The following is a 57,671-nucleotide window of genomic DNA, read 5'->3' as shown; positions in this document are numbered from 1 at the left end:
CATCAATTTTATCCCATGGTAAAGGATTTTCTTGATCTTTTTCTCCTATATCAATATAACTGTAACGGTCCGGAACAACAACATCACTCTTTACACCTTCTAATTGTGTTGACCCTCCATTAATTCTATAAAATTTCTGTGTCGTAAATTTTAAAGCTCCAAGATCTCCATTGGTATTATTTTTCACCATACCATTTAAATCCATAACTGATTGCACAGTGCCTTTTCCGTAAGTTTGTTTACTTCCTATAACAATACCTCTTTTATAATCTTGCATAGCAGCTGCTAGAATCTCTGACGCAGATGCCGAAAGTTCATTAACTAATATAACCAAAGGACCATCCCAAACAATAGCTTTATCTCTATCTTTTAGAACCTCTTTTGCTTCTCCAGTAGTTTTCACTTGCACCACAGGACCTTCTTCTATAAATAAACCTGCAATATCTACTACGGTCTGTAGAGATCCACCTCCATTATTTCTTAAATCCATTACTAAACCTTCAACACCTTCTTTTTTTAATCTGATGATTTCTTGTTTAATATCTGAAGCAGCATTTCGTTCGTTATAATCTTCAAAACTGATATAAAATTTAGGTAAATTAATAACCCCGAAAGTTTTACCATCTTTTTTTACTATTGAAGATTTAGCATAAGTTTCTTCTAACTCAACGATATCTCTTTTAATAGAAATATCTTGAATAGTACCATCTACTTTTTTTAAGGTTAAGATTACAACAGTTCCTTTAGGTCCTTTTATAAATTTAATAGCATCATCTAAACGCATACCAACAATATTAACCGCTTCTTTTTCATCTCCTTGTCTCACCTTAAGAATTTGATCACCAACTTCTAATTCATCTGCTCTCCAAGCTGGACCACCACTAATAATTTCGTTAACAACAATTCCGTCTACTTTTTTCTGTAAACGTGCACCAATGCCTTCAAATTTACCAGAGATATCTGTATCAAAACGCTCTTTGTCTTCTGGTGCAAAATAAAAAGTATGTGGATCAAATTCCTCTACAATAGCGTTGATATAAACAGCAAACCAATCGTTACGTACTCTATCATCAATATAATCATAAAGTTCATCAAGCGATTTTTTAGTTGATAATCTAGCTTCAGACTCTAGTTCCTTTTCAGATTTCTTAGACTCAACTTTCTTTGGTTTTGTTTCTTCATTAGATTCAGAATCGTTATCTACATCTTTACTAGAAATAACCTCGTCATAATTTGCAATGGTAGAAAACTTTAATTGTTTTCTCCAACGCTCTTTCATTTCACGTTTGCTAGAAACATAAGTAAGGCTTTTATAATCTGAATTATATGATTCTTCTTTAGAAAAATCAAAAGGCTTATCTAAAAGCGATTTATAAATCTCCTTAGATTCAGCAATACGCTTTAATAATCTTTCGTGTGTTAGATTAAAAAAAGATACATCGTAAGCTCTAATTTGATCATCGATTTTCTCTTTGTAAGCTTCAAATTCTTTGATATCAGATTCATAAAAATAACGTTTAAACGGATCTAAATTATTCAAATAATTTTCAAAAACATGTGCTGAAAAATCATCATTAATATCTTTTGGTTCAAAATGACCTTGATCTAGAAGATAAGTAATAAGTTGAATTAACAATTTATCTTTATCTGGATCTTCAAATTTCTTAGTTGTAAAACTGCAAGAGGCAAATGCTATTAACAGTGCCAATAATAAAAATTTATATTTCCCTTTCATTCTCTTTTTTTTTGTTTTTACAAAAAAAGTCTTCATCAGCATTTAAGTCTTTTTTTCTAAAAACTTAAAATATGATTGTACTTATTTTTCTTTTTTAATTAAAGTAGGCTCTCAATTTTTCACTAAAATAGATGAAAAAACCATGCCATAAAAAATAGATACCCTATTTTTTTGTTAAAGCCAATATTACACCATTTCTAATTCAACATTAATAATTATAATTCTCACTACAGTTAAGCTAAAACAACACGTATCAATTACTATTAAACCGAAGCCTTTTTTATTACTTTTACAATTCATTAAATTTTAATACAAAATGTCTACACGTCCTTTAATTTTAGTCACAAATGATGATGGTATAACTGCTCCAGGAATAAGAACTTTGATTTCTGTAATGAATCAAATTGGAGATGTCGTAGTCGTAGCACCAGACAGTCCGCAAAGTGCCACAGGACATTCCATCACAATCAATTCTACCTTACACATAGAAAAAGTTAATATCGATGGAAAACAACCTGAATATAGTTGTTCTGGAACACCTGTAGATTGTGTAAAACTTGCGGTTAACGAAATATTAGAAAGACGACCAGATATTTGTGTTTCTGGAATAAACCACGGCTCAAACTCTTCTATAAATGTTATTTATTCAGGAACAATGAGTGCTGCTGTTGAAGCTGGTATTGAAGGAATCCCTGCCATAGGATTTTCACTTTTAGATTATAATTGGAGTGCTAATTTTGAACACTGTAAAACCTTTGTAGAAACTATTACAAGACAAGTTTTAGAACATGGTTTACCTGAAGGTGTTGTATTAAATGTGAATTTACCAAATCTAAAAAAAGAAGAAATAAAAGGCATCAAAATTTGCAGACAGGCAAAAGCTAACTGGAAAGAAGAATTTGATAAACGTACCAACCCAATGGGTCGCGATTATTATTGGTTAACTGGTAAATTTGTAAATATGGATGAAGGTGAAGATACTGATGAATGGGCTTTAGAAAACGGATATGTATCTGTTGTACCAGTTCATTTTGACTTAACTGCACACCATGCGATACAAAGTTTGAATACTTGGGAATTATAATCAACTTTTGAATAAAAAATTAAAATGAAATACTACATCATTTCTGGAGAAGCTTCAGGCGATTTGCATGGTTCTAACCTAATGAAAGCATTGTTTAAACAAGACAAAGAAGCTAACATAAGATTTTGGGGAGGAGACCTTATGCAAAATGTTGGCGGAGAATTGGTGATGCATTATAAGGAACGCCAATTTATGGGGTTTGCTGAAGTGATTTTTAATCTTAGAAAAATTTTAGGCCTTATTAAATTTTGTAAATCTGATATTGAAAAATTTCAACCTGATGTCATTATTTTTATTGATAATTCTGGGTTTAACCTAAGAATTGCAAAGTGGGCAAAAGAGCTTAATTACAAAACTCATTATTATATCTCTCCACAAGTTTGGGCCTCTAGAGCAAGCCGAGTAGAAAAGATAAAACAGAATGTAGATGCGATGTACTGCATACTACCTTTTGAAAAAGCATTCTACAAAAAGTATGATTATGATGTAAATTTTGTTGGTCATCCACTCATTGATGCCATAGCAGATAGACCTCAAGTTAATGATAGTGTTTTTAGAAAAGAAAACAATTTAAGCGATCTTCCTATTATTGCTTTATTGCCAGGAAGTAGAAAACAAGAAATCACTAAAATGCTTAGCGTAATGTTAAGCTTGGTTGATGATTTTAAAGACTATCAGTTTGTTATTGCAGGAGCACCTAGCCAAGATTATGAATTTTATAAACCTTTTATAAAACATGATAACATCAATTTTATTTCGAATAAAACTTATGATTTGCTAAGTATTTCTACAGCTGCATTAGTTACATCTGGTACAGCAACATTAGAAACGGCTTTATTTAAAGTTCCGCAAGTCGTTTGCTACAAGGCAAATGCTATTTCTTATCAAATTGCAAAACGCATTATTACTTTAAAATACATTTCTCTTGTTAATCTTATTATGGATCGCGAAGTGGTTACAGAATTAATTCAAGGTGATTTAAATAAAAAGCGACTTAAAAAAGAATTAATTGCTATTTTAGATTCTAAAAAACGAGAACAACTCTTTTTAGATTATTATGAATTAGAAAAAATATTAGGAGGAACAGGAGCTAGTGAGAATACTGCTAAATTGATTGTTTCACAAATTCAGAATCACGATAACTAAATTTCTAATCACGAAAAAGAAATTCCCAAAAACTACATATGAAAAAATTATTCCCAATCCTTTTCCTACTCATATTTGCAAGTAGCTGTAAGTCTAAAAAAACAGCTTCGAGCTCATCAAGACAAAGTCATACGATTGATGTAAACACAAACTCAAAAGCGACTTCTGAGGCAAAAACCATTGTAAAATATGCACAAACTTTTGATGGTACACGTTATAAATATGGTGGTACAACAAAAAAAGGAATGGATTGCTCTGGTTTAATTTATACAAGCTTTAAAAAATATGATGTTAGTTTACCAAGAAGTACTTCTGGACTTAAAAGTACCGGAGATTGGGTAGATGTAAAAGAAGTTAATGTTGGTGATTTATTATTCTTTGCTACGAGTAAGAATAGCAGAAAAGTAAACCATGTTGGTATAGTTACTAATGTTAGAACTGGAAATGTTGAATTTATTCACGCATCAACAAGTAGAGGTGTAATGACCTCTTCACTAGCAGAAAAATATTGGTATTTTGCTTTTGTGCAGGCTAGACGTGTTCTTTAAATTTCAAATCTTTTATTACTAGATAATAGTATTGAAAACACCCTATGATTTCAGTATTAACTCATCTAAAGCTCTAGTTATCTTCACACTACAAACCACAACAAATAACATAAGTTGAAGATTTTTAGTAACTTACATTAATGAAGTTACTGAATTTCACTATAATACAATTAACTATTTGTCTGGTTGCAGGAATTCTTGCAGCACATTATTTTGTGCTAAATTTCTATGTTTTCTTATATCTTTCTATTGGATTAACTGTATGCATTGGCTTTTATGCTTTTCTAATAAGACATAAAATTAATCACTCTGCGCTTTTTACTATTCTCACTTATCTATGTATAATTTGTATCGGAATCACTACCTATAACTTACAAAATGATAAGCTAAGACCAAGACATTATACACATCACAATTTTAACAATAGTGTATCTAATATTACCTTTCAAATTAAAGAGCGTTTAAAACCGGACCTTTATAACGACAAGTATATTGTATCAATAAAAACAGTTAATGACAAGAAAACCATAGGTCTTTTACTGATAAATATAAAACGAGACAGTATTATAAAACCATATAATGTTGATGATCTTTTCTATACTTCAACAACATTAAAGACTATTCAGAAACCTTTAAATCCATATCAATTTGATTACAACAAATATTTAGAATTTCAACAAGTATATCATCAGCTCTATCTAAATTCAACTAATATTTTACAACTTTCAAATTCTAAACATACTATTTATGGACATGCAGATTTATTACGAACTAAAATAAACTCGAAACTCATAGAGGCTGGTTTTAAAGATGATGCATTAAGTATTATGAATGCTCTTTTACTCGGGCAGCGGCAAACAATTGACAAAACGATTTACAGCAATTATGTTAACTCTGGTACAGTTCATATTTTAGCTGTTTCTGGATTGCATATTGGGATTATCTTAATAATCCTTAATTACTTATTTAAACCTTTGCTCTACCTTAAATATGGTTATTATATAAGACCTTTTATCTTGATTATCATTATGTGTAGTTTTGCTATCATAGCTGGATTAAAACCTTCTGTAACACGAGCCGTATTAATGTTTAGTATTATCACTATTGCAAGACACTTCGAACGTGGCACAAACATTTATAATACTTTAGTAATTTCTGCTTTTCTAATCCTTTTATTTAAACCTAATTTTTTGTTTTCAGTTGGTTTTCAAATGAGTTATTTGGCCGTTTTAGGTATTGTTAGCATTCAACCAAAAATCTACAACTTATGGAGACCCAAATATAAATTAACAAATAAAATATGGCAGATTTTCACTGTAACATTAGCTGCCCAAGCTGGAGTTGTGCCCATAAGCTTATTTTACTTTCACCAATTCCCTGGTTTATTTTTTATTTCGAATTTGGTCGTTATTCCATTTTTAGGCTTTATTCTAGGCTTAGGCATGATAATTATCGCCTTAGCCTTACTAAATATTACACATCATTATATTGTTGTTATTTATAGCTTTATAATAGATTGCTTAAATAACTTTATTGCTTGGGTGGCTCAGTTTGAAAGCTTTCTTTTAAGAGACATCTCTTTTACTATATCTCAAGTTATTGTAAGTTATCTGATCATTACAGCTTTAGTACAAGTATATAAATATCGAAATTTTAAATGGACAACAATTAGTCTTATTCTAATCATTGGGCTTCAAAGTATTTGTTTCTTCAACCATTATAAAACTCAAAATAATGCATTCATAATTTTTAATAAAAGCAGATACACAATTCTAGGCCAAAAACAGAATAGAACATTAAATATAAATCATAATTTAGATTCAATTCAGTACAATAATAATCAAGCTATAACCTACTATAAGGTTGGCGAATCTATAACTATTATTAACAATGATAGCTTACAAAACCTTTATCAATATAATAAGAAAACTATATTGGTGATAGATAGTCTCGCCGTGTATAAAGGCATTACATTTCAACCTGATTATATATTATTACGAAATTCTCCAAGGCTAAATTTGAACCGTGCATCAGACAGTTTAAAGCCAAAATACATCATTGCTGACGCTAGTAATTATAAATCGTATGTAAAACGATGGAAAGAAACATGTAGGCATAAAAAAATCCCTTTCCATCAAACAAATGAAAAGGGAGCTTTTATATTAAAATAATTATTTATTACTCTTTAAAAGTTGGAGTAAAAGCACTAGCATACTCATTAAACTGTTCTTGAGAAGTCATATCCTTATATTTATCACTTTCAAAAAGTTTTAAATACAACTCTAACTGTTGCGGTTTTAAGTATCCTGTAATTGGAGAAATAACACCACCTTCTTCATCAAAAAACATCATTGTTGGGTAGGCTCTAACTCGTAAAAAACTAGCAAACTCATGAGCACTATTACGTCTATTCGCTTTTGAAGGATCGTAATTAGGATTACTAAAAGTTTCGCCTTTATAAGTTACATCCTCATTTCCTTCTCCATTAAATTTAACAGCATAATAATGTTCATTAATATAAGCAGCCACATCCTCAGTTTGAAATGTATTTTTATCTAACATTTTACAAGGACCACACCAACTGGTATAAACGTCCATGAATATTTTTTTAGGTGCTTTCTCCTGAAGCTCTAACGCCTCATCCATTGTTACCCAATTAATCTCTTGGGCTATTGCTGAAAATGAAAAAGCAAAAACAGCAATCAGTCCTATAGTTATCTTTTTTATCATATTATCTTTTGTTGCAAACATTAAGCCGAACTTACAAAAAATGCTCCTAAACAGGAGCATTTTAGATATTTTTAACGGTTTTACTTATCGTACACCATGCATTAATTTCTTTAACACAGGATTTAAAAAGAAAATTAATAATCCTGCAAGAACTGGTACAATAGTAAATATTAAGAAGAATGTTGACAAGCTATATTCTTTCGTAATATTTTCAATTTGCCCTCCTAATACCGCTGCTAATTTATTACCTATAGCAATGGCCAAATACCACATACCAAACATTAGTGCAATCATTCGTCCTGGTACTAATTTACTAACATAAGATAAACCAACAGGAGATAAACAAAGTTCACCAAGTGTATGGAATAAGTAAGCTAATATCAACCAAATCATACTCACTTTTACGCCATCTACTATTCCTGCTGCACCAAAAGCAAGTAAACCGAATCCTAGTCCCATAATACTTAAACCAAGCGCATATTTAGTAGCTGCACTAGGGTTATATTTACTTTCCCACCATTTAGAGAAGAAAGATGCAAATACTATAATAAAGAATGAATTTAGAATACTAAACCATGATACTGTAATTTCAACTTCGTTTTCTCTTACTTTAGTAACCGTTGCTGCTACAATACCATTATCCCTACTTAATTCGTCTGCTTTTTTCTTGGTAGCCTCTAAACGCTCTCCATCTAAGAAACCAAACTCAGTAGCTTCATTATTTTTAGGTGCAATATTTAATTTGTCACCTACATTAAATGTTAGTGGTTCTGCTATAGAAGTAGTACGTTTTACAACTTTATGGGTAGCATCTGACTTTGTGTTTTCTGATACTGGAACATATAAAAATTGCATTTTACCATCCTTATCTACTTTTTGTATTCCATTATCATCTAAGTCTGGTTTTTCTAGAGCAGAATAAGTAACATCATAAGCAATAGTATTGTAATCTCTATTTAACATCCAACCTACAATTCCCCACATGAATAAGAAACAAATCACTAATACAATATTAGAACCTGGTATCTTACTGAATGTTTTCTTCCATAAAATGAAAAGTACATATGAAATTATAATTAATGGGATAACAGTAAGTAATGTGTTAATGACATTAAACATTGTTGCCGCTCCACCACTTAACATTCTATCTACGTTATCTCTTGCAAAAATCACTAAAGAAGATGCACCTTGCTCAAAAGACATCCAGAAGAATACCGTAAAGAATGCAAAAATGATAAATGCAATCATTCTATCTCTAACCACAGAAGTATAACGTAAAATACGTCCGATAACTAAAATTAAAAATAGCGCTAATGCAAAAAGAACTGCTGTATATTGACCTTCAAAATCTCCTATCTGTAAGAAAGAAAACATATCTACACCCGCAATTTTAGACATTGGATCATTAATAGCATAAGCAAGACCAATAATAGAAGATATTACAATTAATGCTTTATCTAAAGTTGTAAAAGGATTTGGACGTTCTTCAACTTCCGTATCATCTTCACCAACTTCTACACTTTCTTCATTTATATTCTGAGGTAATTCTACTTCATGCTCTTTAGATGGCTTAGCTCCTATTTTCCCAAATAAAGGACCAGATAACCAAAATTGAATTGTTCCAAGAAGCATAAAGACACCAGCTAATCCAAAACCATAAGACCAACCTACTTTCTCAGCTAAATACCCACAAAGCATCATTCCGAAAAAAGCTCCTGCATTTACACCCATATAATATATAGTGTATGCACCATCTTTTTTCTCCGGGTTTTTCTTGTACATATCCGAAATAATAGACGTCATAGTTGGTTTAAAGAAACCTGTACCAACTACTAATAAAAATAACCCAAAGTATAAAGAAAACTCTGTTTCTATAGCCATCGAAGCATGACCCGCTGTCATAATTAATGAACCAATAATAACAGCTGTACGATAACCTGTGTATTTATCCGCAAGCCAACCACCAATAATTGGTGTGATATAAAGTAACATAGCATAAGTACCAAAAAGTGCACCTGCATTTTCTACTGTCCATTCCCAACCTGGATTATAACCAATGGCTGCCATGGTAAGAAAATTAACCAGCAATACACGCATTCCGTAGAACGAAAAACGCTCCCACATTTCAGTAAAAAATAATACAAAAAGCCCAGCAGGATGCCCAAGGACTTTGTCTTTAAACAGATTCTCTATATCAGTATTCATAAAATAATTAATTTAGTTAGGTAAACCAAAACCCTTATGTTAGAAAAGTTACATAAGGGCAGTAGTATTTAGTCGTTTAGTTCCGGGTTAGCAAGTTCATATTGCTCTTGCTCTAAGATTTCGTGTTCATTATCTTCAGCTCCATGAGTTAATTTTTTCAATTTCTTCAAGAATAAAAGTAATAATAAACCAAATGCAACAGTAAATATTGTTAACCACATAAAGGTTGCATATTCTTGTTCACTTTGCTCTTCTTCTAAAACAAAAGAAACACCGTAATCTTTACCATCTCCTTTGTTTTCAATAATCTGAGCTTTATCCTTATCTTTTTCAAACACTATTCTTGCATGATATGGATTAGATTCTGAAACGTTATTTTCTTTTAGTGCTTCTAAAAGTTGATGTGTATTTGAATCTTCACCTTTAGATAATTCAAATAAACTATTTAAGTTCTTACCTGTTTCAAAATCCTTAAATACAACCTGACCATTTTCTGGATATACAGTAGATTTTATAATGAAATTTTTATCCTCATTAATTGGATAATCATTTGTATCTACAACCTTATTATTATCATCCTTAATTTTAAATGTTTCTTTTGAAATAAACGGTAAAACGCCCTGTTTACTCACGACCATTGTTCCACTAAACGATTCTAATTGAGAAGACTCTCCAATAGTACCAGCTAATTTGTTTCCAAAACCAGTAGCTGCAAAATAAACTCCCATCATTATAGAAGCATATTTTAAAGGTGCTAATTTTGTAATGAAAGATAAAGAAACTGGTGATGTACATAACTCACCAATAGTATGAAATAAATACGCTAAGAAAATCCACATCATAGCTGCTTTACCAAAAGTTTCAGAACTTGCTTCTTGAGAAGCAAACATCATAAATACATATCCTAGACCCATAATAATGGTACCGATTGCCATTTTAAATAATGAAGAAGATTCTCTTCCACTTTTCTTCCACCAAATCCAGAATCCACCAATAATAGTTCCGAAGATTATAATGTAACCTGCATTTAAAGATTGAAATACTGCTGCAGGAATTTCTTGCAACCAGCTTAATCCTATATTTCTATCTACTTTAGCATCTGTATAAAGATTCATTAGTCCTCCAGCTTGCTCAAAAGCTCCCCAAAATACTACAACGATTAAAAAAGAAATTAATAAAACAATTACTCTATCTTTTTCAATTTTACTTAAAGGACGTTTTGAAGCTAAACGTTCTGCTTCTGTAGCTTCACTTCCACCTGTAAATTCACCAACTCCTTTTAAGAATTTTTGACCCCAAATAAATACAACTTGACCAAATAACATTCCGATACCAGCTAAACCAAACCCATAATGCCACCCGTAATAATAAGCAACTAAACCAACTGTAATACTCGCTAAAAAGGCACCTACATTAATACCGATATAAAAAATAGTAAACCCACTATCTCGTCTAATATCTCCTTCTTTATATAAACCACCAACCATTGTAGAAATATTTGGCTTAAGTCCACCAACTCCTAAAATAATTAATGCTAAACCTGTAAAAAAGGCCCAACTTTGGGGAATTGCCAAAACACCATGACCAACACAAAGTAGTAAACCACCAAACATTACGGTTTTCTTTTGTCCTAGAAATTTATCTGCAATCCATCCTCCTGGAATTGAAGCTACATATACTAACATCGTATACCAACCGTATAACCAAATTGCATCTTTATTAGACCAACCTAAACCTGGATCAATAGCGGTTGCTGATGTTGCCATGTACAACACTAAAATCCCACGCATTCCATAATAAGAAAAGCGCTCCCACATTTCTGTAAAAAACAGTATAAATAAACCTATTGGGTGCCCTAATAATTCATTGTGATGCACTTCTTTAGTTGCTGTTGACATAATATTAATCTTAGTTAGTTATTTTGTTTAGTTACAAAAAGCGGTTTCTATTTTTTTGATACGTCAAGTTTATCCCCTAAAGTCTCGTGGATAAAGTTAGTCATCTTTTTGTATAAATGTAATCTTGTATTTCCTCCGTAAATACCGTGATTTTTATCAGGGTATATCATCCATTCAAACTGCTTGTCTGCCTGAACTAAAGCTTCTACCATACGCATAGTATTTTGCACATGTACATTATCATCGCCAGATCCATGAATTAATAGAAAATCCCCTTTTAATTGATCTACATGATTAATTGGCGAATTTTCATCATAACCACTTGGATTCTCTTGAGGTGTAGTCATATAACGTTCTGTGTAAATAGAATCGTAAAACCTCCAACTAGTAACAGGCGCTACCGCAATTGCCATTTTAAAAACATCATTACCTTTAAAAAGTGCGTTACTACTCATAAAACCACCGTAACTCCAACCCCATATTCCTATCCTAGAAGCATCAATATAATCTAATTGCCCTAATTGTTTAGCTGCTGCTATTTGGTCTTCAACTTCGTATTTACCTAATTCGTTTTGCGTCACCTTTTTAAAATCTGCGCCTTTAAACCCCGTTCCTCTACCATCAATACAAACCACAATGTAACCTTCTTGCGCTAGCATTTGATACCAATAATCATTAGAACCATTCCAATGGTTAGCCACTTGCTGAGAGCCTGGACCAGAATATTGATACATAAATAATGGATATTCTTTATTAGCATCGAAATCTTTTGGTTTTATAGTCCACATATTTAAATCGTTCCCATTGATAGAAATAGTACTAAATTCTTTTTCAGACATTACATAACCCTCTAATTGTTCTGTAAGATTCTTATTACCCTTAATATTCTTAATTAGCTTACCCGATTTAGATTGGTGTAAAGTGTACTCATAAGGTTTTGTTGCACTTGAAAACGTATTGATAAAATAAGTGAAATCCGCACTAAAAGACGCACTATTTGTTCCTGTTTTCTCAGTAAGACGCTTTTTACTTTTACCATTTAATTTTATAGAATACACATCTCTATTTATAGAACCGTTCTCCGTAGATTGGAAATAGATTGTATTTTCCTTCTCATTAAAACCATAATAATCGGTGACTTCCCAATCGCCTTTAGTAACTTGATTGATTAACTTTCCGTCTTTAGCATAATGATAAATATGATTAAAACCATCTAATTCGCTTGTCCAGATAAAACTATTATCCTTTAGGAATGTTAAGTTGAAAGTCACATCAATATAAGCCTTGTCTTTTTCTGCTAATACATTATTTGAAGACATTGTATTAGTATCAATCATCCAAAGGTCTAATTCATTTTGATGACGATTCATAAATTGAACGCTTAAAACATTAGCTTCATTGGTCCATTCTAATCTTGGGATATAAAAATCTTTATAAACCTTATCGACTTTAAGCTCTTTTACATTTTTAGAGTTTAAATCGTATAAATGTAAAGACACTTTAGAATTTGCTTCACCTGCTTTTGGATATTTAAAAACATGTTGTGTTGGATATAAATCAGAACCATAAAAATCCATTGAAAACTCAGGCACATCAGATTCATCAAAACGGATAAATGCAATTTGATTACTATCTGCATTCCAATCAAAAGCTCTTACAAAAGCAAATTCTTCTTCGTAAACCCAATCCGTAATACCATTTATAATTTTATTCTTTTCTCCATCAGTAGTAATCACCTCAATTGCACCTGACTTTAAATCTTTAACGAATAAATCATTATTAAATCCATAAGCTACTTTAGTACCATCAGGAGATAATGTTGGCTCTTGCACTAAATTATCAGAAACTTTAGTTACTTTTTTTGAAGCGATATCATAAATATAATATTCACCTAAAGTGGAATGTCTAAAAACAGGCTCTGATTTTGTTGTCAGAATTATTTTAGACTCATCTGCATTAAATTTATAATCAAAAAAACCTTGAATCTCAGCTATATCAGCAGAAGAGATTAAGGTTTTCACTTTTTTCAAAGTTACATAATCGTAAATATCAATGGTAGACGTTCGGCTTTGTCTGTCAAAATTCAAAACAGAATATTGATTTCCATTCGCCATAGAATGCAAAGCTTGCATCCCTTCTGTTCTAAATTGACCTGTCCAAATATCTTGAAGTGTAATTTGTTTTTCTTGAGCAAAAACTAGAGAAGTTATTAAAAGGGCAAAAATAGCAGGAAGGTGTTTCAATTTCATCTGTTAATCGTTATTATTATCCAAAGATCACACGCTTTTTACTATTAACAAACCTCATATTTAAAAGGATTTTTAGCATGCTCTTTTTCTAAAATTTAAATTTTAATAAAGCAATGCCAAGTTTACTAAAAATTATGGAAAAAACCACTATTATTAACAGTAAATCGGCTTTTGTAATTGATTATTAAAGCATTTTACACCAATCCTAGTATCTTTGTTTTTTTTAAACACAAAACCAATATGCACAACATCATTTCAGGCTTTTCAAAGCTTTCTAAATCCGAAAAAATCGATTGGCTTTTAGACACCTATTTCACAGATCAAGATAGCGCTAAGACACTTGTGCAACAGTATTGGAATTCAGACGATAAATTACAAAAGTTACACGATGAGTTTATAGAAAATACCATTACCAACTATTATTTACCATTAGGTGTTGCGCCCAACTTTCTAATAAATGATACGCTTTATGCTATTCCCATGGCAATTGAAGAAAGTTCTGTGGTAGCCGCTGCTAGTAAAGCTGCTAAGTTTTGGTTAGAACGCGGTGGTTTTAAAGCTGAAGTCATTTCGACTGAAAAAATTGGTCAAGTTCATTTTATATACGAAGGTGATACCGCTAAACTTGAAGCATTTTTTAAAGCCGTTAAACCTAAATTAATTGAAGATACTGCTTCCATCACAAAAAATATGAAACGTAGAGGTGGTGGAATTTTAGATATTGAATTACGTAATAAAACTAAAGATTTGCCCAACTATTATCAACTTCATGCTACGTTTGAAACTTTAGATGCGATGGGGGCAAATTTCATCAACTCATGTTTAGAGCAATTTGCTACAAGTTTTAAAACAGAAGCGTTACAATTTAAAGATTTTACAGAAGACGAAAAGGATATTACTATTGTAATGAGTATTCTTTCTAATTACGTACCAGAATGTTTAGTGCGTGCAGAAGTCTCTTGTAATATTGAAGATTTAAAAAGTAAAGACATTCCGAATCCGCAACAATTTGCTCAAAAATTTAAACAAGCGGTTAGCATAGCAGAAATAGAACCTTACCGAGCTGTTACGCATAATAAAGGAATAATGAATGGGATTGATGCCGTTGTTTTAGCAACAGGTAATGATTTTAGAGCCGTTGAAGCAGGTGTGCATGCCTATGCTGCAAAAGACGGTAAATATTCAAGTTTAACACATTGCTCTATCGATAATGGTGTCTTTAAATTCTGGATTGAAATTCCATTAGCTTTAGGAACCGTTGGTGGTTTAACAAGTTTACATCCTTTAGTGAAATTTGCAATGGAAATGCTTCAAAAACCCAATGCGAAAGATTTAATGCAGATTGTTGCTATTGCAGGATTAGCTCAGAATTTTGGTGCTGTAAAATCATTGACAACCACAGGAATTCAAGAAGGGCATATGAAAATGCATTTAATGAATATTCTAAATCAGTTTGAAGCTACTGAAGTAGAAAAAGTAAAATTAGTGGAGCATTTTAAAACACATACAGTAACGCATAGTGCCGTTGTAGATGCTATTGAAGCTTTGCGGAAATAGTTTTTTAAAGTAACAAAGGCTAGAAGCTACATAGTTTCATAGTAAAATAAAATCATATATCTCATTCATTTTGAACTCTCACTCTCACACCTACCGAAGTAACGGAAAATTACTACTCACAGCAGAATATGCTGTTTTAGATGGCGCTAAAGCTTTAGCAATACCTACAAAATACGGTCAGAGTTTAACGGTTGAAAACAACACTACAAACATCATCTATTGGAAAAGTTATAATGAGCTTAATGAGGTTTGGTTTGAAGATGAGTTTTTAATCGAAAATGATTCAGACATACTTTGCATAATAGCTAAAGTTAATAACGATGTAAGTGAGCGTTTAATTCAAATACTGAAAGCTATCAGAGATATGAATCCTGATTTTTTAGCTTCAGGAGAAGGTTATAATATTACAACACATCAAGATTTTAACAGGGCTTGGGGTTTAGGTACTTCCTCAACCTTAATTAATAATATGGCAGATTGGGCCAATGTAAATGCTTACCAATTATTACAAAAAACATTTGGCGGGAGTGGTTATGATATTGCCTGTGCACAAAACGATACACCTATAACTTTTAAATTAAAATCTAAAACAAACCCGGTAGTTGATGTTGTGAAATTTCAACCGAAATTTATAGATCAACTCTATTTTGTATACCTCAATCAAAAGCAAAATAGTAGAGATGGTATTTCGACCTATAAGAAACTTGGAAAAGTTAATACTGATACCATAAATGATATTAACGCTATAACCGAAACAATGATTTCTTGTACTTCCCTTACAGAATTTGAAAGCTTAATTGAAAATCATGAAACTATAATTTCAAAATTAATTCAACACGAATCTATTAAATCACGCTTGTTTTCTGACTTTAAAGGCGCCGTAAAGAGTTTAGGGGCTTGGGGTGGAGATTTTGTTATGGTAACATCAGAAAAAAACCCTACATCGTACTTTAATGATCGTGGTTATGATACTGTAATTTCATACAAAGAGATGGTATTATAAAGCGTTTTAGCTCTTAATAGAAGTAATTCAACACACACACACTTTAGACAAAACTATTGACATAAAAAAAAGGCTTTACAGAAATGTAAAGCCTTTTTTAATACTATTAATTCTATACGGTTAGTATACCGTTTTTGCTCTATTATCTTCAATTTCAGCAGCATTTTCTAAAGCTTTAAATACTTCAGTCTGTACCGTGTTTCTACGTTCAGAGTTTAATCTGTTCATAATAGCAGTATAGTTTTCTAATTTTGTTGCCTCAGTAACTTTAGTAACTTCAATTACATAAACACCTTTTTCACCATCAATAGGTTTAGAAGTAGCACCTTGAGCTAAACCAAATGCAGCTCCAATAACTTTAGGCTCAACACCTGCTCCTGATAAAGTTGTATTATTAATAGTAAGCGCAGCAGCTGTTCTTGGACTCTGTCCTTGATTTTTTGCTATATCAACAACAGTAGTTGCACTTAATTTTTCACGAATTAACTTCGCTTTCTTTTCTTTTCTAATTTCAGGTAAAGCAGTTATAGAAGCATCTTCTGTACTCATTAAACCAGCCTCTCTTTTTTCTACTACTTTAGCTACAATAAATCCAAAGTTAGAGATTGGGAAATTTTTATAATCACCAGCTTCTGTATCATCTTCAAAAGACCAACGTACCACTTCTCTTTGACTTCCTAATCCAGGAATATTTTCATCCAATGCATTAAAAGTAATAGGCTTCACAGTTAAGTTACCTTCTTTAGCAAGAGCATTAAAATCACCATCTTTTATAGCTATTTCAAATTTAGACATTGTATTAAACACATTTTGTAGTGTTTCATCTGAAGGCTCAATCTTACTAGCTATAGTTGCTACTTTAATCGCTTTATTAAAACTTTTTTGTTCTAATATCTCTATAATATGGTATCCAAAAGATGTTTGAACAACAGCTATATCTCCTTCTTTATTATCAAAAGCATAAGCTTTAAATTCTGGTGCCATTCCTGCTAAATAATCAAACTCAATTTCACCATCTTGCTCATTACTTACTTTATCAGAAGATAGATCTAATAAATCCATAAATTTAGTTCCTCCTTTAATTGCAGCATAAATACTATCTGCTGTAGCTTTAGCTTGCTCTGGAGTCTTAGTAACAGAAGCATCTGCTCTTTGTCCTCCAACATGTGGAATTAAAATATGACGAACATTAACTGAATCTGGTAATTGTTTAGCATCAACAATTTTAGATAATTTATAGAATTCACCGTCTTTATAAGGTCCGTAATATTGACCAATAGCTAAATTCATTAAAGTATCTTTAGCTACGGTTGGTAATTGTGCTGCTCTTAAAAAGGCATCATAATATTTTACTTCAGAATAAGAATTTACAAATTCTTCAATATCTGTAGCTGAATCAAAACCAGGAATAGTTTCACTATTCTTACTATTCTCATTATATTCTGTTCTATCAGATTTTAAAGCTAACAAATCAGCTTTTATTTTATCTTCATCAGCTTTAGAAGCTTCTTCTTTAAACTCTACATAAACAACTTCTGTAGTTGCATCAGTTTTGTAAGTTGCTTCATGATTTTTCATGTAAGCAGTAATATCGCTTTTAGAAACTTCAACCGTACTATCATCTATAGTAGTGTAAGGTATTTGTAAATATTTAATATCTACAGTTTTTGCATCTCCAAAATATTCTTCTTCAGCTTCAGAGATCGTAGCACTAAGACCTGCTTTAACTAAATTATAATATGTTTGTTGTTTAGCACTAACTGCAATAGTTTGCTCATTATTTGTCCAACTATCATAGTTTACTAAAAAGTTACCTAAAGGAGCAGTTTCTCCATTTAAATCTTTCAAGTTTGCAATAAATGCATTTAAACGATTAACATCAAAGTTACCGTTTGCATCTTGAAATTCTGGATATGAAGAAAAACTAAGTTTCAACAAATCTCTCATTTCGTCTTTTTCAACAGACAATCCTAATTCTTCAAACTCAGACTCTAGAACAATTCTACGAAGTTCTTGACTGTAAATAGCATTCATAGACTGTGTAGAAGTTTGTCTTCCTCCAGATCTATCTTGATAGTTTTTTACTTTTTGTTGAAATTCTACTCTATTGATGTCTGTTCCATTAATTGTAGCAACAACATCTTGCGAACCACCTGTTAAGGCATCAGAATTCTTGAATAAATCTCCAATTACGAATGAAAATAACGCTAATGCGATTACTAATATTAATATCAGTGAGCGCTGTCTAATTTTATTTAAAACTGCCATAGTCTTTTTGTATCCTCTTTAATTTGGTATAAATAAGTGTGCGAAAATAACATATTCTAGCAAATAATAAAAGGAGAAGTTTAGTTTTTATAGACCTTTAAAAAATTACTGAAATAGATTGAAATTTCTAGCGGTTATAGAGCGCTAATAATTTAAAAAATAATGACATAATCACTAATCGACATCGAAGACTTTTAAGATGACTTCGTCAATTTTCGTAGAGGAAACTTCAGTTACTGTAAACTTAAAATTTTCTATTTGTACATCATCATTTTCTTCCGGAATACCTTCGGTCTCATGTACAATTAATCCTCCTAAAGTTTCATAATTTTCATTTTTGGGAAGATTCAACTTATAGGTTTCATTAACGTAGTCAACTTCTAATCTCGCAGAAAACTTATACGTATTTTCACTTAATTGCTCTTCTACCATTTCTACAGTATCATGCTCATCTTCAATCTCACCAACTAACTCTTCAATAATATCTTCAACAGTCATTATTCCAGAAGTCCCACCATACTCATCAATAACTACGGCCATACTACGACGTTTCTTAATTAAAATGCTCAAGACATCTTTAACAAGAATTGTTTCTGGTACAAAACCGACAGGCATAATTACAGAACTGATTGTTTTAGGTTTTTTAAACAATTCAAATGAATGTACATAACCTAATATATCATCTATATTATCTTTATAAATAATAACTTTAGTCCGACCTGTTTCAATAAAAAGTCGTCTTAGATTCTCTATACTATCTGAAACATCTACACATGTAATTTCGGTACGAGGCACCATCACCTCTCTTGCTTTTACACCTGAAAATTCTAATGCATTCTGAAATATTTGAATTTCACTATCTACATCATCACCATCATCAACAGATTCCATTTGCTCTGTAATATAATTACCAAGTTCTACTTTGGTCATTGCAAGTACAACATCTTCACCTTCTGCTCTAAATATGTATTTTAAAACAGCTTCTGAAATCCAAATTATAAAATCTGAAATCCATGAAAATATAACATAAAAAATATAGGTAGGAAAAGCTAAAACCTTTAATAAGGTGTTGGCATAAATCTGAAAAAATACTTTTGGTAAGAATTCTGCTGTAACTAAAATAACTAATGTAGAAATTACGGTTTGAGATAGCAACTGAAGATCTACAAACAAATAACTTAAAATAGGACTGTCTGAAGGCAGCATGGAATTAAACCAATTTACCAAGACTTCACCCATTTTAAGACCATAAATAACCAATGCTATATTATTACCAATAAGCATGGTTGCAATATATTTGGAAGGTTTAGCCGTAAGTTTATCTAATATTTTCCCTAAGAAATCACCTTGTTTTTTCTCTAACTCGATATGAATTTTATTGGAAGAAACATATGCAATTTCCATCCCTGAGAAAAAAGCAGATAATATGAGTGTAGTTATAATAATGACTAAGTCAGCAGTCATAAATTATTTATTGTTATTGTCTTCCATCTTTTTACTAAAACGCTTCCTAAAGAAAAACATAAAGGTTGCTAAGGCTGCAAAAAGTAATAACATGTAAGCTTTGTTTCTATCGTCTGACCATTTTGTAATGGCATCGTAAACAAATAGTGCTGCAAAAATAATATAAGCGTAATGAAAAATCTTTTGTATTTTCATGTGTTAATTAAAATAATTATTGAACAAAGATAGTTATTTCTTAACTTGAAAATCACCACCAGGTTCTACCACTTGTTTTTCTTTTAAGTTTTTATCAGAATCAAATCCAATACCATATAGATTACCCGATAAACTCTTAAGTAAAAAGGACTCATTAGTAAAAGCCCATTCTAACTTTTGGTTATAATATAATTGCTCTGTAAACAAAGTATCTTTTTGGTATGTTGCAATTTTAACATTGCCACGTAAATCTATCATATCCGTTTCAGAATAAACAATAGCATAATCAGAAGTAATAGTTGTCTTATTACCTTGTTCATCAAAAATATTAAGCTCTACACCTTCTGGAAATTCGTTAAAAGCAAAACTTCGATTAGAATAATCCAACATTTTAGGACTCCGCAAATTGGACAGTAATCTTACCGTATCTTCTTTAAACTCTGTGTAATCGAGATCTAAATCTACGGCTTCACCAATAGGTTGATTTTGCAATAACCCGACCTTTTGAACTTCATTAAAGTCGTTCTCACAAGAAAAAAACAAAGTCACAACGATTGCTGTGACTAAGTTTTTGATGATATGTAATTTATTTTTTTTCAATTAATTACTTGGTACAGTTACTGAACGTCCTATCCAACATCCGATACTAATAGTTTCACCTGCACAAGTACAGTTAAAAATCTCTGTTTTAGATGGCGCACTACCTCTGTAACTTGCTGCTGTTTTAGCTGCGTGAGATTTTAATCTTCCATCTACTCTACCTGCTTTTTCTGCTTCTAATGCAGCTAACCAAAATACAGCTCTTTTGTTAAAGTTAGTATCTCCACAGCTATTTGCACTGCTAGCATACATTGCTGCAATTGACAAATGAGGTGAACCATCAGAAGGATTAAGTTTTAAAACTTCCATATAGTATTGTCTTGCTTTAGAGTAACTTCCTTTATTTTTAAACTCTTGGGCTAATTTTTTATAAAGCTTAGCTTTCTTTAATGGATCTGTTTCTAATTTTATAGTTTGATCGAAATATTTTTGTTCGTCAGTTAATAAGTATAAGTAGAATGATGTATCTGCACTAGGCTCAATAGCATTCTTTTGTTGCACTAATTTTAAGAACAATGGATCAGACTTACACTCTTTTGCATACATTCTGTTCATAGCACGTTGCAACCACTCACCATTATTTTTGTTCGCTTCAAAATCTTTTTCATATAAAGGAACTAATACTTCACAGTTGGCTCTCTGACCAAGTTTTGTATCCATACTTCCTAATATCTTTGTTTCAAAAACTTCGATATTAGATTCGTAACTCCCTTTACGGCTTAACTCTGTTTTAGTTAAAGTACCTCCAGCTTCTTCTTTTTCTGCATACTTATTTAAGTTTATAGTATAACCATCAATTAAACCTTCAATTATTTCACTAACATCATCATACTTATCAAATAAATATTGTGCATCTTCTTGAGTTTTAGCACCTGCATCATATAAATCTACAGCAAGAGAGAAATAAGTATAAAGACCTATTGCACTATCAAAGTTATCAACATCCTTAGTATAAGCTTCATCGAACATATCATAAACTTCTTGATCTGTCTTATTTAAAACTTTTCTATACTTATATGTTAAATTAGCTTTGTCTTCTAAAATTTCACCAAGTGAATATCTAGATTCGAAATTTTCTCTACCTTGATCATATAACAAAATTAAATCATTAATAAATGCTATCTGCTCATCTCCTGTAGAATTCTCTATTTTATGCTTTAGTATTTTTTCACCATGCACATAAATAGCTCTATTGAACTTAGGACACTTTTCTCTTACAATTTGCCAAGGGCCATAAGCGTCATCATATTTTTTACTCTTCACATAACTATCAAAAATTGATAGATTATTCATACACTCTTCATCTTGCTGAGCAAATCCAAGGTTAACACTCATAAAAAGCGAAAGAAACAGTATGGTAAATTTAGTCTTCATCTGTAATTAATTTTTTTTTAATTATATTTTTTTGTTCAAACCATCTAGAGTTCAAAGATAAACTTAGATTAAAGTTTACAAAGTTCTCTTGTATTAAGTTTTCGTTAGTTGTTCCTCTTTAGCCAAATTCTAAACCTAAATTAGCATAAGAAAATAAATTTCGATTCCCAACTGGTAAACCTACTCCAAAAGATATGCCAAACTCTTTTATTGATTCGTCTTTTATTACTAAACCAGCATTGGCAAAGTTAAAACCTGCTCTATAAACAACACGTTTTAAGTATCCTGAAAACGCATTATAATCTGGTATATAAAAACCACCAACTGCAATTTTAGATGCATTTTCGAAAGTCGAAACATCATTTGAAAAAACAGGGTTAGAAAAATCGCTTGTACTTTGATAAGTATACTCAGCACCTTTAGACATAAGGCTTCCAATACCGTAAAAAGAATATGGAGAACCTGTACCTTGTTGTGCAAAGGCTGTAGAACTTATAATTGTAATACAAATTACAATGAATCGTTTTATCATTATTTTGAATTATATTCTAGAATGTAATTCAAACCCTCTAAAAGAAAATTTGAATTCGCAAAGATGGTATTTTTTAATTGGTTTGACAAAAAATTGGTATCTCCTCCTGTTAAAATAACTGTTAAATCTGGGTATTGGTCGATATAATCTCCTATTACGCCATCAATTTCCTTGATTGTACCATAAACAACCCCGGAGTGAATTGATGATTCCGTTGTATCTCCAATTATCTTATTAGGCAACTTAAGCTCTAATAACGGAAGATTTGCTGTTAAATTATTCAAAGCTTTATAACGCAATCTTAATCCAGGTGAAATTGCGCCACCAAGATAGTGATTATCTTTTGTAATAAAGTCATAAGTAATACAAGTTCCTGCATCAATTATTAAAATATTTTTATTTGGAAATTGATTTACAGAAGCACAAACTAGAGCCACACGATCAACACCTAATGTTTTTGGGGTTTGATAATCATTTTTAAAAGGAAAACTTAAATCCGAAGATAATTCTATCGCATTTAAATCTTTTGCAATAAGCGCTACTTGGTCTTTTGACAAATGCCCAACAGAAGAAATAATAGCTTTTTCTAATTTTGGATACTTTTTTTTGAGTAATACGTATTGTTTTTCAAACGCATTTAGCTCAAAAGACGTTTTATATATTAAATCTGCAAAATTAAATACCGCAAACTTTACATACGTATTCCCCACATCTACAACAAGATTCATACTGAAATTATATTTTTACAAAAATATAAAATCAAATTTTATTAAAAACTGTTTGGAGATATAAAATAAGTTCTTATATTTGCACCCGCTTAACAAAGCAATTGGTGCCTTAGCTCAGTTGGTAGAGCAAAGGACTGAAAATCCTTGTGTCCCTGGTTCGATTCCTGGAGGCACCACCACCAAAACCCGATTCATCTGAATCGGGTTTTTTGGTTTTATAAAGTATCTATAAAAGTAATTTAGATTTAAAACTCAGTAATATTCTTTTTTAGTCATTCTAATACTTCGTATTTCCCAAAGTATATTAAACCATCACAACAAAATAACCTTAGCTGTTTTTAATTCTTAATACTTGCTTTAAAAAGCATAGCCTCATAATTCATTTCGTTTATAAACAAAAAAATCAAGGTGTTAGCACCTTGATTTTTTCAATTAAATAAATATGATCTAATCTATAACTTATTTCCAAAACCCTTCAATCTCTTCAAGAGACTTCCCTTTGGTTTCTGGTATAAACTTATAGGTTACAAATACAATGATTAAAATAAAAGCTATAAAGATGTAATATGGTAACGACCCATTCCATGGTTCACTATTATTCATTTCGCTTCCCATAACGACTGGAAACGATTGAGACACCACATAATTAGCGGCCCATTGTGCTGCAACAGCTACAGACATAGCAACACTTCTTATTTTATTAGGAAACATCTCAGCTAATAAAACCCAAACAACAGGCCCCATAGATAAAGCAAAAGATGCTATAAACATTAATACTCCAATTAATGACAATACACCAACATTTCCTTGTTGTAATGTTATACCTAGAAGCAAAAATCCAACAATCATACCTACAGACCCAATATACAATAAAGGTTTTCTACCAAATTTATCTACAGTAAACATGGCTACAAATGTGAATATTAAATTAACAAATGCTAATAGTATTTGTTGTGCGAGCACATCTTCTTTTCCAAAACCAAGTGCTTTTTCAAAAATATCAGCCCCATAATACAAAACAGCATTAATTCCTGTAAACTGTTGCAACATAGAAAGTACAGTGCCAATAGCTATAATAACTAATATTCCTTTAGAGAAATAGCTCACCTTTACACCATCATTAGTTTCATTTAGAGATTTCTTAATCTGAAGCATTTCTTTTTCTGCTACATCGTCACCGTTTATTTGACGTAAAACTGCTAAAGCTGCTTTTTCATTACCTTTTAAGGCTAACCATCTCGGACTTTTAGGCACAATAAATAGTAAAATTAAAAATAGTAGACTCGGAATTAACTCTGACCAAAACATTCTTCTCCAGCCAAATTCAATATTCTCTGCTACCGTTAAATCATTACCAATAAAATAAGTCGCTAGGAATACCACAAAAAATCCAATAACAATTGCTAATTGATAATACGTTACCATACGCCCTCTAATATCTGAAGGTGCTATTTCTGCAATATACATTGGAGCATTCATTGACGCTACACCAATACCTAAACCTCCTATGATTCTAAACACAACCAACATACTTACGGTTTGTGGAAATAAGTCTGGCAAACCAGAACCATAAGCTGAAATTGTAAAGAATATAGCCGAAATTATTAAAGACCACTTTCTTCCTATTTTAATACTTAAAGGTCCAGCAACAATAGCACCCACAAAACAACCAATAAGTGCACTACCAACAACCCAACCTTTTAATGCATCACTTAAATCAAAATACTCTGTAAGGTAAAATTGAGCTCCATTGATAACGCCTGTATCATAACCAAAAAGCAAGCCTCCTAAAGCGGAAACCGCAGCGATTAATAGTAAGAAAACACCTTTTTTCATTTTAATTATATTTAATATTATTTAGAGACTTAGTTTATTTAAAATTTACAACTGCAATTTAACTAAAATTGGCAAATCTTCCGCTAGTTATTTGATGTTCTATCACCGCTTAAAGCTATATTTTTAAGCACTTAAAAAGTGTTTTTTCAACATTAAAACCTATCTCTCTGACAACCGGTTTATTAAAGAAAAACCCTTTAAACTTACCTTATAAATCAAAGGTAAGTTTAGATGTTTATTTTGAATCGCTTAACACTAAAAAACAAATAGCAAAACATAACAGAAATAAACACTTTGTATTTTAAAATCTATTCAACATAGACAACAGAACTCTTTTCAGAAATTCCGTTTTCACTATATGCTTCAATTGTAAAATAATATGGCGTATCTCGATCTAAACAACGCATAAAATGTTCATTTGTATCGTAAACTTGCCATGACTGATATAATTTATCTTTTGCAATTCCCCAACGAATATTATAGCCCTGAGCACCTTCTACAGCATTCCAAGAAAATGATACATCTCTACGATCTTCTTCTCTTTTTACTTTAAACCCTGTAACATCTGCTGGCTTATCCTCAAGTCCTAATCCGAAGACTCTAAACTCTGACATCGCAAAGTTTGCACCAGGCACTTTTATATTGTTGTAACGCACATACTTTGCCTTTACAGGGTCATCTAAAACAATATAAGCATTTGGTGTGTCTTTTTCACTTTCACTTCTATCTACAACTGTTCCCCAATTAATGCCATCTTCTGAAGCTTGAATAGTAAATTGATGTTTTAATCCTTCGGTACGTGTGTAGATTCCTGATTCATGATCATGGAAATTCAATTGAAAAGCATTGATGTTTCCTGGCTTCAGCATCTCAATCGTTATCCATTGTTTATCATCGTTGGCACCTGCAACCCAAAATGTTTTAGGGTTTTCATCGGTTAATACTTTAGAGATTATTTCACCTTCATTATTTTTTTCTGAAGGTAATTCTGTGACTTCTACATCATCATCATCAGACGTAAATTTCTTTACCTGCATTAACGAAGAAGATACTGTAACACCTCCTTTATACGATAATAACATCCAACCATTATGCTCTCCTGCTTTTGTAGGATGATTAGATCCAAAACGCGGATAATCTCCATAAGCGGTGTTGGTATACATTAATCCTTCGTCATCAAAATAAGTAGGAAACATACACAAACGACGTTCCCATTGCGAATTAGAGGCAAGCGCCATCGTTGCAAAGTGCCAATATTGTCCATTGGTTTGCTTCACCGTTATTCCGTGTCCTGCACCATTTGTAAATCCACCGGGTTTAAAACTCATCGGATTGTTTTTCATATATGAAAAAGGACCTAGCGGTGTATCTCCGATATAAACACCATCTGCATACACATTAAATTGTGTACCTGGTGCGGCATATTGTAAATAATATTTTCCGTTGTATTTGGTCATAGAAGCGCCTTCCATATAACCTTCCTTTAAAGTTGGATGAAAGTTATTTTCACCAAAACGTTCCCATCCGTGTTTTTCTTCATCAAGATTAAACAATTCTTCACGAACACCTGTTTCTAAAAAACGATCGTCTTTATTCAACATTTTTACATGAAGCGGGTTCACATTAGAAGATCCCCAATACAAATAGGTTTCGCCATTATCATCTATAAATAATTCAGAATCTTGAATGTCCGTAGATATAGATGCTGTCGGTTCCCATTTTCCACTTTTTGGATCGTCGGTATAAAGAATACTTCCGTAACCAGCAGGGTTACCAGCAAAGTAAACTAAAGAATCTTTGTAATTAAAAGCTGTTGGAGCGTTACTACCTTCAAAAAACCATTGTTGTGGCTTAATAAAATTCCAATTAACCAAGTCTGTAGAATGCCAATAACCAAAAGAACGTGTAACGAACATGTAGTATTCGCCTTTAAATTCTATAACCGCTGGATCTGCACCTGAACGGTAGGATTTATTTTGAGTTGAATTATAAACCATATAGGTATAATCAATATCTAATGGATTAATATAGGTATCAAACCCTTTTTTTATCTCTGCTTTTTCTTTTGAATTAGAAGGTTGATTGACATCAGAATTAGCCTCTTTTTTACAAGATTGAAACACAAAAAAAAGCATTAATAAAGTAGAAAAATATCTCATGTTTATTTTGTTTGAATCACTTTAGTTTGAATCACTTCGTTATTTAAAACCGTGCGTTTAAAGAAGTTGAATATTTTACCGAAATCTTCAGAAGGAATTCTAGCAATTTCATGACCTGCACCTTTTACAATATGGAAATAATAAGATTTCTCTAATTCTTGTAATTTAGCTGCGATAATTTTAGAACCATCAAGCCTTAAATAACCTGGCTGTTTAGAGTTACATAACCGATGTGATTCATTTGCAAAAGGCACATAATTATCATCCGTTCCATGATACAACACTGCAGGAATAGCATTCTCTTTTAAAATATAACTAGCATCAACAACAGCACCTGCACAAGAAAACACACCTGCAAATTTTACGTTAGCATAAGCTTCTTTATTTTCCACAAAATAATCTTTCATAAAAACAGCATTAAGACTACCTTCTGCTCCCGCGCTACTGCCACCTGCTATAATTTTAGTAATATCTATTTGTAGTTGATCAGCTTGAGCAATGAGATATTTTGCTGCATCTAGGTAATCAATAGCTGCTTGTTTAAACGTTTCTAACTTTTCGTCTTTAGGACAATCACAACCAAAACCCGTTGCTTTATTTTGGCGTAATAATCGATAATCGATAGAAACACCTATATAATTCTGCTCTTGGGCTACATACTTAACTAACCTATTATCATCTGTAAAAGCACGATTACTACCAGAAAAACCACCACCATGCATCCAAAGTAAAACAGGTAATTTATCTCCCTCTTTAATATTTTTTGGAGTAAAGACATCCATTTTTAGAGTATCTTTTCCTTTTATAGCATAAGTGTAAGTTTTGAAAATAATGTTATCATCTGAAGAATTCACTCCTAAATTACTCACCTGAGATTGTGACGTAATTTGGCATGTAAAAGCCACATAAAATAATAAGAATAGGGATTTGAACTTAAAAATCATATGTGGCATAAAAAAATTATATTAATCAATTAGGGTGATTTATTTTTTAATTTAATAATGAAAAAAACTGCTTTAATCACCTCATACATCTTGAGGTTTTCAACTTAAATATCTGCACAAGCATTAAATAGTGTATTATTATTATTTTTTCAATTCAAATTCTTTCATCATTTTAGTGTCTGAATTTGTACCAACGAACACTTGAAACTGTCCAGGTTCTGCTACAAAATCTAATTCTGAATTATAGAACTTTAAATCTTCTACAGTTAACGTAAAACTAACTGTTTTAGTTTCTCCTTTTTTAATTTCAACTTTTTGAAAACCTTTTAATTCTTTAACCGGTCTTGTAACTGTACCAACAAGATCTCTAACATAGAGTTGCACAACTTCTTTACCGTCGTAATCACCCGAATTAGTAACATCTACCGAAACCTCAACAGAACCATTCATATCAATTGTAGCTGTATTAGTTGTTAAGTTAGAATAATCGAATTTTGTATAACTTAAACCATAACCAAAAGGATATAAAGGTTCGTTACGAACATCAATGTAATTACTTTTAAACTTCTCAAAGATACCTTGGTCGTTCCCTAAAGGTCTTCCTGTATTTTTATGATTATAAAAAATTGGTACCTGCCCTACATTTCTCGGGAAGGTTGCTGTTAATTTCCCTGAAGGGTTAACATCACCAAATAACACATCTGAAATAGCCAAACCTGCTTCACTACCAGGAAACCAAACATTAAGTATGGCTGGCACATTTTCGTTTTCTTCTACCAAAACCAAAGGTCTACCTGTAAATAGAACTAAAACTACAGGTTTTCCTGTTTTTAATAAGGCATTTAATAAATCTTTTTGTACTTGCGGAATTCCTAAATCGGTTCTACTACTACTTTCCCCACTTAACTCAGCAGACTCTCCTATAGTTGCAACAATAACATCTGATTTTGCAGCTATTTGAAGTGCTTCATCTAACAATTGCTTATCTGTACGACCATCTCTTGGAATATCTTTACCAAACATAGTTGCGCGTTGCTCTAATCCTAAATCATAATCTATATTACTTCCTTTAGCATATAACAAAGTCGCTTTATCTCCAATAACTTCTGTTAAACCATCGAAAACAGAATTAGATTTCTCTTGATCTGTAGCCACACTCCAAGTACCAGCCATATTATTTGTCGCTTTAGCTAATGGCCCAATTAAACCAATAGTTCCCGATTTTTTAATAGGTAATAATTGATCTTCATTTTTAAGTAAAACCATAGATTCGGCTGCAACTGTGCGTGCAAAAGCTTTGTTTTCTGGTGTAAAAATTTCTGTTTTTGCTCTATTAACATCACAATATTTGTATGGATCATCAAATAAACCTAATTGAAACTTAGCCGTTAGCATTCGTCTCACAGCGGTATCAATATCATTCATAGAAACCTTACCATTCTCATAAGATTCCTTTAATGTTTTTACAAAAGCAACAGGTATTGAAGGAGAATCCCCTGCCATATCCATATCAACTCCTGCTTTTAAAGCTTGCTCAGACACTTGGTATTTATCTCCAATTCCGTGTTCTGTCATTTCGTAAATCCCAGTATAATCCGTTACAACAAAACCATTAAAACCCCAATCATCACGTAACAAACCTGTAAGTAACCATTTATTTCCTGTTGCTGGCACACCATCTATTTCGTTAAATGATGCCATTACAGAACCAACACCTGCATCAATAGCTGCTTTATAAGGTTCTAAATATTCATTATACATTCTAATTCGGCTCATATCTACCGTATTATAATCTCTACCAGCTTCTGGCGCTCCATATAAAGCAAAATGTTTTACACATGCCATTAAAGTATTATTCTCACTAAGATCATCTTGTTGGTATCCTTTTACCATTGCTTCTGCAATTCTACTTCCTAAAAAAGGATCTTCACCATTTCCTTCAGAAACGCGCCCCCAACGTGGATCTCTAGAGATATCTACCATAGGTGAAAACGTCCAGTTTATACCATCTGCACTTGCTTCTATCGCAGCTACTCTTGCTGTTTTTTCTATCATTTCCATATCCCATGAACTAGACAAACCTAGAGGAATTGGAAACGTTGTTTTATAACCATGAATAACATCCATACCGAAAATTAAAGGAATACCTAATCGGCTTTGTTCTACAGCAATCTTTTGAACTTCATAAATCTTTTCTGCTGTTTTAATATTGAATAAACCGCCTACTTTACCTTGTTTTATACGTTCTCCTACATCAGAACCTTTAGCAGCTCCTGTTGTAATATCACCTGAAGTTGGCAGATTAAGTTGCCCTATTTTTTCATCAATAGTCATTAATTCTAAAATAGAATCTACTTTTGAAGCAAAAGGATTTTCTGTATCTGATGTCGATTTAATCTCTGTAGTCGTATTAGAATTACAGTTTGCTAGGGTCATTGCCATAACTGCAATTGCGATAGTTTTTATGTTAATTAATCTCTTCATTATTATAATTTAGTATTTGAAAAAAGCCATTTTAAAAGTTCTGGTTCTGCAAAAGCTGGATCCCAACTATTGTGGTTTGCAAAATCATATAAAGTAAGTTTAGGAAATCCGCCTGCACTTATTATTGCTGATGCCATGTTTAGTGATAATTTTGGATCAACAACATCATCTTTAGCTCCGTGAAAAATCCAAAGTGGAATCGTTTTCACATAAGCTGTTACATATTCTGGATCTCCACCACCACAAATAGGAATTGCAGCCGCAAACATCTCAGGATTACGGTAGATAATCTCAAAAGTTCCCATACCTCCCATAGATAATCCCATGGCGTAAACCTGATTAGTTTTCACGTACGGTTTAGCGACCATCTCTGTCATTAAATCTGTTACCAAAGCCATAGCTTTAGTTGGTGCCTCATTGTATTTGTACTTAAATGTAATTGGCTTTGTAGAGCGATCTGCATCTAGTTTAGACCAATAATCATTTTGTGGACATTGTGGAAAAATCACAATTGCAGGAAAAGAATCTCGGTGTTTTTTATTCAGAAACAAGCTAGCTCCATTATTCAGTTGCTTTTTATTATCGCTACCACGTTCTCCAGCTCCATGAAGCATCAATACTAATGGATACTTTTTAGAGGCATCAAAATCTTTTGGCAGAAGCATTCTATAATTTAGCGTATCGCCATTAACCATATGATGTTCATACGAGAACAAATCTTTTGACGATTCGGTTTTCTGTGCGATTACACTAACTGAATTCAAAAATGTGACACCAAAAATTAAGACTAAAAATAAATGTTTCATGATTCTTTTATTTGAAATTTAATAGGAGAAGCCTAATGCATTTAAACCATTTTGAACATCTTCATTTTGCATAAAATAATTCCACAAAAGTCCGGTTCTATAATTCTCTATCATAATAATTTCTGGCCCTTGATCTATTGCTAAATATCTTTCTGTAACCCAATCATTATATTGCGGACTAAAGGCATCATAAAATCCTGCAGGTCCTAATAATATATCTTTCTTACTATAAAAATAATGTAAAGCTGCAAGTGATTTCTCTGGTATGTAAGGCATAGAACTAATTGCTGCCGTAGGTGAAATAACACCTAAATCATTTTCAGGACTATGAGCAGAATACCCTGTAGAACCATCTGAATTTCTAGAATAACTTGCTGTTAAACCCCAACAATCTGAACCATAATCCACATAGTTATTTGGGTTATTAACACAATGCTGATAATTGATATTGGTATGATTCACATTTAAATCCCAGTAATTCGCATACTGATCCGTTAAGTTGGTTGGGTTTAACCCTAAATATGAATAATGCGCCCAAAATAAAGGACCTGATCCCGAGCCTGCATGATCTAAAATCAACGGAATATTGTATTGACTTTCCGAAGAAACAATACTTCCATTACTAGCCCAACCTTCGTTATATACCTCTGGTGCAATAGCGTAATCTGTTGATGCTGCTCCTAAAACAAAAGCGATTAATGTTTCGTTGTAACCTTTTAATTCTAGATTCATTGTAAATCCATTATCTGGACTCCAATGCCAATACAAAGCATTTTGGTTTTGAGTATACCAATTCCATTCTACACCTTTCCATAACACATCTGCTTGAGTCGCTAAAATGGCTTCTTCTTCAGATCCGTCCTTAAAATATTCTTTTACACAAATTAATCCTTGTGCAAAAAGTGCAGTTTCAACTAAATCACCACCATTATCTTGATCGCTGAAAGGAATAACGTTACCATTTACTCCATTAATCCAATGTGGCCAAGCGCCATGAAAACGATCTGCGTTTTCAAAGAAATTTAAAATCTGACTTAATCTATCATAACCTTCACTTCTTGAAATATAACCTCTTTCAATACCTACTAAAATTGCCATAAGACCAAAACCACTACCTCCTGTTGTGACTACATTTTCACTATCTGAAGGATCATTTACATGGTAACGTTCTCTAGCTGCACCAGAGTTAGACTCTGCATAATCCCAGAAATATTTAAAAGTCGTTTCTTGGGTTAGGTCTAATAATTCTTCGTCTGTTAAGTCTTCAACTATAGGATCATCACCACCTGGATTATATGGCTCCTGATAACCAGGCCCATTGTCTGAACCACAGCTTAAACACAGTAAAGTGATTATTAATAATTTAATTTTTTTTATGTTACTCATTTTCTAATATTCTAAACAAAGAATTGCGTTGACATTCTTACATTTTATTGTACTTCTTACTAAATCAAAAAAATCATTTAATCTCTATTTTTAAACCAAAAACAGGTAAGAATAAGCGGCATTTAATAATTAAAAATGCCGCTTAAAAAATCTAGGGGTAATTAATTAGATTAAACTTAATTATTCTTATGGTTGCATAGAACTTATTTCTACCTGAGACAAAGCTTTATTATATAATTTTAATTCATCTATTAAACTTAAATCAGATAAATGTCCCCAGTAACTAAAAGTTTCTCCACCAGCACCAATTGTTATATCTGTACAATCTGTCCAATCAATACTAGAATCTAGAACAGTCGTATTTTGTAAATTACCGTTTAAGTAGATTTTACTTTCTGTTGCAGAAACAGTTAAAGCTACATGAACCCATTCGCCTGCAGTAACATCAATCATCCCACCATCATTCCAACTTTCTGCTGTACCAACACCTATGTTTGCTTTAATAGTTTGTTCCGTTTCATTGCCTTCTCTAAACAATCTAAAACCTTGATTTCTATTTTCTGGAGTATCATTTCCTACAACTAAAATCCCTGCACGATCCGGCGTACTATTTACCTTATACCAGAATGTTGCACTAAAAGCGTCTTCACCAAACAAACCATCAATTGGAAATGTTAAATATGAATCTGTAGTTCCTTCATAAGTACTACCAGAATAACCACCAGAAACGATATTTGGTGTTCCAACCTCTATAGGATCCGATTCACTAATTAACTCAGTATACAACCCTTCAAAAAATGGCATATAAAAAGTTTCTCCCTCCACACTAGGTAGGTAAGAGTTATCAAGATTAAAAGTTAAGCTATCGGATGCTGTTTTGCCACTCATATCCGTTGCCTCCACAACAATAGTATGACTTCCTAATTGCAAGTTTTCATATTGAAATGAATCCATGAATATTCGGTAATCTAAAAAACTATCAAAGGTTCTAATGGTATTACCGTCTAAAATGACAGTTACATTGCTAATTTCTATATCATCTTCGACTAAAACCTCGATATCTAAATTTATTTCCGTATCTGTAAATGGAATTAACACATTTCCATTAGGACTCACAATTTGAGCTGTTGGATCTTCTAGATCTGGTCCTGAATTAACTTGAGTTATTGGATCTATACCGTCATCACATGATGCTAAGAAAAGCACCGTAAAAACTACTGCTATTTTTAATACTATATTTTTCATAATTTCTTAGTCGTTTTGGTTTTGATTATAAGCATTAAGAATATAACTCTGATCTAATTGCGCTTGTGGATAAGGCAAAAAGGCTTTTTCCATGGTGAAATTTCTTCCATCGTAGCTCAACTCTTCAGTTTCTCCAAGTCTAACCATGTCATAGAATCTAATTCCCCATTCCATTCCTAATTCTGCAAATTTCTCGTCCATAACTTGATCACTAGTAACACCACTTAAATTATCTAATCCTGCACGGTTTCTAATTAAGTTAACAGCACTATCTGCAGTACCCGCTGAACCAGAAGCACCTCTTGTTAATGCCTCTGCATACATTAGTAACACTTCAGAATAACGAATAACTGTATAGTTTTTATTAGTTCCGTAAGTAGTTCTACCAGGAGTTAACTCTATAGAAGGTAAATAATGTTTACCACTAGAAAAATACGCTCTTGTGAAATCGTTAATAACATCTCCATCTCTTGTTGTATTAGATATCCAACTTGGTAACGTTGCGTAATTAGGGTCAGTTTGCAATTCTGCAATACCTCTATCTGTAAATAACACACTAGTTTCTAAACGAACTGTTTCTCCTCTATCTAACATGAATTTAACAAACTTGAAACTTGGCTCATAAAATCCCCAACCGCTACCAGCTTCTGGCACAGCAGCTGTCCAATTTTCTGGTCCATAAAATTCAAACAAATGACTTACATTTTCTCCTGATGCCTGACCAAAATCTGAATATTGAATTTCCATAATGTTTTCATTAGCTAATTTCCCATCCGTTTTAAATAGGTGGTAATAATCATCAAAAAGTTGAAAACGATTAGAATTAATAATTTCACCTGTTGCATCTGCAACGTTTTGGTAATTACCAACTTCTAAATTAGCCATTGCCTTAACTGTTAAACCGGTGTATTTAGTAATCCCTCCTGGTAAATCTACTCTTTGATTTGGAGCTGTATCTAATAAATATGGAATTGACTGATCCATTTCATCTGAAATCCAAACCATTAATTCGTCTTTAGGAAGCACTTCTATTTGTGTCTGATCTGTAGTCTCAATTTTATATACATCTCCAAACATTCTAGAAAGCTCTAGAGTTACAAAACCTCTTAACACTCTACATTCTGCAACGTATTGATCTATTAAATCTGAATCTACACCTGCTGCTCTAAATTTCTCTAATTGTTCTATTTGAGCTGTAATTTGAAGTATATCTTGTGCCCAGTTTTCAAAAAACACATTATACATCCAGAAATTATTATCGTAAACATAATTATCCGTATCTGCAAAACCCTGCTGATCTCCAAGACCTCCTGCATTTACATCATCTCCCCTTACAGATAATAAAGGTATTTGCTCCCACCCTATGTCATTAAATTTTTGATAGGCACCAACTAATGCACCTAAGGCACCGTCTTCACTAGTGTAATCAATATCATCTACAACAACGACTAGTTCTTGTTGTTCATCTAACTGATCATCACATGTAAACATGAAAACAGGTAGTATGAATAAAATCAATCTTATATTAAATATTTTTTTCATCTTTTAATTTTTTAAAGTTTTACTGTTACACCAAATGTATAAACTGAAGGTGTTGGATATGTTTGAGTATCTCTACCATCAAACCCCACTTCTGGATTAAAACCGTCATAACTTTTAGTTGAAAGAAAAGGTCTATCTGCAGTTAAAGTAAAACGCATTTCAGGTAAATTCTCTTCTCTCAAAGTGTATGCTAATTGAATGTTTTGAATTCTGAAGAAATCACCTTCTTGTAAAAAGAATTTAGATAATCTCTGATTCCAAACATTTCTATAACCTTCTGATGATGGAAATTCATTTGTAGTCCCCTCACCATGCCAGCGATTAACTGCTAATTGTGCATCGATATTACGTCCCTGAGTTCGAATAACTTCCATACGGTTTGTATTTAAAATTACGTTTCCTCCTTGGCCGTAAAAAGCAACATTTAATTCGAAATTCTTATAATTAAGACCTAAGCTACCTCCGTAATAATAATCTGGAACTGGTGATCCTAAGTACTCTCTATCTTCACTATCTAAAGTACCACTTGAATTGTTGTCTTTATACTTAAAATAACCTGGTTTAATATCCGTACCATCTGCAATTGCTGCTTGAGCTACTGGATCTGCATCAATCTCTGCTTGATTTTGGTATACTCCTTCTATTTCCCAACCATAAAACACATTTATTGGCTGACCAACAACTAAACGCTGACGTGCTTCTGCTGTTCCTGTATCAATATATGGCTGACCTTCAAGACTTGTAATTTCATTATCTAGAGTACTAAAGTTTCCTGAGATAGAATAACTCCAGTCATCTGATATTCTACCATTCCAAGTCGCCGCTAATTCTAGTCCTTTATTTCTAAGTGACCCAACATTTTGGTAACTAATATCTGTACCTATTAATGGTAAAACTGGAATTGCTAAATTCTCTGTATCTTTTATAAAATAATCAGCTTCTAGAGACAAACGATTATTAAAGAAGTTAGAAGACAAACCTAAATTTAACTCTTCTGTATATTCCCAATCTAAATCATCAGATGATGTAGAGAATTGAAATCCATTTACTAAAGTATCATCAAAAACTGTAGAAATAGTTGAAGCACTTTGAGGAATACTAGCTGGCACAGCATCATTTGCTAATCTACCCCAACCCGCTCTAAGTTTTAAATAATCTATAAATCCTACATTTTCCATGAAAGATTCTTTAGATAATTCCCAACCTAAACCAAATGCAGGTAAATACACATAAGTTTCATCGTACTTATTACTTCCTTCTGCACGAAATGTTGCATAAGCTAAGTACTTATCATTAAATTTATATTGTGCTCTAGTAAAATAAGAGAAGCCATAAGAACGACTTCCGCCATCATATGCTGTTCTACTATCTTCAGAAGTATTTGTTAAATACCAAGTTTTATCGTTATTTCTAATAAAAGCACCATTAGGATCAAAATTACCAGAAGCTCCAAAGTTACTAGCATAATCATCTCTAAAAGACATACCTGCTAAAACGGTAATATCATGCTCTCCAAAGGTATTTGTATATGTCAATGTATTATCCCAAATGTAGTTTTCTGTAACGGCATTGTTTCGAGTTATTGAAGACTGATTAACACTTCTTTGATAATCATCCGTAACATAATATGGAAGAGAAACAATACGCTCATTTACACCTAAATAGTTATAAGACAAACTACTTTTAAAACTTAATTGTTCAGGAATCAATTTAAAATCCGCATAAAAATTAGCTACAGTTCTTCTTCTTTCTCCTCTTCTATCAGAATTATCTAATAATGTAAATGGATTTTGAGAATTTCTATATCCTATTTCTCTTGCATCTGAGTATGGTAAAGGATCTGCATCAGTAAAATTACTATCATATACTGGTAAAATTGGCACTGCAAAATAAGTTTCTTGCCATGCAGAAGCTTCATCGTCATATTTTACAGCATTACTGTATAACATATTTCCACCAACTTTAAGCCAATCATTAACTTTTGCATCTACTTTGGCTCTAACATTAAAACGTTCGTAACTATTTTTCATATCAAGAATACCATCTTGAGCAAAAAAGTTACCACCAACAGAATAAGAAATATCTGCTCCTCCTCCATTAACTTGAAAATCGTGATTCTCAATAGAAGCCACTCTAAGAACCTCATCATACCAATCTGTATTTACATCAGGTATATTAGGATTTACTCTACTACGACCAAATCTTTGCATCGCTTGATTAACACTTGAAATTTCTGAAGCAGAACCAGATTCTTGTGCAAAAGTTACAAACTGTTCTGTGTTTGCCATTTTTAAAACATTCTGAGCTATTTGCATACCATAATAAGTAGAAAATGTAATCTCTGCTTTCTTATTAAGTCTACCTCCTTTAGTTGTTATTAAAACAACACCATTTGCAGCTCTTACACCGTATATAGCAGAAGCTGAAGCATCTTTTAATATTGATACACTTTCAATCTCACTAGAGTTTAAGAAATCTACGTTATCAAAAAAAGCACCATCAACAACAAACAATGGCGAAGAGTTACCATATAATGAATTGGTACCTCTAATAATAATTTCTGGTGTTTCACCTGGAGACCCCATACTACTTACTTGCACACCCGCAACTTTACCCTGAAAACTCTGAGCAACTTGTGCAGAAGGTGTTTTTTGTAATTCCTCTGGTTTAATCGTTGAAATAGCACTCGTTAAATCAGCTTTTTTCTGAGTACCATAACCAACGACAACCACTTCATTTAGAGAAGCAACATCGTCAATTAAAGTAATATTCAATTGATTTTCATAACCTACAGTAATTACTTGAGGCACAAAACCAATATAGCTGAACTCTAATTGCTCACCTACTTCTGCCATAATCATGTACTTCCCATCAAAATCTGTAGTGACTCCCCTATCTGTTCCTTTAATAATGACGCTAGTCCCTGGCAAAGGCATACCGTCACTCTCACTTGTTACCGTTCCATTAATTTCTATCTGTTGTGCAAAAGAACAGATTGAAAAAAACAACATCAACAATAGACTAATTTTTGTTTTCATATAGATTGTTTAATATTAAATTATAGAGTTAGTTTATTTAATACGAAGTTATAATCTAATGTTAAACTATGTTAATCTCTTTTTACATTTTAAATACGTCATGCATGATGAAGAAGAGCCGTTTCTACTAAAAAAACTATACGTGACGTAGCATAAACCAATTAGAAAAACGTTGTAGTAGAATAATAAAAGCTAAAATGACGTAGTAATGACGTAGTAAACTACTATGAAAAAGTAAATATCAAAGCTTAATTTTTAATATTTAATAAATAATCAACCAAAGAAATATCATTTTCTAAATCTAACTTCTTTTTTAATCGATATCTATGTGTTTCGACCCCTCTAACCGAGATATTCATAAGTGGTGCTATTTCTTTGGACGAAAGATTCATTTTGATGTAGGCACACATTTTTAAATCTTTTGGTTTAAGACTAGAATGTTTTGCTTTTAGTATTTCAAAAAACTCATCATGAACTTGACTAAAGTTATTTTCAAAAACCTCCCATTCATCTTTTAAAACAATTGAGTTATCAAGTTTCTTTACTAACTTTTTATAAGAATAATAATTACTAAAACCATCTTTATTAACTTGTAGTTCATTTTTAATATCTTGTAATGTCTCATTCTTTTTTACTAGAGCCATTGCATTATTAGCTAATTGCTTGCTTTTAAGTTTAATTTCGTTTTGTAGCGATTCGTTTTTAAGCTGAACCATTTGTTTCTCATTCTCTAAGGTTTGCTCTCTTAATAATTTTTCCTGCTCCTTTTGATATTTAATTTTAATAAGATGTTGCTCTTTAGCTACCTTTCTATTATGCATCGTATAGAAGATTACAACAATCATAGCTGCCAAAAGATTATAAAGCACAAAACCTATTGTATCTCTATACCAAGGAGGAAGAACATCTATTTTTATACTTGTAACAGGTGAGACTTTACCTGAATTATCATTTATTCTAAAAGCAAATGTATATTCACCATCTATTAGATTTGAAAACTCTACTGTACTACCTTCAATTTTATACCATATATCATCCGTTTCAGGAATATTATATTCTAAAAAATAATTTGTAGATTTCGATGACGTTAATTCAATTGCAATATTCTCATTAAAATTAAAACGCACACCTTCTTTATAAATATTAGAAAGACTTATTAATACTCCATTAACAGCTATACTCTCTATATTAGGCCGATATAAATTTGTAGTATTGGCAGAAGTATTATTAATCATCATAAATCCATTATCTAAACTCAAAGCATAAACAGAATCTCTAATTGTAGACATATTTTCGTAACCAATAATATATCTATTCTTTAAAGATCTATCGTTTAAAAATAACTTGTCTTCATCATCAGAAAAGGACTTAAATTTAATATATCCACTTTTATCTTTTAAAGCAAACAGATCTTTACTTACTCCTGAAATGATATAACTGCCCTTTCCTAATTTATCATTAAGCAGATTGTAAGACGTAATAGAATCTATAATAGGTTCATATTTCTGCCATCCTTCATTCGTCTTAAAACAAATAGCATTTTTAATATTATACAACCTTACATTATAATCTGAATGTATCCCTTTTTTACGATAATCGATCATAGAAGTTACGGAATCATAATTTTCATCAAATATTACTCTATAAATTCCTTTTGTAGCATGTGCAACCCAAGCGGTATTAGCATTTTCGAAAACTAGAGACTTAGAAGGAATAGTCGTTTTTCCTAAATGTTTAACTTCCCATTTACCATCTATTTTCTCAAACTTAACTAAGCCAGAGTATGTTCCTTGTATATAAGTATTTTCTTTTTCAGGTACTTTTCTTATGGTGTATCCACCTGTATATCTAGAAATAAAATTAATAGTTTTTTTATTCACTAAAAAAGTACCTTCATTATGTCCACAAAAAAGTTCATCATCAATAATCTTTAAATCCCAAACTTGCCCCTGAGAACCTTCTACAAATTGTAATTTATCAAATTCGTCTAACAAAAACAATCCTGTATTAGTCCCTATATAAATTGCATCCTTAAACTCCACAATATCATAAACAGCACCTAACTTACCTGAAACATCATTAAAAAAATAATTACTACTACTAAGCTGTATATGCGCTATTCCATTATCTAAACCTAACCAAAGGTTATCTGTAGAATCTATAGATTGAGCTAAAACAGTATTATTGAGTAACCCATTTTCTTTACTTATATGATATTTTAAATTTCCACTCTTATCACTTAAAAAAACACCGTCTTTTATTGTTCCAAATACCATATCTCCATTGCTTAAAACAGAAAAATGGTTTAGTTGATGTAATTTTATTTGTTCATTAATTTCAAAATTAGTTGGTTTTAAATTGTGCTCATCTAAAAAGAAACTTCCTTTAAGTGAAGTCATTAATAAAAGTTTCCCTCCATAATTACTAACCGAAATAATCTTAGTGTCTTTTAATAGCTCATTAAAATAAAAAAGCTCTAAATCTTTATCTTTCAACAAAAACACACCTTCATTTAATGTACTGATATACAAATTATCATTTATAACATTACACGATATAATAACTGAATTTGTGTGCAATTGCCTGACTGTCTCAAAATCGTAAACATATATATTAGAGAAAGATCTAAAGATAATCTTATCATCAAAATTCACTATTTCCCATATTTCTTCATTAGGAGAAATAATATCAAGTATAGTATCACTTAAAGAATAGTATTTTAGAAATCCAAACTCATTACGCTTCCAGTAACCAAATTCCTCATAAGAGCCAGTATAAACAATGTTATTTACCGACAATACAGACCGCACAATTGTTTTATTAGGTAATTGATGAAATTTCCATACTAAACCATCATACTCCAACAAGCCACTATTATTAGCAACATACACCTTACCGTCATTTGCCCTAGTAATATCCCAATTTTGATTACCAGCCTTATACTCTGCTAAAGTATAATTATGTATGCTTGGTGTAAATTGACTATAACAGTGCGTAGAGAATAAAAAAAAGAAAATAAAAAAAAAAGATAGCTTATTCATTTTATTAAAATACCAAAAATTTATGATAGAAGCTATGACTTACTAATGTAAAATTAACCTCCGTTACATCTAACACAAATATAAAATATAAGAATTACAAAAAAATCATTAAATAATAAGGTTAAAAATAGGCCGCATATAAAAAAACAAAAAATTAAGTTCTATAAATTTTTATTTCAAAAAATAATTCACAATATTTGACAACACTTATGAAAAAACAAGTCATTAATATCATTTCTATTATTCGCATTGAGATTATTTCTCAAAGCCAAGGAATGCTATAATCAAAATAAAACATATATTTATTTTAAAGCCTTCCTTTTAAACGGAAGGCTTTTTTTATGCAAAAAAAATAAATATTTGAACATCATAATTAAAAACACCTAAATAATTGATTAACAATAATTTAAACCGAGTGTAGAACAATTGAATTTAGCTAAAAAATAAGAACTCTTTCACTAAAACAGCACATATAAAGTAATTTAGATTCATTAAATAAATTTTGCCTTTAATAAACTATGAGCGAATTAAATAAATACAGTAAAACAGTTACTCAAGACGCAACACAACCGGCTGCTCAAGCTATGTTGCACGCTATTGGATTAACAAAAGAAGATTTCCTCAAACCAATCGTTGGAATCGCTAGTACAGGTTACGAAGGTAACCCTTGTAATATGCACCTAAACGATTTAGCAAAACATGTAAAAGAAGGAACGAAGAACGAAGATGTTGTAGGATTAATATTCAACACCATTGGTGTTAGTGACGGTATTTCTATGGGAACACCAGGAATGCGTTACTCATTACCTTCTAGAGATATTATTGCAGATTCTATGGAAACTGTAGTGCAAGCTATGAGTTATGACGGATTAATTACCGTAGTAGGATGTGATAAAAATATGCCAGGTGCATTAATGGCGATGATTCGTTTAGACCGACCAAGTATTTTGGTTTATGGAGGAACTATTGATTCTGGTTGCCATAATGGTAAAAAACTAGATGTCGTTTCTGCTTTTGAAGCATGGGGAAGTAAAGTTGCCGGAACCATGGACGAAACAGAATATCAAAATATTGTTGAAAAAGCTTGTCCAGGCGCTGGTGCTTGCGGCGGAATGTACACCGCAAACACAATGGCTTCTGCAATTGAAGCCTTAGGAATGACTTTGCCTTTTAACTCTTCTAACCCAGCATTAAGTGATGCTAAAAAAGAAGAATCTGTAAGAGCTGGTGAAGCCCTACGCTTATTATTAGAAAAAGATATTAAACCGTCTGATATAATTACTAGAAAATCTTTAGAAAACGCAGTAAGACTCGTTACAATATTAGGTGGTTCTACCAATGCTGTATTACACTTTTTAGCCATTGCAAGAGCTGCTCAAATTGATTTCACCTTAAAAGATTTTCAAGATATTAGTGACAATACACCATTTTTGGCCGACTTAAAACCAAGTGGAAAATATTTAATGGAAGACATACATGCTGTTGGCGGAATACCTGCAGTATTAAAATATTTACTTAAAAAAGGATTAATTCATGGTGATTGTTTAACTGTTACAGGAAAAACAATTGCAGAGAATTTATTAGATGTTCCTGACTTAAAAGAAGGTCAAGATGTTATACACCCTATTGAAAAACCTATTAAAATTTCAGGACATTTAAGAATGCTTTACGGAAATTTAGCTACAGAAGGAAGTGTTGCAAAAATCACAGGAAAAGAAGGCTTATGCTTTAGAGGAAAAGCTAAAGTTTTTGAAGGAGAATATGCAGCAAATGATGGTATTAGAGATGGTAAAGTTGAAAAAGGCGATGTTATTGTCATTAGATACGAAGGCCCAAAAGGCGGACCAGGTATGCCAGAAATGTTAAAGCCTACAGCTGCTATTATGGGAGCTGGTTTAGGAAAAGATGTGGCTTTAATTACCGACGGAAGATTCTCTGGAGGAACACATGGTTTTGTTGTAGGACACATTACACCTGAAGCACAAGAAGGAGGAACTATTGCCGTTGTAAAAGACGGAGATATTATTACTATTGATGCTGAAACAAATTCTATATCACTTGAAGTCTCTGAAGTAGAACTTCAAAAAAGACGTCAAAAATGGAAAGCACCAGAATTAAAGTTTGAACGTGGTGTTTTATATAAATATGCAAAAACAGTATCATCCGCATCTAAAGGATGTGTAACGGATGAATTTTAAAAAGAAAGAGTCAAGAGAAAACGAATAAAACCATAATAGTTTTTAATCTATTCTCAATAATCCATTTTATACTATGGAAGTAAAAACAGAACAAAACAACCCAAAAAAGACATCAACTACAGAACGTATTTCTGGTAGTGAAGCTATAATAAAATGTTTATTAGCTGAAGGTGTCGACATACTTTACGGATATCCAGGTGGTGCAATTATGCCTGTTTATGATGAATTATACAAGTATCAAGATAAAATTCATCATGTTTTAACACGCCACGAACAAGGAGCAACGCATTCTGCACAAGGTTACGCTCGTATTTCGGGTAAAGTTGGTGTTTGTATCGCGACTTCAGGTCCTGGTGCTACCAATCTTGTTACCGGGATTGCAGATGCACAAATAGACTCTACACCAATGGTTTGTATTACAGGTCAGGTGGGATCTCATTTATTAGGAAGTGATGCCTTTCAGGAAACTGATATCGTAGGTATTTCTACACCAGTAACAAAATGGAATTGTCAAATCACTAAAGCTTCACAGATTCCTGAAATGTTAGCAAAAGCATTTTATATCGCAAAAAGCGGTAGACCAGGACCTGTATTAGTAGACATCACTAAAGATGCTCAATTTGAAGAATTTGATTTTGAATACAAAAAGTGTAAAGGTGTAAGAAGTTACAAACCTGTACCTGATACGGATGAAAATTCTCTAAAAGCAGCAGCAGAACTCATTAATAACGCAAAACAACCTTTAATCGTTTGGGGACAAGGTGTTATTTTAGGTAAAGCAGAAGAAGAATTTAAAGCCGTTATTGAAAAAGCAGGAATTCCTTCTGCTTGGACTATTTTAGGAGCCTCTGCAATACCAACTTCACACCCTTTAAATGTAGGAATGGTTGGTATGCATGGTAATTATGCACCAAATGTTTTAACCAACCAATGCGATGTTTTAATTGCTATTGGTATGCGTTTTGATGATCGTGTTACAGGAAATTTAGAATCGTATGCAAAACAAGCGAAGGTGATTCATTTTGATATTGATCCTGCTGAAATTGATAAAAACGTAAAAACAGATGTTGCGGTTCTTGGAGATTCTAAAGTGAGTTTAAAAAACTTATTGCCGTTATTAAATCCAAATTCACATAAAGAGTGGCATAAAAAATTCAAAGACTTATATAAAATAGAGTACGAAAAAGTTATTAAAAATGATTTACATCCCACAAAAGAAGGGATAACAATGGCAGAAGTATTGAAAGAAATCAACATACAAACCAAAGGTGATGCTGCTATTGTTAGTGATGTTGGCCAACATCAAATGATTGCATGTCGTTATGCTGAATTCAATAAATCAAAAAGTAATATTACCTCTGGAGGCTTAGGAACTATGGGTTTTGCATTACCTGCTGCTATTGGAGCTAAAATGGCTGCACCAGACAGAGAAGTTGTAATGATTGCAGGAGATGGAGGTTATCAAATGACGATTCAAGAATTAGGTACTATTTTTCAACAAAAAGTACCCGTAAAAATTGTGGTTTTAAATAACGAGTTCCTTGGGATGGTAAGGCAATGGCAACAACTATTTTTCGATAAACGTTATGCGTCAACAGAAATGACAAATCCCGATTTTGTAGCGATTGCAAAAGGTTATCATATTGAAGCTCAAAAAGTAACCGAAAGAAAAGATTTAAAAGCAGCTGTAAAAGAAATGATCGATTGTGAAGGTCCATATTTCTTGGAAGTTAGAGTAGAAAAGGAAGGTAATGTATTTCCTATGATACCTACAGGTGCAAGTGTTTCAGATATAAGATTAGAGTAATTATGGAAAACGAAAACAGACAATTTACCGTTTCTATTTATACGGAAAACAATATAGGATTGTTGAATAGGATTTCAGCAATATTCCAAAGAAGACATATGAATATTGAGAGTCTTAACACATCACCTTCAGAAATTGAAGGAGTTTCTAGATTCACAATTGTTGTAAATATTACAGAGGCTCAAATGAAAAAAATTCAAGGGCAGATAGAAAAACAAGTCGAAGTTATAAAAGCTTACTATCACACCGAAGATGAAATCATTTACCAAGAATCTTGTTTATTCAAAATTAAATCTGAATTATTATTCGATGAACGTCAAATTCAAAATATAATCAGAGAAAGCAATGCCAGAATTGTAACGGTAAACAAAGAATTCTTCGTGTTAGAAAAATCAGGCAGAAAAGAAGAAATAGATTTATTATATAGACAATTAAATGTCTTTGGCATTATGCAATTTACACGCTCTGGTCGTGTTGCGGTAACCAAAGATAAAATGAAAATATCAACATTACTTGAAGCATTTCAAGATTAAAAAAATAAAGAAAAAAGAAACTATAAATTAAAATCCTGTTTCTCTTTTCTGAACTAAAAACAAAAAACAATGTCAAATTATTTCAACACATTAGCATTAAGAAATCAATTAGATCAATTAGGAAAATGTCGTTTTATGGATGCTTCAGAATTTGAAGATGGTGTAAACGCATTAAAAGGAAAGAAAATCGTTATTGTGGGATGTGGAGCGCAAGGTCTTAACCAAGGTTTAAACATGAGAGACTCTGGGTTAGATATCTCATACACTTTACGTCAGGTTGCTATTGACCAAAAACGTGAATCTTATAAAAATGCAACTTCTAACGGGTTTACTGTTGGGACTTATGATGAGTTAATTCCTACTGCTGATTTAGTGTTAAACTTAACACCAGACAAGCAACACACCAATGTTGTAAAAGCAATTATGCCTCTTATGAAGAAAGGGGCAACTTTAAGTTATTCTCATGGTTTTAATATTGTAGAAGAAGGTACTGTTGTTCGTGAAGATATTACTGTAATTATGGTGGCACCAAAATGCCCTGGTACAGAAGTAAGAGAAGAATATAAACGTGGTTTTGGTGTACCTACTTTAATTGCGGTACATCCAGAAAATGATCCAGAAGGAAAAGGTTGGGCGCAAGCCAAAGCTTATGCTGCTGCTACAGGTGGAGATAAAGCTGGTGTTTTACAATCGTCTTTTATTGCGGAAGTAAAATCTGATTTAATGGGAGAACAAACCATACTTTGTGGTTTATTACAAACAGGAGCTATTTTATCTTTTGATAAAATGGTTGAAGAAGGCATTGAACCAGGTTATGCTGCTAAATTAATTCAATATGGATGGGAAACTATCACAGAAGCTTTAAAACATGGTGGAATCACCAACATGATGGATAGACTTTCTAATCCTGCTAAAATAAAAGCTTTTCAATTATCTGAAGAATTAAAAGGTATTATGCGTCCATTATTTGAAAAACATATGGATGATATTATCTCTGGTCATTTTTCTAAAACTATGATGGAAGATTGGGAAAATGATGATGTAAATCTATTAACTTGGAGAGCGCAAACTGGTGAAACTGCTTTTGAAAAAACAGCATTAACTTCTGATCCTATTACAGAACAAGAATATTTTGATCATGGTGTATTATTAATTGCATTTGTGAAATCTGGTGTTGAACTCGCATTTGAAACTATGGTAAGCGCAGGTATTATTGAAGATTCTGCTTATTATGAATCTTTACATGAATTACCATTAATAGCTAACACTATTGCTAGAAAGAAATTATTTGAAATGAACCGTGTCATTTCTGATACAGCAGAATATGGTTGTTATTTATTCGATCACGCATGTAAATCATTATTAACCGATTTCATGAAAACGGTAGATACTTCTATCATCGGAAAATCATTCTCTAAAACAACAGGTGTTGATAATAAAGAATTAATTGCGGTTAACGATGCTATTAGAAATCACCCTATAGAATCTGTTGGTCAACGTTTACGTGCTGCTATGACGGCAATGAAAGTTATAAAAACTGAAGATGTAAAAGCTGAAGAATCTGTCTTAGCTTAACTATTATAATCCTGTCAGGTTTTAAAAATCTGATAGGTATTTTTTTAATTAAAGAGGTTCCTGCCTTCGCAGGAAGCAAACATGGAAGAAACCACAACAAACATATACAAGCCTACACTTAAAGCTGTTGAAGCTGCAGCCGAAAGACTTAGAGGCATTGCTCACGTTACACCATTAATAAAAAATGCGCAGTACTCAAAACTGTTTGATGCTAATGTGTATTTTAAAAGAGAAGATTTACAAGAAGTTCGCTCTTATAAAATCCGTGGAGCTTATAATAAAATTTCATCTTTAAGCCCTATTCAAACTGAAAACGAAATTGTATGTGCAAGTGCAGGAAACCATGCGCAAGGTGTTGCTATTTCATGTAAATTATTAAAAATAAAAGGTACTATTTTTATGCCTTCACCAACACCTAATCAAAAAATTGAGCAGGTAAAAATGTTTGGTGAAGATTACGTCACCGTGGTTTTAGTTGGTGACACTTTTGATGACGCAAGTCATGCCGCCATGGAAGAATGCCAACGTTCAAACAAAACATTTATCCATCCTTTTAATGACGAAAAAGTTATTGAAGGTCAAGCAACGGTAGGTTTAGAAATTATAGACCAAGCCAAAGTGCACCCTATACATTATGTATTTGTACCAATTGGAGGTGGCGGATTATCTTCAGGATTATCGTCTGTTTTTAAAATTCTATCACCACAAACAAAAATTATTGGTGTAGAACCTAAAGGTGCGCCATCGATGCTTACTTCAATAAAAAACAATAAAAACACAACGTTAGAAACCATAGAAAGTTTTGTAGATGGAGCTGCTGTAAAACGTGTAGGTGACTTAAATTTTGCTATTTGTAAAGAAAACTTATCTAATGTCATTACGGTAGACGAAGGCAAAATATGCCAAACTATTTTAGACCTTTATAACAAAGACGCTATCGTTGTTGAACCTGCTGGAGCTTTAAGCATTTCGGCTTTAGAACAATATGCAGACGAAATAAAAGGTAAAAATGTTGTTTGTGTTATTAGCGGAAGTAACAACGATATTACAAGAATGGCAGAAATAAAAGAACGCGCTTTAGTTTATGCCAATCTTAAACATTACTTTATTATAAAATTCCCGCAACGTGCAGGAGCTTTAAGAGATTTTGTAGTAGATATATTAGGCCCAACTGATGATATTACACATTTTGAATACACCAAGAAAGCCAATAGAGAAAATGATGTTGCCATTGTAGGATTGCAACTAAAATCACCATCAGATTTAGAACCTTTAATCTCTAAAATGAAACTTCATAATTTCTTCGGAGACTACTTAAATGATAAGCAAGATTTATTTCAATTCTTAGTATAGCTTAACATAGATTTAACCGTATTAAAAGTTGCTTTTTTCGTACCTTTATTAACTGTATTAATAGTTAAAAATAGGTGATTATGAAATCAACATATCAAGATATACCTGAACAATTTAAAATCAACAACTTAGTCCAGCAAGACACGTATTTAGTCGGCGGAAAATTACTGCCATGGACAGGAGAAACTTCGGAAGTATATTCCACTATTTCTTCAACAAAAGATTATAAACCTACACTTCTAGGAACCATACCAACATTAGGAGAAACAGAAGCTTTAAGCGCACTCGACGCAGCATGCACAGCTTACAATAAAGGACAAGGATTATGGCCCACAATGAAAGTTGAAAACCGTATTGCTTGTATGGAGAAGTTTGTAGAGCAAATGAAAACCAAACGAGAAGAAATCGTTAAACTTTTAATGTGGGAAATTGGTAAAAGCTTACCTGATTCTCAAAAAGAATTCGATAGAACTGTAGAATACATATACGATACCATTGAAGATTACAAACAAATGGATCGTGATAGCGCTAAGTTTGAAAAAAACTCTGGTGTTAATGCACATATTAGAAGAGGTCCCTTAGGCGTTGTACTTTGTTTAGGCCCGTATAACTATCCTTTAAACGAAACTTTTGCATTGTTAATCCCTGCTATAATAATGGGAAATACAACGATTTTTAAACCTGCTAAACATGGTGTTTTATTAATCACACCCTTATTAGAAGCTTTTAGAAATAGTTTTCCAGAAGGTGTTGTAAATATTATTTATGGAAGAGGAAGAACTGTTGCTGCACCAATTATGCAAACAGGTAAAGTAGATGTACTAGCCTTAATAGGAAATAGTAAATCTGCAAACGCTTTACAAAATCAGCACCCTAAAAGTAATAGATTACGCCTAGTACTTGGTTTAGAAGCTAAAAACCCAGCTATTGTATTACCAGATGCCGATTTAGATTTGGCCATAGACGAATGCATTGCAGGCTCTACTTCTTTTAACGGACAACGTTGTACTGCACTAAAAGTTTTATACGTTCATGATACCATTGTAGACGAATTTAATAAACGCTTTTCAGCAAAAGTAGATGCTTTAAAATTTGGTAATCCTTGGGAGGATGGTTCTAAATTAACACCATTACCCGAGCCTGAAAAACCGGCGTATATTCAAGAGTTAATTGATGATGCTATATCTAAAGGTGCTAAAGTGATTAATAAAAAAGGAGGAGAAACTACAGAAAATTATATTTTCCCTGCCGTTTTATTTCCGGTTTCAAAAGATATGCGTGTTTTTCAAGAAGAACAATTTGGCCCCGTAATTCCGGTTGTCCCATTTAGTGATATCGAAGAACCTTTAGATGACATGGCCGAATCTAATTACGGACAACAAGTAAGTCTTTTTGGTAAAGATGTAAAAACATTAGCACCACTAATTGATACGCTTGTAAATTTAGTTTGTCGTGTAAACTTAAACAGTTCTTGTCAACGTGGACCAGATGTTTATCCTTTTACAGGTCGAAAAGATTCTGCTGTTTCTACTTTAAGTGTGCATGATGCTTTACGTTCTTTTTCAATTAGAACCTTTGTTGCATCAAAAGACAACGACTATAACAATGCGATACTGAAGGACTTAATGGATTCTAAAGCTTCAAATTTTGTAAGCACAGATTACATTCTTTAAACAAAAGACTCTAATAATATGATATTTATAATTTGAGAGTGAATTATTTCGAATTTCACATTAATTCATTAATTCACTTTCAAATTAATTGTCATATAAAATATAATATGTAAATTAGACCTATGTTTACACTAAGACACAAATATAGAACTCCCAGACCAACAGGTCTAGACCTAACAAAACGCTGTCGCTAATTCTTCTAATTAGCAACAAATTCTATAGTCATTTTATTCATCATACTTGTGTACTACTCAAATATCAAATTATATTTTCAGTCTTTAACTATCTTATTAGATAGTCATAGTATTGTACGCCGCTTTTTTATTCGCCGCCCGTAAGGGTACATTTCTATTTTACAGAACTTAGGTGAGTCCGGTTCTACTTTCAAAACAAAAATCAAACATTTTTATAATTAAATATCAATTACAATGGAAATTGTTATTGCTGATAAATCACATAGTGTTTACGCCGAAATTATTTGTAAAACTATTGCTGAAGCTGCTAAAGTAAGAGGAACAGGAATTGCCAAACGAGAGCCTGAATACATTATAACTAAACTACAAAATGGCAATGCTGTTATCGCTTTAGAAGGGGATAAATTTGCTGGTTTCTGTTATATTGAACAATGGGGTCATGGTAAGTTTGTAGCTAACTCTGGTCTAATTGTGCATCCAGATTTCAGAAATATTGGGCTAGCCAAACAAATCAAAAAAGTAGTTTTTAACCATTCAAGAACCAAATTTCCTAATGCTAAAATCTTTAGTATTACTACAGGGTTGGCGGTTTTAAAAATGAATAGTGAATTAGGCTATAAACCAGTTACATTTTCAGAATTAACAGATGACCAATCCTTTTGGAAAGGTTGCCAAACCTGTAAAAACTTTGATGTCTTAACAAGAACAGAGCAAAAAATGTGCTTATGTACTGGTATGCTTTATGATCCTGCTAAAACCGAAACTCCAAAACATGAAAAGCGGAATTACGATAAAAAAGTTTGGACAAGATTAAAACTCATAAAACACAACATGTTTCTTAAAAAGGACAAAAAACAAGATTAAGCATATGAAAAAGTTAGTTATAGCATATAGTGGCGGATTAGACACGTCTTACTGCGCAGTAAGTTTAAGCAAAGCAGGATACGATGTTCATGCCGTAAGCGTAAATACAGGTGGTTTCACACCTGAAGAAATTAAAAGTATAAAAAGTAACGCTTATAAAATGGGTGTTTCTACTTATAAAAATATTGATGCTGTTGCATCTTATTATGATAAAGTGATTAAGTTCTTAATCTTTGGAAATGTACTTAAAAACAATACCTACCCTCTATCTGTAAGTGCAGAACGTATTATTCAAGCTATTGAAATTGTACAATACGCCAAAAGTATTGACGCAAAATATATTGCACACGGAAGTACTGGAGCAGGAAATGACCAAGTTCGTTTTGATATGATTTTTCAAACATTAGCACCAGAAATTGAAATTATTACACCTATAAGAGACCAAAAATTAACAAGACAACACGAAATTGATTACTTAATTGAAAACGGAATCGATATGTCTTGGAACAAAGCCAAATACTCTGTTAACAAAGGCCTTTGGGGAACGAGTGTTGGAGGAGAAGAAACGTTAACTTCAGAAAAACCGCTACCGGAATCTGCTTATCCTTCACAATTAAAACATACGGAACCAGAAAAGGTAGCCTTAACATTTTTTGAAGGAGAATTAGTTGCCGTAAATGGTGTTAAAAACAATCCTGAAGTAAATATAGAAGTCTTAAATACACTTGCATCGGGTTATGCAATCGGTAGAGATATTCATGTTGGAGATACTATTGTTGGAATTAAAGGTAGAGTTGGTTTTGAAGCCGCAGCTGCTTTAATCATCATAAAAGCACACCATTTATTAGAAAAGCACACCTTAACCAAATGGCAATTACAACATAAAGATTACTTGTCTAACTTCTACGGTATGCACTTACATGAAGGTCAATATCTAGATCCTGTAATGAGAAATATGGAAGCTTTTTTACAAAGTAGTCAAGAAAAAGTAACAGGCGATGTATTTGTAACTTTAAAACCTTATCATTTTTCACTAGATGGTATTGCTTCTAAGCACGATTTAATGAGTGCAAAGTTTGGAAGTTATGGCGAAGAAAACAAAGGCTGGACCGCTGATGAAGCTAAAGGGTTTATCAAAATTTTTGGGAATCAGAATAAGATTTATCAACAAGTAAACAATTAATCTAAACCTGTCTGATTTTAAAAACTGACAGGTCTCAACATAAAGTTGAATTAAAAACATTCACACATTCGGAGGAAATAGATATGAAAAAAATAAAAGCAGGAATCATTGGAGGTGCAGGTTATACGGCTGGTGAATTAATACGTTTATTAATGCATCATGCTCATGTAGATATCGATTTCATTTTCAGCACCTCAAATGCTGGAAATAAAATAAGTAAAGTACATCAAGATTTATTAGGAACCACAGAATTAGTATTTTCAGACACTATAAATCCAGATATTGATATTTTATTTTTATGCTTAGGTCATGGAAATTCAAAAGCTTTTTTAGAAAAAAACACCTTTTCTAAAACGACTAAAATTATTGATTTAAGTAATGATTTCAGACTCGAAGCTGATGCTAATTTTAACGGTAAAGCATTTATTTATGGTTTACCTGAACTAAATAAAGGCGACATTAAAAAAGCGAGTTTCATTGCGAACCCTGGTTGTTTTGCTACTGCAATTCAGCTAGCTTTATTACCACTTGCTAAAGCGGGGGTTATAACTAACAATATTCATATTAATGCCGTAACAGGTGCCACAGGCGCAGGAACTTCCTTATCAGCAACCACACATTTTACGTGGAGAGCTAATAATTTCTCGCATTACAAAGCATTTACACATCAACATTTAGGTGAGATCAATCAAACTGTAAACCTATTACAGTCTGATTTCAATTCAGAAATCAACTTTATGCCCAATCGAGGCGATTTTTCAAGAGGAATTTTTGCAACACTTTACACAAAGTTTAATGGAACTTTAGAAGATGCAAAAACATTGTATTCTGAATTTTATAAAGATGCTGCCTATACCTTTATTTCGGATGATGACATTCATTTAAAACAAGTGGTTAACACTAATAAATGTATTCTTCATTTACATAAACATGAAAATAAATTATTAGTTACTAGTATTATAGATAACTTGTTAAAAGGAGCTTCCGGACAAGCTGTTCAGAATATGAATTTAATGTATGGTTTTGAAGAAACTGAAGGTTTACAATTGAAAGCTAATTATTTTTAAAACACATTAAGACCTAGCAGGTTTTATAAACCTAGCAAGTCTGAAACCAAATTGAAAATCGCCTAAACTGTCACCTTGAGCGCAGTCGAAAGGTTTAGATAAAATAAAGTTTAACTTAAAGAGATAACCGCTTTCGCGGTCATTAACATGAACCGAGCATTTTTTAATGCGAACACATTTTACCATTAAAAAACAATAGAAAAGCAAAATGAAAATAGCAATCATAGGAACAGGAAATTTAGGAAAATCCATAGCCAAAGGATTAATCACTAACAATGCTATCACCACATTATATTTAACAAAACGAAACCTCGATGATATTCAAGATTTAGAGGGTTATAAAAATGTGACTTTAACAACCGATAATATTGAAGCTGTAAAGCAATCTGATATTTTAATATTTGCTATACAACCCACTCATTTTGAAAAAATCTTAAATGACATAAAACCTCATTTAACAGAAAAACATGTTTTAATTTCAACTATAACAGGTTTTTTAATTCCAAAGATTGAAAGTATTGTCGGCGAAGATCAATTTATAATAAGAGCTATGCCAAATACAGCTATTGCTGTTGGAAAATCAATGACCTGTTTATGTAGTAATGAAAAAGGACAAAAGCGCATTAAAATTGCTGAAGCTATTTTTAATCGATTAGGACATTCATTAGCAATACCAGAATCTCAAATGCAAGCTGCAACAGTCGTTTGTGCAAGCGGAGTTGCTTTCTGGATGCGATTAATTAGAGCAACCACTCAAGCAGCTATTCAATTAGGTTTTGATGCCAAAGAAGCACAAGAATTAGCTATGTACACAAGCGAAGGTGCAGCGAGTTTATTAATTACTAACGGACATCATCCTGAAGAAGAAATAGACAGAGTAACAACACCAAAAGGCTGTACTATTGAAGGTTTAAACGAAATGGAGCACAAAGGTTTGAGTTCATCTTTAATACAAGGTATGATCGCTTCATACAATAAAATTAGCAACATTAAAAAAGAGCAAATATGAGTTTATTTAATGTATATCCATTATTCGACATCACACCTGTAAGCGCAAAAGACGTTTATGTTTATGATGATAAAAACGTGGAATATTTAGACCTTTACGGAGGACACGCTGTGATTTCTATTGGGCATTCACACCCAAAGTATGTATCTGCAATCACTAATCAAGTTGAAAAACTAGGTTTTTACAGTAATGCTATTCAAAATCCATTGCAAGTAGAATTAGCCGATAAACTTGAAGCCTTATCTAACTGTAAAGATTATCAGCTGTTTTTATGTAATTCTGGTGCTGAGGCCAATGAAAACGCTTTAAAACTAGCTTCTTTTCACAATGGAAAAAAGAAAATTTTAGCATTTAAAAATTCCTTTCACGGAAGAACATCTGCAGCAGTTGCAGCAACTGACAACCCCAAAATTGTTGCCCCAATAAACGCACAACAACAAGTCGATTTTGTTGAATTAGGAGATTTAGATGCCGTTGAAAATATTTTAAAACAAAATGAAACTTGTGCGGTTATTGTAGAGTTTATTCAAGGTGTTGGAGGATTAGACCAAAGCACTACTGAATTCTATCAAGGATTAGAAAAACTATGTAAACATTACAACACAACTTTAATTGCAGACGAAGTTCAATCTGGTTTTGGTAGAACTGGTGACTTTTTTGCTTTTCAGAAACATAATATCACACCAGATATTATTTCATTAGCTAAAGGGATGGGAAATGGATTTCCAATCGGAGGTATATTAATTCACCCTTCAATTAAAGCCTCTTTTGGTTTATTAGGAACCACTTTTGGTGGTAACCATTTGGCTTGTGCTGCTTCACTTTCTGTTTTAGAAGTGATAGAAGCACAGAATTTAATGCAAAATGCAAAAGAAATGGAAGCCTATTTCTTAGACAAAGCAAAAGCGCTTCCAAATTTAAAAACCATTAAAGGCCGTGGATTGATGCTTGGTTTAGAGTTCGATTTTCCAATTGCTGATTTACGAAAAAAGTTAATTTTCAATCATCACATATTTACAGGAAGTGCAAAAAACCCTAACCTAATCAGAATACTTCCACCGTTAACTATTCAGAAAAAACACATCGATGTCTTTTTTAAAGCCTTAGAAAAAGAATTAAAAGCATAACAAAACGCCTATTTTGATAGCTATCAAGATTTATTATACATGAGAAATTACACCAAAACTAAAGACATTCAAAACTTATCAGAAACAATAAAGGAAGCCATTTTATTAAAAATGAACCCTTTTGAATTTTCAGAATTAGGGAAAAATAAAACCTTGGTTATGCTATTTTTTAACTCGAGCTTAAGAACGCGATTAAGCACCGAAAAAGCAGCAAAAAACTTAGGTATGAATGTGACCATTTTAAATGTTAATGATGCTTGGAATTTAGAGTTTGAAGATGGAGCTATCATGAACATGGACAAATCTGAACACGTTAAAGATGCAGCACAAGTCATTTCACAATATGCAGACATTATTGCCGTAAGAGCTTTTCCGAGTTTAACGGATAAAGCAAAAGATGAATCTGAATTAATTCTGAATAGCTTCAAAAAACACGCAACGGTTCCTATTGTAAACATGGAAAGCGCTACAGCGCATCCTTTACAAGCCTTAGCAGATGCTATTACCATCACAGAATTGACAGAAAAAGCAAAACCAAAGGTCGTTATATCTTGGGCACCACACCCAAAAGCATTACCACAAGCCGTTGCAAATTCGTTTATAGAAATGATGCAAGAAATGGAAGTTGATTTAACCATTACACATCCTGAAGGTTATGAATTAAATGAAGAAATCACCAAAGACACCCCTATAAATTACAATCAAGAAGAAGCCTTAAAAGATGCTGATTTTGTTTACGTAAAAAACTGGAGTAGCTATAAAGACTATGGAAAAGTACTTCATCAAGATGAAAAATGGATGATGACCAAAGCAAAATTAGGTCATGCAAAATTTATGCATTGTTTACCTGTACGACGAAATGTAGTTGTAGAAGATGCGGTTTTAGACAGCGATCAATCCGTAGTCATTAAAGAAGCTAATAACAGAACTTTTGCAGCACAAGTCGTTTTGAAGCAGATTTTGGAAAAAATATAGCTCTTCGAGCGCAGTCGAGACCTCATATACCTCTCGACTGCGCTCGAGGTGACTGACATCGTAAAATAGAATTATAGAAGACCTTGCAGGTTTCAAAAACCTAGCAGGTCTAAAAAAATAGAAATCAAAAGATACTCGCTTTATCGAGCATAACATGGAAACACTAAAAGTCATAAAAATCGGAGGAAACATCATTGATAACGACGTTGCGTTATCATCTTTTCTAAAAGATTTCTCAAAATTAAAAGGCCCTAAAATCCTCGTTCATGGTGGTGGAAAATTAGCTTCAAAACTAGCTACACAAATGAATATTCCT

At 32.3% G+C, this 57,671-nt stretch carries 41 protein-coding genes and 1 tRNA gene (2 of these 42 cut by a window edge); 20 read left to right on the top strand and 22 right to left on the bottom strand.

What is annotated here, in order from left to right:
* A protein-coding gene (locus H0I32_RS10490; protein WP_173586449.1) for a carboxy terminal-processing peptidase crosses the window boundary here: on the bottom strand, window positions 1-1,735 show its 5' portion. Its footprint begins 425 nt before the window's first position; the window shows 1,735 of its 2,160 coding nt (coding positions 1-1,735); its start codon is at window positions 1,733-1,735; the stop codon falls past the left edge of the window.
* Window positions 1,736-2,051: 316 nt separating this feature from the next.
* On the opposite strand from H0I32_RS10490, the gene surE reads away from it, so the two are divergent.
* From surE to H0I32_RS10470, 4 genes are all read left to right on the top strand, one after another.
* On the top strand, window positions 2,052-2,819 hold the full coding sequence (gene surE / locus H0I32_RS10485) for a 5'/3'-nucleotidase SurE (RefSeq protein ID WP_173586448.1): 768 nt from the start codon (window positions 2,052-2,054) through the stop codon (window positions 2,817-2,819).
* A 24-nt stretch (window positions 2,820-2,843) separates the two neighbouring features.
* Window positions 2,844-3,965, top strand: a complete 1,122-nt coding sequence (lpxB, locus tag H0I32_RS10480; RefSeq protein WP_173586447.1) for a lipid-A-disaccharide synthase — start codon at window positions 2,844-2,846, stop codon at window positions 3,963-3,965.
* Between the two features lie 38 nt (window positions 3,966-4,003).
* Window positions 4,004-4,513 carry a C40 family peptidase gene (locus tag H0I32_RS10475; RefSeq protein WP_173586446.1) on the top strand — a complete coding sequence of 170 codons (510 nt, stop codon included), beginning with the start codon at window positions 4,004-4,006 and terminating at the stop codon, window positions 4,511-4,513.
* A gap of 140 nt (window positions 4,514-4,653) precedes the next feature.
* Window positions 4,654-6,684 carry a ComEC/Rec2 family competence protein gene (locus H0I32_RS10470; protein WP_179313400.1) on the top strand — a complete coding sequence of 677 codons (2,031 nt, stop codon included), beginning with the start codon at window positions 4,654-4,656 and terminating at the stop codon, window positions 6,682-6,684.
* A 7-nt stretch (window positions 6,685-6,691) separates the two neighbouring features.
* Here H0I32_RS10470 and H0I32_RS10465 read toward each other — a convergent pair whose 3' ends face one another.
* From H0I32_RS10465 to H0I32_RS10450, 4 genes are all read right to left on the bottom strand, one after another.
* On the bottom strand, window positions 6,692-7,243 hold the full coding sequence (locus H0I32_RS10465) for a thioredoxin family protein (RefSeq protein ID WP_173586444.1): 552 nt from the start codon (window positions 7,241-7,243) through the stop codon (window positions 6,692-6,694).
* 84 nt (window positions 7,244-7,327) lie between these two features.
* Window positions 7,328-9,448 carry a peptide MFS transporter gene (locus H0I32_RS10460; protein WP_173586443.1) on the bottom strand — a complete coding sequence of 707 codons (2,121 nt, stop codon included), beginning with the start codon at window positions 9,446-9,448 and terminating at the stop codon, window positions 7,328-7,330.
* A 68-nt stretch (window positions 9,449-9,516) separates the two neighbouring features.
* Window positions 9,517-11,346: a peptide MFS transporter gene (locus tag H0I32_RS10455; protein ID WP_179313401.1), complete on the bottom strand. Its 1,830-nt coding sequence runs from the start codon at window positions 11,344-11,346 to the stop codon at window positions 9,517-9,519.
* A gap of 47 nt (window positions 11,347-11,393) precedes the next feature.
* On the bottom strand, window positions 11,394-13,595 hold the full coding sequence (locus H0I32_RS10450; protein ID WP_179313402.1) for a S9 family peptidase: 2,202 nt from the start codon (window positions 13,593-13,595) through the stop codon (window positions 11,394-11,396).
* A 240-nt stretch (window positions 13,596-13,835) separates the two neighbouring features.
* Here H0I32_RS10450 and H0I32_RS10445 point away from each other — a divergent pair, with 240 nt between their 5' ends.
* Entirely contained in the window at window positions 13,836-15,152 is a 1,317-nt protein-coding gene (locus tag H0I32_RS10445) for a hydroxymethylglutaryl-CoA reductase, degradative (RefSeq protein WP_179313403.1), read from the top strand.
* A gap of 70 nt (window positions 15,153-15,222) precedes the next feature.
* Window positions 15,223-16,155 carry a GYDIA family GHMP kinase gene (locus H0I32_RS10440; protein ID WP_179313404.1) on the top strand — a complete coding sequence of 311 codons (933 nt, stop codon included), beginning with the start codon at window positions 15,223-15,225 and terminating at the stop codon, window positions 16,153-16,155.
* A gap of 120 nt (window positions 16,156-16,275) precedes the next feature.
* Here H0I32_RS10440 and H0I32_RS10435 read toward each other — a convergent pair whose 3' ends face one another.
* The 7 genes from H0I32_RS10435 to H0I32_RS10405 all read right to left on the bottom strand — a co-directional run bounded on the left by H0I32_RS10435 (window position 16,276) and on the right by H0I32_RS10405 (window position 23,316).
* A complete protein-coding gene (locus H0I32_RS10435; RefSeq protein ID WP_179313405.1) occupies window positions 16,276-18,423 on the bottom strand; it encodes a SurA N-terminal domain-containing protein in 2,148 nt (715 codons plus the stop codon).
* Between the two features lie 174 nt (window positions 18,424-18,597).
* Complete coding sequence (locus H0I32_RS10430) at window positions 18,598-19,887, bottom strand: hemolysin family protein (protein WP_173586437.1); 1,290 nt, start codon at window positions 19,885-19,887, stop codon at window positions 18,598-18,600.
* A 3-nt stretch (window positions 19,888-19,890) separates the two neighbouring features.
* Window positions 19,891-20,082, bottom strand: coding sequence for a hypothetical protein (locus H0I32_RS10425; RefSeq protein WP_173586436.1), 192 nt, complete (start codon window positions 20,080-20,082; stop codon window positions 19,891-19,893).
* Window positions 20,083-20,115: 33 nt separating this feature from the next.
* Window positions 20,116-20,682: an LPS export ABC transporter periplasmic protein LptC gene (lptC, locus tag H0I32_RS10420; RefSeq protein ID WP_173586435.1), complete on the bottom strand. Its 567-nt coding sequence runs from the start codon at window positions 20,680-20,682 to the stop codon at window positions 20,116-20,118.
* A complete protein-coding gene (locus H0I32_RS10415; protein WP_173586434.1) occupies window positions 20,683-22,056 on the bottom strand; it encodes a hypothetical protein in 1,374 nt (457 codons plus the stop codon).
* A gap of 118 nt (window positions 22,057-22,174) precedes the next feature.
* The gene (locus H0I32_RS10410) at window positions 22,175-22,588 is read right to left on the bottom strand and encodes a hypothetical protein (protein WP_173586433.1); all 414 of its coding nucleotides are present in this window, start codon (window positions 22,586-22,588) and stop codon (window positions 22,175-22,177) included.
* Window positions 22,588-23,316: a type III pantothenate kinase gene (locus tag H0I32_RS10405; protein ID WP_179313406.1), complete on the bottom strand. Its 729-nt coding sequence runs from the start codon at window positions 23,314-23,316 to the stop codon at window positions 22,588-22,590. Before H0I32_RS10405 ends, H0I32_RS10410 begins: the two co-directional genes overlap by 1 nt.
* A 103-nt stretch (window positions 23,317-23,419) precedes the next feature.
* Here H0I32_RS10405 and H0I32_RS10400 point away from each other — a divergent pair.
* Window positions 23,420-23,495 (top strand) — tRNA-Phe (locus H0I32_RS10400).
* A 280-nt stretch (window positions 23,496-23,775) separates the two neighbouring features.
* Here the strand turns inward: H0I32_RS10400 and H0I32_RS10395 are convergent.
* From H0I32_RS10395 to H0I32_RS10350, 10 genes are all read right to left on the bottom strand, one after another.
* The gene (locus H0I32_RS10395) at window positions 23,776-25,152 is read right to left on the bottom strand and encodes a sugar porter family MFS transporter (protein ID WP_173586431.1); all 1,377 of its coding nucleotides are present in this window, start codon (window positions 25,150-25,152) and stop codon (window positions 23,776-23,778) included.
* Window positions 25,153-25,460: 308 nt separating this feature from the next.
* A complete protein-coding gene (locus H0I32_RS10390; RefSeq protein ID WP_246293595.1) occupies window positions 25,461-27,311 on the bottom strand; it encodes a family 43 glycosylhydrolase in 1,851 nt (616 codons plus the stop codon).
* Window positions 27,312-27,313: 2 nt separating this feature from the next.
* A complete protein-coding gene (locus tag H0I32_RS10385) occupies window positions 27,314-28,264 on the bottom strand; it encodes an alpha/beta hydrolase (RefSeq protein ID WP_246293596.1) in 951 nt (316 codons plus the stop codon).
* Between the two features lie 132 nt (window positions 28,265-28,396).
* A complete protein-coding gene (gene bglX / locus H0I32_RS10380) occupies window positions 28,397-30,739 on the bottom strand; it encodes a beta-glucosidase BglX (RefSeq protein ID WP_179313407.1) in 2,343 nt (780 codons plus the stop codon).
* Between the two features lie 2 nt (window positions 30,740-30,741).
* On the bottom strand, window positions 30,742-31,545 hold the full coding sequence (locus H0I32_RS10375) for an alpha/beta hydrolase-fold protein (RefSeq protein WP_179313408.1): 804 nt from the start codon (window positions 31,543-31,545) through the stop codon (window positions 30,742-30,744).
* Window positions 31,546-31,563: 18 nt separating this feature from the next.
* Window positions 31,564-32,931, bottom strand: a complete 1,368-nt coding sequence (locus H0I32_RS10370) for a glucoamylase family protein (RefSeq protein WP_179313409.1) — start codon at window positions 32,929-32,931, stop codon at window positions 31,564-31,566.
* Between the two features lie 186 nt (window positions 32,932-33,117).
* Complete coding sequence (locus tag H0I32_RS10365; RefSeq protein WP_179313410.1) at window positions 33,118-34,176, bottom strand: LamG domain-containing protein; 1,059 nt, start codon at window positions 34,174-34,176, stop codon at window positions 33,118-33,120.
* Between the two features lie 6 nt (window positions 34,177-34,182).
* Window positions 34,183-35,718, bottom strand: coding sequence for a RagB/SusD family nutrient uptake outer membrane protein (locus H0I32_RS10360; protein WP_173586426.1), 1,536 nt, complete (start codon window positions 35,716-35,718; stop codon window positions 34,183-34,185).
* Window positions 35,719-35,729: 11 nt separating this feature from the next.
* Window positions 35,730-38,756, bottom strand: coding sequence for a SusC/RagA family TonB-linked outer membrane protein (locus H0I32_RS10355; RefSeq protein ID WP_179313411.1), 3,027 nt, complete (start codon window positions 38,754-38,756; stop codon window positions 35,730-35,732).
* A 248-nt stretch (window positions 38,757-39,004) separates the two neighbouring features.
* Entirely contained in the window at window positions 39,005-41,797 is a 2,793-nt protein-coding gene (locus H0I32_RS10350) for a LuxR C-terminal-related transcriptional regulator (protein WP_179313412.1), read from the bottom strand.
* Between the two features lie 518 nt (window positions 41,798-42,315).
* Between H0I32_RS10350 and ilvD the strand changes: the two genes are divergently transcribed.
* The 13 genes from ilvD to argB all read left to right on the top strand — a co-directional run.
* Window positions 42,316-43,995: a dihydroxy-acid dehydratase gene (ilvD, locus tag H0I32_RS10345; RefSeq protein WP_173586423.1), complete on the top strand. Its 1,680-nt coding sequence runs from the start codon at window positions 42,316-42,318 to the stop codon at window positions 43,993-43,995.
* A gap of 73 nt (window positions 43,996-44,068) precedes the next feature.
* Window positions 44,069-45,802 carry a biosynthetic-type acetolactate synthase large subunit gene (gene ilvB, locus H0I32_RS10340; RefSeq protein ID WP_179313413.1) on the top strand — a complete coding sequence of 578 codons (1,734 nt, stop codon included), beginning with the start codon at window positions 44,069-44,071 and terminating at the stop codon, window positions 45,800-45,802.
* 2 nt (window positions 45,803-45,804) lie between these two features.
* Window positions 45,805-46,335 carry an acetolactate synthase small subunit gene (gene ilvN, locus H0I32_RS10335; RefSeq protein ID WP_179313414.1) on the top strand — a complete coding sequence of 177 codons (531 nt, stop codon included), beginning with the start codon at window positions 45,805-45,807 and terminating at the stop codon, window positions 46,333-46,335.
* A 69-nt stretch (window positions 46,336-46,404) separates the two neighbouring features.
* Window positions 46,405-47,910: a ketol-acid reductoisomerase gene (ilvC, locus tag H0I32_RS10330; protein WP_179313415.1), complete on the top strand. Its 1,506-nt coding sequence runs from the start codon at window positions 46,405-46,407 to the stop codon at window positions 47,908-47,910.
* Window positions 47,911-47,991: 81 nt separating this feature from the next.
* Window positions 47,992-49,263 carry a threonine ammonia-lyase IlvA gene (gene ilvA / locus H0I32_RS10325; protein WP_179313416.1) on the top strand — a complete coding sequence of 424 codons (1,272 nt, stop codon included), beginning with the start codon at window positions 47,992-47,994 and terminating at the stop codon, window positions 49,261-49,263.
* 80 nt (window positions 49,264-49,343) lie between these two features.
* Window positions 49,344-50,936 carry an NADP-dependent glyceraldehyde-3-phosphate dehydrogenase gene (locus H0I32_RS10320; protein ID WP_179313417.1) on the top strand — a complete coding sequence of 531 codons (1,593 nt, stop codon included), beginning with the start codon at window positions 49,344-49,346 and terminating at the stop codon, window positions 50,934-50,936.
* 428 nt (window positions 50,937-51,364) lie between these two features.
* Window positions 51,365-51,994, top strand: coding sequence for a GNAT family N-acetyltransferase (locus H0I32_RS10315; RefSeq protein ID WP_173586417.1), 630 nt, complete (start codon window positions 51,365-51,367; stop codon window positions 51,992-51,994).
* A 4-nt stretch (window positions 51,995-51,998) separates the two neighbouring features.
* The gene (locus H0I32_RS10310) at window positions 51,999-53,177 is read left to right on the top strand and encodes an argininosuccinate synthase (RefSeq protein ID WP_179313418.1); all 1,179 of its coding nucleotides are present in this window, start codon (window positions 51,999-52,001) and stop codon (window positions 53,175-53,177) included.
* Window positions 53,178-53,260: 83 nt separating this feature from the next.
* Window positions 53,261-54,244, top strand: coding sequence for an N-acetyl-gamma-glutamyl-phosphate reductase (gene argC / locus H0I32_RS10305; RefSeq protein ID WP_179313419.1), 984 nt, complete (start codon window positions 53,261-53,263; stop codon window positions 54,242-54,244).
* Window positions 54,245-54,452: 208 nt separating this feature from the next.
* Complete coding sequence (proC, locus tag H0I32_RS10300; protein ID WP_173586414.1) at window positions 54,453-55,253, top strand: pyrroline-5-carboxylate reductase; 801 nt, start codon at window positions 54,453-54,455, stop codon at window positions 55,251-55,253.
* On the top strand, window positions 55,250-56,380 hold the full coding sequence (locus H0I32_RS10295; protein ID WP_179313420.1) for an aspartate aminotransferase family protein: 1,131 nt from the start codon (window positions 55,250-55,252) through the stop codon (window positions 56,378-56,380). Before proC ends, H0I32_RS10295 begins: the two co-directional genes overlap by 4 nt.
* A gap of 39 nt (window positions 56,381-56,419) precedes the next feature.
* The gene (locus tag H0I32_RS10290) at window positions 56,420-57,355 is read left to right on the top strand and encodes an acetylornithine carbamoyltransferase (RefSeq protein ID WP_179313421.1); all 936 of its coding nucleotides are present in this window, start codon (window positions 56,420-56,422) and stop codon (window positions 57,353-57,355) included.
* Between the two features lie 154 nt (window positions 57,356-57,509).
* Window positions 57,510-57,671 carry the beginning of an acetylglutamate kinase gene (gene argB / locus H0I32_RS10285; protein WP_179313422.1) on the top strand. It continues 615 nt past the right edge of the window, so 162 of the gene's 777 nt are visible here — the first part of the coding sequence; the start codon lies at window positions 57,510-57,512; the stop codon falls past the right edge of the window.

The sequence above is a fragment of the Winogradskyella sp. HaHa_3_26 genome (assembly GCF_019278425.1).
Lineage (GTDB): Bacteria > Bacteroidota > Bacteroidia > Flavobacteriales > Flavobacteriaceae > Winogradskyella > Winogradskyella undariae.
Note: the sequence above shows the minus strand (reverse complement) of the source record. Positions and strands in the feature narration are given on the sequence as shown.

Excerpts from the sequence above, each read along its gene's own strand:
- bglX (WP_179313407.1), bottom strand. The coding sequence starts at position 30,739 with ATGAAGAGATTAATTAACATAAAAACTATCGCAATTGCAGTTATGGCA.
- ilvC (WP_179313415.1), top strand. The coding sequence starts at position 46,405 with ATGTCAAATTATTTCAACACATTAGCATTAAGAAATCAATTAGATCAA.
- H0I32_RS10350 (WP_179313412.1), bottom strand. The coding sequence starts at position 41,797 with ATGAATAAGCTATCTTTTTTTTTTATTTTCTTTTTTTTATTCTCTACG.
- ilvB (WP_179313413.1), top strand. The coding sequence starts at position 44,069 with ATGGAAGTAAAAACAGAACAAAACAACCCAAAAAAGACATCAACTACA.
- H0I32_RS10450 (WP_179313402.1), bottom strand. The coding sequence starts at position 13,595 with ATGAAATTGAAACACCTTCCTGCTATTTTTGCCCTTTTAATAACTTCT.
- H0I32_RS10365 (WP_179313410.1), bottom strand. The coding sequence starts at position 34,176 with ATGAAAAATATAGTATTAAAAATAGCAGTAGTTTTTACGGTGCTTTTC.
- ilvN (WP_179313414.1), top strand. The coding sequence starts at position 45,805 with ATGGAAAACGAAAACAGACAATTTACCGTTTCTATTTATACGGAAAAC.
- ilvD (WP_173586423.1), top strand. The coding sequence starts at position 42,316 with ATGAGCGAATTAAATAAATACAGTAAAACAGTTACTCAAGACGCAACA.
- surE (WP_173586448.1), top strand. The coding sequence starts at position 2,052 with ATGTCTACACGTCCTTTAATTTTAGTCACAAATGATGATGGTATAACT.
- H0I32_RS10425 (WP_173586436.1), bottom strand. The coding sequence starts at position 20,082 with ATGAAAATACAAAAGATTTTTCATTACGCTTATATTATTTTTGCAGCA.
- H0I32_RS10435 (WP_179313405.1), bottom strand. The coding sequence starts at position 18,423 with ATGGCAGTTTTAAATAAAATTAGACAGCGCTCACTGATATTAATATTA.
- argC (WP_179313419.1), top strand. The coding sequence starts at position 53,261 with ATGAAAAAAATAAAAGCAGGAATCATTGGAGGTGCAGGTTATACGGCT.
- H0I32_RS10295 (WP_179313420.1), top strand. The coding sequence starts at position 55,250 with ATGAGTTTATTTAATGTATATCCATTATTCGACATCACACCTGTAAGC.
- H0I32_RS10375 (WP_179313408.1), bottom strand. The coding sequence starts at position 31,545 with ATGAAACATTTATTTTTAGTCTTAATTTTTGGTGTCACATTTTTGAAT.
- ilvA (WP_179313416.1), top strand. The coding sequence starts at position 47,992 with ATGGAAGAAACCACAACAAACATATACAAGCCTACACTTAAAGCTGTT.
- H0I32_RS10385 (WP_246293596.1), bottom strand. The coding sequence starts at position 28,264 with ATGCCACATATGATTTTTAAGTTCAAATCCCTATTCTTATTATTTTAT.
- H0I32_RS10415 (WP_173586434.1), bottom strand. The coding sequence starts at position 22,056 with ATGAAGACTAAATTTACCATACTGTTTCTTTCGCTTTTTATGAGTGTT.
- H0I32_RS10360 (WP_173586426.1), bottom strand. The coding sequence starts at position 35,718 with ATGAAAAAAATATTTAATATAAGATTGATTTTATTCATACTACCTGTT.
- H0I32_RS10405 (WP_179313406.1), bottom strand. The coding sequence starts at position 23,316 with ATGAATCTTGTTGTAGATGTGGGGAATACGTATGTAAAGTTTGCGGTA.
- lpxB (WP_173586447.1), top strand. The coding sequence starts at position 2,844 with ATGAAATACTACATCATTTCTGGAGAAGCTTCAGGCGATTTGCATGGT.
- H0I32_RS10430 (WP_173586437.1), bottom strand. The coding sequence starts at position 19,887 with ATGACTGCTGACTTAGTCATTATTATAACTACACTCATATTATCTGCT.
- H0I32_RS10290 (WP_179313421.1), top strand. The coding sequence starts at position 56,420 with ATGAGAAATTACACCAAAACTAAAGACATTCAAAACTTATCAGAAACA.
- H0I32_RS10460 (WP_173586443.1), bottom strand. The coding sequence starts at position 9,448 with ATGAATACTGATATAGAGAATCTGTTTAAAGACAAAGTCCTTGGGCAT.
- H0I32_RS10395 (WP_173586431.1), bottom strand. The coding sequence starts at position 25,152 with ATGAAAAAAGGTGTTTTCTTACTATTAATCGCTGCGGTTTCCGCTTTA.
- H0I32_RS10390 (WP_246293595.1), bottom strand. The coding sequence starts at position 27,311 with ATGAGATATTTTTCTACTTTATTAATGCTTTTTTTTGTGTTTCAATCT.
- H0I32_RS10470 (WP_179313400.1), top strand. The coding sequence starts at position 4,654 with ATGAAGTTACTGAATTTCACTATAATACAATTAACTATTTGTCTGGTT.
- H0I32_RS10355 (WP_179313411.1), bottom strand. The coding sequence starts at position 38,756 with ATGAAAACAAAAATTAGTCTATTGTTGATGTTGTTTTTTTCAATCTGT.
- H0I32_RS10410 (WP_173586433.1), bottom strand. The coding sequence starts at position 22,588 with ATGATAAAACGATTCATTGTAATTTGTATTACAATTATAAGTTCTACA.
- H0I32_RS10475 (WP_173586446.1), top strand. The coding sequence starts at position 4,004 with ATGAAAAAATTATTCCCAATCCTTTTCCTACTCATATTTGCAAGTAGC.
- H0I32_RS10320 (WP_179313417.1), top strand. The coding sequence starts at position 49,344 with ATGAAATCAACATATCAAGATATACCTGAACAATTTAAAATCAACAAC.
- H0I32_RS10315 (WP_173586417.1), top strand. The coding sequence starts at position 51,365 with ATGGAAATTGTTATTGCTGATAAATCACATAGTGTTTACGCCGAAATT.
- H0I32_RS10310 (WP_179313418.1), top strand. The coding sequence starts at position 51,999 with ATGAAAAAGTTAGTTATAGCATATAGTGGCGGATTAGACACGTCTTAC.
- H0I32_RS10445 (WP_179313403.1), top strand. The coding sequence starts at position 13,836 with ATGCACAACATCATTTCAGGCTTTTCAAAGCTTTCTAAATCCGAAAAA.
- proC (WP_173586414.1), top strand. The coding sequence starts at position 54,453 with ATGAAAATAGCAATCATAGGAACAGGAAATTTAGGAAAATCCATAGCC.
- H0I32_RS10465 (WP_173586444.1), bottom strand. The coding sequence starts at position 7,243 with ATGATAAAAAAGATAACTATAGGACTGATTGCTGTTTTTGCTTTTTCA.
- H0I32_RS10370 (WP_179313409.1), bottom strand. The coding sequence starts at position 32,931 with ATGAGTAACATAAAAAAAATTAAATTATTAATAATCACTTTACTGTGT.
- H0I32_RS10455 (WP_179313401.1), bottom strand. The coding sequence starts at position 11,346 with ATGTCAACAGCAACTAAAGAAGTGCATCACAATGAATTATTAGGGCAC.